This window comes from Microtetraspora malaysiensis (assembly GCF_001528665.1).
Lineage (GTDB): Bacteria > Actinomycetota > Actinomycetes > Streptosporangiales > Streptosporangiaceae > Microtetraspora_A > Microtetraspora_A malaysiensis.
Window position 1 is genome coordinate 1 of the sequence record NZ_BBYJ01000038.1, and the last position, 55,412, is coordinate 55,412.

A 55,412-nucleotide genomic window follows, 5' to 3' on the forward strand; every position below is an offset into this window, starting at 1 on the left:
CACACCCCCGGCGCGTCCGGCACCACCCCCACCGCCAACGCCGACGCGACCTGCCGCACCTGCGCCACCAACGGCCACGACACCCGACCCGCGTGGAAAGAGCCGTCGCCAGGAGTGAGCCCTTCCTGCTCGAGGGTTCCAGACCCGGCCATGGACGCAGACCCGGCAGAGAACGGGTCCGCGTCGGCGTCCACGGCGGACGGGTCGGGGTCGGAAGCTGCGCGGGGGGATTGGTCACCGTCGCCTGACGCAGCCGCGGAGTGAGCCTCGGACACCGGAACCGACTCACCCACCGGCGATTCCGCCTCAGCTGGCGGTTTTACCGAAGCCGCGTCCGGACCCAGATGACCAAGGAACGGCGGCACGGTTTTTGTCGAGGTCGCGCTATTCGCCGTTGAATTGCTTCCTTTCGCCGCATCAGGGAGAAAGTCGTCAATCGTAAATATGGCGGCACTACGGGGCGTTTCGCCCGTTTGGGCTGGCCCGGGGGTCGTGGCGCGCTCCCACCAGTCAGCATCACAAGGGCGGGACTCGTCGCGACCCGATAGTTCATCCGGAAAGAACCCGGCGGGCTCGAACAGCTGAGCCATGCCCACCCCCGATCGCAATTAGAACGCCTGTATGAATAATGCCAAAGGCGGCGGCGCTAATCAAGCCGAATTCGCAAAGAATTTCGAGGTGACAATCGATAGATATTTCGAGAAATATTCAGATGGCGGCATTAGTTCGTTTTGTCCGGAGGGAGCGTGGCCGGTCAGCGAGCACCAGACCATAGGCCCGTCAGGCCGGTCCGGCAGGCCCGGACCGCTGTGACCGCACGGCGCGGCGACAGCGGCGGCGACAGCGACAGCGACAGCGACAGCGACAGCGACAGCGACAGCGACAGCGACAGCGACAGCGACAGCGACGGCGACGGCGACGGCGACGGCGAGAAGGCAACATCGGCGCTGCAGGACGGATCGACACAATCCCCGTACCGGGGGTGGCCTGCTGCCCGCAGGACCGCCTCTCCGCCGACATCCGAAAGACCGGGCGAAGATCAGCACTGGTGGGCGATCAGCACCGGTGGGCGATCAGCACCGGTGAAGCGCCTTGCCCGCGCTACTCCTCCGGCAACAGAGTTCAGGTGCCGCGCAAGGTCAAGGGGGATTTCCGAGGACCGGAGAGCGTCATGGCCGGGCATAGTCGGGGCAACCACTACCTCTCGACGACACCGCTCGTACGGAACGCATCAGCGAGGTTGTGCCCTTCGTCGCTGGTCATGCTGGGGCCTCAGAGGCGGTTGCACTCCTGCCCGGCCGGGGCCTTCCACCTCGTTCTTCCGCCGTATGACTCAGCCCGGCACGGCTCGCCGCAGCGGTTGCTACCGCGCCTCAGCGTCGGCTGACCACGGCGCAGCGCCCTGCCGCTCAGCTCGACACGGCTACCCGGCCCCGGCCCGCATCGCACCGCACCGCACTGACTCGACGTCGCTCCCCCATCGCGCGTACGCCTGCGGGCTCCGGCGCGGATACGGGCAGCGGAACCAGGGCCGGCCACGTACGGCGACATACGGCGACGTCGGCCGTGGTTACTCCGTGGGCGCTGCCTCGAAAGCCTTGGCGACCACCTGCCGGGTCTCGTCCATCGATGCCTGGGCGCGCTCGCGCGCCACCGATGTCATATCGACGTCGGGCATCCCACAGGGGATGGCGAGGTCCCATGGGGTGAGATCGCCGTCCACGTTGAGCGCGAAGCCGTGGCTGGTCACAGCGCGGCTGGCACGCATGCCGATCGATACGATCTTGCGCTTGGTCTCCTTGGTCCAGACCCCCGTAAGCAGTTCCGAGCCCGGAGGGGTGTCGCGACGCTCAGCCGCGATCCCCAGCTCGCCGAGCGCCTCGACCAGCCGAAGCTCGACCTCGCGGATGTAGTCGACGACGCCCTCGTCGGCCCGAAGCTTCACGATCAGATAGCCGACCAGCTGTCCAGGGCCGTGGTAGGTGAGCTGCCCGCCACGGCCGGTCTGCATGACGGGGATTCCGTGGGAGGGGTCGGGCAGGTGCTCCGTAGGGGTGCGCTTCCCGACCGTGAACACGCTGGGGTGGCTGAGCAGCCAGAGAGTGTCCGGACGGGCGTCCTCCTGCCGCTCTTCGACCAGAGCGGCCATTCGCTCCATGGCCTTCTCATAGTCGACCAGATCATCCTGAATCAACGTCAACGGTCGTTCACGCATGGGGCACCTCCATTCGCGAGCATAGAACGGCCCTGCAAAACGAACGCACGCACCCCAGTGCGGGGCCGCCTCCCCGCACCGCGAAAACGGTCCGTGCCGGTACTGGAGCCCTGATCAGCGCGTTCGCGCCTCACCAGGGCCCACCTGAGGTTCCACTCCTCGCCCCAAAGGGGGCTCCTGCCCCCAGAAAGTTCGCGGACGGTTCGTACCGGGTGGAGTCTGGCCATGGGCGTCTCCGCATGAAGTCCGGACCCGACCGGACTGGTGATGCGGACGTCGACGGAGTGGACCGAGGCGCGATGGGAGACACCCCGGCCGGAAGGGAGGCGCGGACGCCGACGGACTCGACCGGGACGGCACGCGATGGGAGACGCCCCGAGCCGGACCTCCTCCTCTGATCATGACGCTGGTACGCGGGCGCCCTGGGTCATCGGCCGCCGGATGCGACCGCCCTGTGTCGCTATCGACCGGGCGGGTGGGCCGCGGTGACGCGATCGGCCACGCGCCCAGGGTGGCCTGGACGCGGAGGCGCGGACGGCACAGCACCGGATGCCGGGAACCAGCGCTGAGGACCGGTGCTGAGGACCGGTGCTGAGGACCGGTGCTGAGGGTCAGTAGTGCGTGCGCGAGGGCGCGACGGGGATGAAGACCCACATGATCAGGTAGATGACGAACTGCGGTCCGGGAAGCAGGCAGGACAGGAGAAAGAGCAGCCGGACTACGGTGGGCGGCATACCGAAGCGCTCCGCGATGCCTCCGCAGACCCCCGCGATCATCCTGTGTTCTCTGGATCGGTGCATGTAGCATTACCCCCTTTTCACCTGGTCCAACGAGCCTCCAGGAGGATCCGGTTCCGCCTCGAACCCTGACAAAACCCTGAGATAGTCCCGGGGTTCCCTTGCCCGCACAACGGACAGTTCTTCACGTGGCGGACAATCTGCCACATAACGGAAGGAAGTCTGACATGGGTATGGATGACAAGATTTCCAACAAGGCCAAGGAGCTCAAGGACAAGGCCAAGGAGCGCGCCGGCGAAATGACCGACGACGAGCGCCGCCAAGCCGAGAGCAAAGCCGACAAGGCCAAGAGCAACGTCAAGCAGGCCGGCGAGAAAATAAAGGACAAGTTCAAGGACTGATCAGCGTGACCGAGCGGGCGGCGGGGCTTCCTGAAGTCCCGCCGCCCGCTCGGCGTCGCCGTCGCTCCCATCCCCGTCCCCTGCGGCACCGACCGGCCCCCGGCACGTACGCGGCAGCACGCGCACGGGAAGACGACCCGCGAGGGGACCACGATGACGGGTCGTTCGGGAACGATGCGAGGGATGTGGCTGGTTCGGCCGCTTACGGCCGCCTACGCGGACGCGCCCCGCCGTCCCTCCGAGAGGGACGATCTTCTTCGACGCACCGGCGAATTGATTCCGCGTTGATGACGATCTCGCGATATAGGCTGATTAATCGGAACCCATGGAGCGTGTCATGGATATTTCGGTTCTTCAGCAGCAGACGCACCTGATCGTACGCCAGAAGATCACCATGATGGTGAACCGGTATGTCGTCCACGCGGTCCGGACGGACGGTTCGCCCGGCGAGGAGGTCGCCTTCGCGGAGCAGAAGCGGCTGGCCTTCAAGGAGCAGGTCACGCTCTACACCGACGAATCGCGACAACATGTGCTCGCGGGGTTCAAGGCCCGCAACGTGCTCGACCTCGCGGGCGAGTACGACGTGACCGACCAGGACGGCACGCCGCTCGGCGTGTTCCGCAAGGATTTCCGCCGATCGCTGCTGCGCTCGACCTGGCACGTCCGACAGCCGGGCCTGTCGACCTATACGGGCGCCGAGCGCAACACCACCGTCGCGCTCCTTCGCCGCTTCGGCGACTCGCTGTCCTGGCTGCCCTACCACTTCGATTTCAGCGTGGGGGCGTCGATCGCGTTCTCCGTCGAGCGGCGCTGGTCTCTCCGGGACAGCTATCTCGTGAGGATCCGCGACCCCCGCCTGGACCGCCGCCTGATCATCGCCACGGCCGTCGCGCTCGACGCGCTCCAATCACGCTGACCCCGAGCCCCGCCCAACGGCCCAAGCCAAAATCCTGACCGGACACCGCCGAGCCGGCTGTCCGGTGAGCGTCTCCCGGGGGCCGGCCAGCGGAAACAGTCGACCCCCGGAGAGACGCTCACCCGCTCAGACGCCGATCGGATGCCAGACGGTCTTCGTCTCCAGGAAGGCCGTCATGCGGTCCATACCCGGGTCGGCCAGCCAGTCGATCCGGTCGAGCGGGGGACGCAGGACACGCTTGAGGTTCTCCGCGGCGAGCTCCTCGCACCGCACCGCGAGGTCCGCGTCCGCGCCGGTGAGATCGATGGCGTTGACGTCCATGTGCCCGGCCAGCCAGGGGGCGATCTCCCCCGCCGAACCCGTCAGAATGTTCACCACGCCACCTGGCAGGTCCGACGTGGCCAGCACCTCGGCGAGCGTGATCGACGGCAGCGGCGCCCGCTCCGAGGCGACCACGACGCAGGTGTTCCCGGTGACGATCACCGGGGCGATCACGCTGACCAGGCCGAGCAGCGGCCCCATCGGCGGCGCGATCACCGCCACGACGCCGGTCGGCTCGACGGTGGACAGGTTGAAGTACGGCCCGGCGACCGGGTTGGCGGCGCCCCGGATCGCGCCGATCTTGTCCGACCAGCCCGCGTACCAGACGAGCCGGTCGACGGCCGCGTCCACCAGCTCGCCCGCCTTCTTGGCGGTGACGCCGTCGGCGTCGACCAACTCGGCCGCGAACTGGGCCCGGCGGCCCTCCAGCATCTCGGCGACGCGGTAGAGGATCTGCCCCCGGTTGTACGGCGTGGCCGACGACCAGCCGGGGAACGCCTTGCGGGCGGCGGCGACGGCGTCCCGCGCGTCCTTGCGGGACCCCTTGGCCGCGTTCGCCAGGAAATCACCCTTGGAGGAGGTCACGGCGTAGGACCTTCCGCTCTCCGAGCGCGGGAACGCCCCGCCGATGAACAGCTTGTACGTCTTGCGCACGGCCAGGCGCTCACTCATCGAAGGTTCCAATCTGGAGTGGACGGGCCGGCTGGTAGACCTGGCCGCACCGGCAGACGCCGCCGCGGTGCGCGAACCAGCCGTGCCGTACGGCGAAGCGACGGGAGCGGCGGCCGCGGGCGTACCCGGCCCCGGCCCCGGCGACGGCCCGCCGGGTCAGGCGGCGACGGCGGCGATGATCACACTGCAAGGTACGCCTCCAGTCCGTGTCGTCCGCCCTCCCGGCCGTAGCCGGACTCCTTGTAACCACCGAACGGCGAGGTCGGGTCGAACCGGTTGAAGGTGTTGGCCCAGACGACCCCGGCCCGCAGCCGGTCCGCCATCCACAGGATGCGGGACCCCTTCTCCGTCCAGATCCCGGCGGACAGGCCGTACGGCGTGTTGTTGGCCTTCTCGACCGCCTCGGCGGGGGTGCGGAAGGTCAGCACGGACAGCACCGGCCCGAAGATCTCCTCGCGGGCGATCCGGTGCGACTGGGCCACGCCGGTGAAGACGGTCGGCGGGAACCAGAAGCCCCGCTCGGGGATCGGGCAGGCGGGCGACCACCGCTCGGCCCCCTCGTTGACGCCGGCCTCGGCCAGCTCGCGAATCTTGGCGAGCTGCGCGGCGGAGTTGATCGCGCCGATGTCGGTGTTCTTGTCCATCGGGTCGCCGAGCCGCAGGGTGGACAGCCGCCGCTTGAGGGCGTCGAGCACCTCGTCGGCGACGGACTCCTGCACCAGCAGCCGCGAGCCGGCGCAGCACACGTGGCCCTGGTTGAAGAAGATGCCGTTGACGATGCCCTCGACCGCCTGGTCGAGCGCGGCGTCCTCGAACACGATGTTCGCGGCCTTACCGCCCAGCTCCAGCGAGAGCTTCTTGCCGGTGCCGGCCACCGACCTGGCGATCATCCGGCCGACCTCGGTCGAACCGGTGAAGGCGACCTTGTCGACGCCGGGGTGGTTGACCAGGGCCGCGCCGGTCTCGCCCGCGCCGGTCACGATGTTCACCACGCCGGGCGGAAGGTCGGCCTGGCGGCAGATGTCGGCGAACGCGAGCGCGGTCAGCGGGGTCGTCTCGGCGGGCTTGAGGACCACCGTATTGCCGCAGGCCAGCGCGGGAGCGATCTTCCAGGCGAGCATGAGCAGGGGGAAGTTCCACGGGATGACCTGCCCGGCCACGCCCAGCGGCCGGGGGTCGGGGCCGAACCCGGCATATCCCAGCTTGTCCGCCCAGCCCGCGTAGTAGAAGAAGTGCGCGGCCACCAGCGGCAGGTCCACGTCCCGCGACTCGCGGATCGGCTTGCCGTTGTCCAGCGTCTCCAGGATGGCCAGCTCGCGCGAGCGCTCCTGGATGATCCGGGCGATCCGGAAGATGTACTTGGCCCGCTCGGAGCCGGGCAGCGCGGACCACGTGGTGAACGCGGTGCGGGCCGCCTGGACCGCGCGGTCGACGTCCGCCTCGGTCGCCCAGGCGACCTCGGCCAGGACCTCCTCCGACGCCGGGTTGATGGTCTTGTGGTGGGTGTCGCCCTGGGAGTCGACCCATTCGCCGCCGATGAACAGCCCGTACGACGGCTTGATGTCGACGATCTCCCGCGATTCGGGCGCAGGTGCGTACTCGAACATGGGGCGCCTCAGTCCAGGGTGAAGTAGTCGGGGCCGGCGTACCGGCCGGTGGCCATCTTCTGCCGTTGCATGAGCAGGTCGTTCAGCAGGGTCGAGGCGCCCAGCCGGAACAGGTCGGGGGTGAGCCAGTCGGCGCCCACCGTCTCGTTGACGAGCACGAGGTTCTTGATCGCGTCCTTGGTCGTGCGGATGCCGCCGGCGGGCTTGACCCCCACCACGCGGCCGGTGCGCAGCCGGAAGTCCCGGACCGCCTCCAGCATGATCAGTGTCACGGGGAGCGTGGCGGCGGGCTGCACCTTGCCGGTGGAGGTCTTGATGAAGTCGGCCCCGGCCAGCATCGCGAGCCAGGAGGCCCGGCGCACGTTGTCGTACGTGGCCAGCTCGCCGGTCTCCAGGATCACCTTCAGATGCGCGCTGTGCTCGCCCTGTGCGCCTCCGGCACCGCAGGCGGCCTTGACCGCCACGATCTCCTCGAACACCTTCAGGTAGTCACCCGACAGGAACGCGCCGCGGTCGATCACCATGTCGATCTCGGCGGCGCCGGCCGCCACGGCGAGCGCGGTGTCGGTGACCTTCACATCCAGGGACGACCGCCCGCTCGGGAACGCCGTCGCCACGGAGGCCACCTTCACCCCCGAACCGTCCAGGGCGCGTACGGCGGTCGCCACGAGGTCGGGGTAGACGCACACGGCGGCGACACGGGGAACGGAGGGGTCGGTGGGATCGGGGTGAACCGCCTTGGCGCACATCGCCCGGACCTTACCCGGGGTGTCGGCGCCTTCCAGAGTGGTCAGGTCCACCATCGAGATGGCCAGGTCGATCGCCTGGGCCTTGGCCGTCGTCTTGATCGAACGCGTCCCCAGCATCGCGGCCCGCGCGTCCGCACCGACCCGGTCGACACCGGGGAGCCCGTGCAGGAACGCGCGCAGCGCCGCGTTGGAAGATGCGACCTCCGCGAACGGAGCAGTCGTAGTTGACACCTCCCCAGCATCGCCGACCGGTCTCACGGTTTCCAAACCGACCAAGGGCTGATGCGTCCAGAGCTTTTTTGGCAGATGTCGCCGGTCCCCGGCCTGAGCCGCCCTATACATGGGATGACCCAGTGACCGTGCCTAAGGAGGCTTAGTACGTCCTAAGCCCAAGGGGCCGCGCACAGATAGGGCATCCGCCTGATGTGCCGGAGGGGGCCTTAGCCCGAACCTTGAGTGTGTAAGGGAATTGAGAAGGAGAAACCAAGATGACTCCCGAACTGCACTACCAGCTCATGGTCAGCCGCGTGGCTGAGCTTCACGAGGAGGCGGCCCACCAGAGGACCGTACGCGCGGCGATCGCGGCGCTGAAGAAGCGACGCGCGAGCGCGCACCAGGCGCGGGCCGCTCTCGCCAAGACCCGCGTCGCATGACCTCGCTTCAAAGGCCCGGCCGGAGCCTCCCTCCCGGCCGGGCCTTTGCTCCTTCATAGGAGCGTTCACTGACCGGAAAACCGGCGCAATCCGGACGGATGGCATGTAATGCTTGACGACATGATGGCCCGGGCGGTGAGCCCCGTTTTCGTCGGACGGGGTGCGGAACTCGAGATGCTGGCCGAGGCGTTCGACCGGGCCCGCAAGCAGGCGGCTGCCGTGGTGCTGCTCGGCGGCGAGGCCGGCGTCGGGAAGTCCCGCCTCGCTGCCCGCTTCGCTGAGCAGGCCGCGCGGGACGGTGCCCACGTGCTCGTCGGCGGGTGTGTGGAGCTCTCCGCGGAGGGCCTCGCCTACGCCCCGTTCACCGCCGCCCTGCGGCAGCTCGTACGGGAGACGAGCACCGCCGACGTGGCGCGGCTGCTGCCCGACGGCTCCGAACGCGAGCTGGCCCGGTTGCTGCCCGAGTTCGGCGAGCCCAGCGGCAACCTGGACACCGAGTCGGCGCGGGCCCGGCTCTTCGAGCTGATCCTGACCCTGCTGGAACGGCTCGCCGAGCGGCGGCCGGTGCTCCTCCTCATCGAGGACATCCACTGGGCCGACCGCTCCAGCCGCGACCTCATCGCCTTCCTGAGCCGCAACCTGCGCAGCGCGCCCGTCCTCATGGTCCTCACGTACCGGTCGGACGAGCTGCACCGGACGCACCCCCTGCGGCCGGTGCTCGCGGAGCTCGCCCGGGTGGAGGGCGTCGTCCGGATCGACCTGCCCCGGTTCACCCACGACGAGGTGGCCGCGCAGATGGCCGGCATCCTCGGCGTGGCCCCGGAGTTCGCCAAAGTCGGCCGGGTGTTCGAGCGCAGCGAGGGCATCCCGCTGTTCGTCGAGGCACTGATCGATTGCGGCGACGACTGCACCTTCCCCGAGTCGTTGCACGACCTGATCAGCGCGTCCGTGGAGCGGCTCCCCGACGACACCCAGCACGTGCTGCGCATCGCCGCCGCGAGCGGGATCCGCGTGGGCCACGCGCTGCTCGCCGCGGTCAGCGGGCTGTCCGACGACGACCTGGAGCGGGCGCTGCGCCCGGCGATCGCCGCCAACGTCGTGCAGATCGCCGACGGCGCCTACATGTTCCGGCACGCCCTGATCCGCGAGGCCGTACACGACGATCTGCTCCCCGGTGAGCACATGCGGCTGCACGCGCGGTACGCGCTCGAGATCGACCGCGACCGGGACCTCGTGCCGCCCGGGCGGGCGGCCATCGAGATCGCCCACCACTGGCACTCGGCCCGCAACGACCTCTGGGCGCTCATCTCGGCGTGGGAGGCCGCGGAGAAGGCGGCCCGCGCCTTCGCCTACACCGAGCAGATCGACCTGCTCCAACGCGTCCTCACGCTCTGGGACAAGGTGCCCGACGCGGCCGAGCGGATCGGCGTGGACCACGTCACCGTGTACGAGCGCGCCTCCGAGAGCGCGTACCTGTGCGGTGAGATCGAGCGCTCCAAGAAGTTCGTCCACGGCGCCCTCGCGGAGCTGGACGAGGAGACCGAGCCGGAGCGGGTGGCCGAGCTACTGGTCCGCCGGGCCAACATCAAGATCCAGAAGCACACGTCCGGGTTCATCGAGGACCTCCGCCACGCCGAGCGGCTGGTCCCCCATCCCACCGAGGCCAGGGCGAACACGCTGAGCCATCTCGGCCGCGTCCTCATGCTCTGCGACGAGGTGACCGAGGGGACCGCGGTCACACAGGAGGCGCTCCGGATCGTCCGCGACCTCGGCGACGAGTGCCTGGAGGCGGACCTCCTGCTGAACCTCGCCCTCGGACACTCGATCTCGGGCGACCTGGAGCAGACCCGCGCCATCAACGACCGCGCGCTCTCCATCGGGAGACGCCTCGGCTCCGCGCGCATCAAGCTGCGCGCGATCGCCAACAACGTGGACACCCTGAACAACCTCGGCAGGTCCGAGGAGGCGGTACGGCTGGCCGTCGAGGGCGAGCGGCTGGCCAAGATGTACGGCAGGATGCGCGCCCAGGGCGTGTTCATCGCGAACAACCGGGCCGAGGCGCTGGAGGCCCTCGGCCGATGGGACGAGGCCCTCGACGTCAGCGCGCACGCCCTGACCATGGAGCCGACCCGGCAGAACCGCTGGCACCTGCTGCGGGTGCGGGCCGACATCGCGATCGCCCGCGGCGAGGAGGACACCGCCAAGAAGATCCTCACCGAGGTCGGGGCGTTCAGCCCCCGGTCGGAGGACGGGACGCAGGAGTGGGCGGCCAACACCCGCATGCTGATCAGCTGGCACCTGCTCCGCGGCGAGCCGGACAAGGCGGTCGAAGCGGCCGAGGCGGCGCTCGTCAACCCACGCTGGTCCAGGAAGGCCATGCTCGGCTGGCGGCTGCTCGCCGCGATCCGGGTCGCCTGCGACCGGGCAGCCGCCGTCGCCCCCGACCTCACCGCGACCGTACGCGGCCTGACCGACGTGTTCGCGGCCGACATGGTCACCGACGGACCGGTGGGCACGGCGTTCCGCCACGTGTACGAGGGCAGGTTCGACGAGGCGGCGGCCGGGTGGAAGATCCTCGGCCGCCCGTACCCGCGGGCCAAGGCCCTCGTGTACGGGGCGACCGCGACGGCGGCGCAGGGCGACCGCGACGGCGCCGCCGCACGGCTCCGCACGGCGAGACCGCTCGCCGAGGCGCTGCGCGCGGCCCCGCTCCTGGCCGAGATCGACGCCCTGGCCCGCCGGGTCGGCGCGGCCCTCGACGACGCGTCGGCCAGGAAGGCCGCGCCCGAGGTCACGCTGACCCCACGTGAGCTGGAGGTGCTCCGGCTGGTCGCCCAGGGCCGGACCAACCGCGACATCGCCGGCGAGCTGTTCATCTCGGCCAAGACCGTCAGCGTGCACGTGTCGAACATCCTGCCCAAGCTGGGTGTCTCGACCAGGGGCGAGGCGGCGGCCGCCGCCCACCGCCTGGCCCTGCTCGACTGAGCCCTCGCTCCGGGCGCGGCGGGTCACGCGAGCAGCGGCTCCAGCAGGAGGATCACACCGAAGACGGCGAACGCGGCGGCCGCGCCGTACTTGATCCACTTCTCGGGGAGGTGCGCGCCGAGGAAGCGGCCGATGACGATCGCCAGCGCGTCGGCCGCCACCATGCCGACCGTGGATCCGATCCAGGTGCCGAGCCAGCCGTGCTGCGTGGCGAGCGTGATCGTGGCGATCATCGTCTTGTCACCCAGCTCGCTGAGGAAGAACGCCACGGTCACCGCGACCAGCACGTTGCGCGTGGTCCGGGCGGCCTTCGACGACTCCTCGTCGCTGAGCTCGTCGCCGCGCAGGGTCCACGCGGCGAAGCCGAGGAAGGCGATGCCGGCGGCGATCGATATGGCGGTGGTGGGGAGGGCGTCACCGATGACCCGGCCGAGCCCGACGCTGACGAGGTGGACGACCGCGGTCGCCGTGGTGATGCCGACGAGCACCGGCCACACCTTGAACCGGGTCGCGAAGGTGAGGGCCATGAGCTGGCTCTTGTCACCGAGTTCGGCCACGAAGATCACGGCCAGGGATATCCAGAACGCTTCCAAGGGTCGCCTCTCGCTGCACGCGCGACCGGACCGCGTTCGGCACCCGGGGAGTTTCGGGCACACGACTTCGGCCCGGCAGCACAGGAACATGACTGTCGGGCCGAAGGTCTCGTCCGCCGCATGGGCTCCGTGACCGGGCGTGAAAGATCACACCAGTATGTCGATCAACGGATTCGGGACTACTCCCCTTCGGGTGGTACCTCCCCAACCTAGCGGATCCCCGCCGATGCCCATTCCCGGCCGTCCGCGGCCCTGTTCGCCCGTCACGGGCTCCGGGGGACCCCTCGGGGCCCTTTGGGGCTCCCGGGACCCTGAGGGGCGCAGGAGGCCTCAGGAGACCTCAGGCTCAGAGGGACGCAGGAGGCTCAGAATGCTCAGGAAGACCTCGGAGCTCAGAGCGGCTCAGAGGGGCTTCAGTCGGCGAGGGACACGCCCACCATGACGGGCTCGTTCACGAGGGTGACACCGAACTTCTCCAGCACGCCGTCCCGCACCTCCCGCGCCAGCGCGAGCAGCTCGGCGGCGTCCGCCTCTCCGGTGGGGTTCGTGAGGGCGAGCGTGTGCTTCGTCGAGATGCGCACCCGCCCCTTCTCGTATCCCTTGGGGAACCCGGCGTTCTCGATCAGCCAGGCCGCCGGGACCTTCACCGCGCCGTCCGGCATGCCCCACCGGGGGAAACCCGGCGCGCGGAGTTCGAGGTCGGCCGCCGCCGCCGCGTCGAGCACGGGGTTGGTGAAGAACGAGCCCGCGCTGCGCGTGTCCGGATCCTCCGGGTCGAGCACCATGCCCTTGCCCCGGCGGAGCGCGAGCACCGCCTCCCGCGCTTCGGCGAGCGGCACCCGCTCCCCGATCTCCACGCCGAGCCGCGCCGCCAGCTCCTTGTACGCCACCGGCCCGGACAGGGGCGACCGGGCCAGCGCGTAGGTGACCGCCAGCACGATGTGCCGCCCCGGCTCCTCCTTGAAGAGGCTGTGCCGGTAGGCGAAGCCGCACTGATCCGCGCTCAGCTCGCGGATCTCGCCGGCCGTCCGGTCGTAGACACGGACCCCGGTGACGGTCTGGGACACGTCCTGTCCGTACGCGCCGACGTTCTGGATGGGGGTGGACCCCACCAGGCCGGGGATCCCGGACAGGCACTCGACGCCGGCCAGCCCCTCGGTCACGCAGCGGAAGACCAGCGCGTCCCAGTCCTCGCCCGCCCGTGCGGTCACCCGCCCGTCGCCGGCGATCTCGACGCCGGTGGAGGCCGCCCGGACGACCAGTCCGTCGAACCCATCGTCGGACACGACCAGGTTGCTGCCGCCGCCCAGGATCAGCACCGGCTCGCCGTTCCGGTCGGCCTCGGCCACGGTCTCGACGAGCTCGTCCTCGGATCGCGCCTCCACGAAGGCGCGGGCCCGGCCGCCCATCCGCAACGTCGTGTACGGCGCGAGCCGCACTCCTGCCAAACGGTCAGCCATGCGTGATCCTCAAGCAAACGGTGAAAAGCGACAAACGGCCGCGGGGGAGGTCCCGCCGCGGCACGCCCCAGCCTACGGCCGGTCGGCGTCCGGCCGAGCGTCGTCGTCCGCCTCGTCCGCCTCGTCCGCGCGCTCGCTGATCGCCTCGGCGATGGCCTGGTCGACGCGGGACGTCGCGCTGCTCCCGTCCCACAGCAATTGGGAGGCGACCATGGACGGCTCTCCCGACGGCGTGAGGGCCGTCTCGATCGTCCCTCCCGGGTAGATCTCGTGCTTCGAGGGGCGCTCGGCCCGCCGGGAGGCACCACGGGCGGTCCGCGCCCCCTCGGATCCGGGGGCGGAGTCGGAGCGGTCCGGCGCCGGCTCCGGCTCCGGCTGAGGAGAGCCGGGGCCGCAGCGCCGTGCGGACTCGGCGCCCTTCACCGGCTCCCGGTCGTTCCCCTCACCACGCTGCTCGCTCGATCGCGTCATGCGGGGACGCTTACCCCCGCGTTCTCCCGCAAACCTCGGCCGGGAAACCGGGGTCAGGAGAGCTGGACGATGGCGCGGGCCTTGGACAGGACCCTGCTGTCACCCGACTTGGCGGTGAGAACGACCACGACGCGCTTATCCTCGAGCTTCTCCTCGACGATGCCGCTGACCGTGATCACGGCGCCCTTGTCGTCGTCGGGCACGACCACCATGGACGAGAAACGGACGCCGTAGTCGACGACCGCGGCCGGGTCGCCCGCCCAGTCGGTGACGAAGCGTCCGCCCTGAGCCATCGTGAACATGCCGTGGGCGATGACGTCCGGCAGGCCCACGGACTTGGCGAAGCGCTCGTTCCAGTGGATCGGGTTGAAGTCCCCGGAGGCGCCCGCGTACTTCACCAGGTCCACCCGGTGCACGGGGAACTCGACGGCGGGGATCGCCTGCCCGACCGTGACCTCGTCGTACTTGACCGTCGCAGCCATGGTTACGCCGCCCCTCCGCGCTCGACAATGACGTTGTAGGTCCGGCAGACGAGCTCACCTTCGGGGGTCGTCACGTCGCCCTGCACGGTCAGGAACTCGTTGCGGCCCACGCTGCGGATCTCGGTGATCGTGGAGGTGCAGATGAGCTGGTCGCCGGCGTAGATGGGGCGCTGGTACTCGAAGCGCTGCTCACCGTGGACGACCATCGCATAGTTGAGACCGAGCTCGGGGTCGGCGAACGCCTCGCCGGCGCTGGCCAGGCTGAACACGATCGGGAAGGTCGGCGGCGCGACGACGTCGGGGTGTCCGGCCTCGGCGGCGGCGGCCCGGTCGACGTAGATCGGGTTGGTGTCGCCGATCGCGGTGGCGAACTCCTTGATCTTCACGCGGCTGACCTCGTAAGGGGTGGGCGCCGTATACGCCCGCCCGACGAAATCACGGTTCAAAGCCATCGGTGCCCATGCTCCTTCGCGGCTACAGAGCGGAAAGGCCGACGGTAACAGAACAACATTCGGCTGTCGTGGGTCGGGCTTTCGCCGTACGCCGGCCAGGACCAACGTTAGCCCGGCCGGCCGGTTGGATCATGTGTCGCCTCGCGCCAACGACGCCCACCATGGTTCTGTATCGAGACGACAAAGCGGGCTTCCCAATGACACGGCGTTCGCGCCCCGCGCCCGGGAGGTTCCGTGCCGGGAGAGATTCATGCCCCGGAGAGATCGGCGCCTCGGAGAGTTCCGGGCCTCGGATTTCCGGGCCCGAAGACGCGAGAAACCGGCGCTCCACTTCGGGAACGCCGGTTACGCGTTTTATGACCTGCCGGGTTTACCGCCTGCCGCGGGCACCGCATACCCTCGCCCTGGGCAGCACCTCGTCCGCTGCCAAGGGACACCCCGTGTCTCACCTCGGCGCGTTCGAACGCACGCTTCTCTCGCCCTGCTCTCGCGGGCGCTGCGGGCGACTTCTCCGGAAGCCCTACCGCCTGGGAGGCGTGGTGCGCCCTGCCCTGGTTTCCAGGAGCGCGATGGGCAGCACGTCGCGACGTTCTGCCCGGAAGACGCCGGTTAGCGCGTCTCGCGGTGCGCCTGGTGCGTCTTGCAGTTGGGGCAGTACTTCTTCAGCTCAAGCCGATCCGGGTCGTTGCGCCGGTTCTTCCGCGTGATGTAGTTGCGGTGCTTGCACTCCTGGCAGGCCAGCGTGATCTTCGGCCTAACGTCTGTGGCAGCCACGTGGGAGTGCCTTTCTACGTCTGGGACTACTGGACAACCCGAAACTCGGCTCCCTGTGTGAGAGAAACCGAGAAGGGTAGTAGCGGAGGCCGGACTTGAACCGGCGACACAGCGATTATGAGCCGCTTGCTCTGCCTGACTGAGCTACTCCGCCTTGAACCGGCAAAATCGACCGGCCACGCAAGGATACCCGACCTGTACGGCTGTTGCGCACCCGCATACAGCCCCTGATCGGGTTCAGGTATCCCCCAGTGTGCCGGAACTCACGAGAGAAACCCAAACCGTTTCTGATGGGAGGAGTGAACCCCTCCCATCACGCCAAAAGACCCGCCCGAAAGATCGAGCGGGACTTGTTAGCGAGAGCCCCCAAACGGAATCGAACCGTTGACCTTCTCCTTACCATGGAGACGCTCTGCCGACTGAGCTATAGGGGCGTGCCCGCCGCCGCTCTCGCGCTGCGGACAGGTGCAACCATACACGTCCCCAGCGGTTGATGCGAAATCAAAGTGCGGCCGCGCAACGCGCTGCGAGAAGCGGCTCCTGAATCGGCACGCCGCCGCTCCGGCCCCGGCGCGGCCGACCTGCGATCTTGTGCGTCCGGCCACCGTCCTGACCATGAAAAGGGCGGCCGCTACTCGTCCTGCGGCGCCGGCAGGGAGCCCTTCAGATCGGCCGTCTCCCTCTCGGCCGCGGGCAGGCTCGCCTTGATCGCGTACCTGGTGAAATAGCCGTCACCCCTGTACGGCACGACGTCGCTGAGGGTGACGGTCGCGCCGTAGGGGTGGTCCTGGCAGCGCGGGAGGCACCAGGTGCCGCTCAGCCGGCCGACGCCGACCGCCCGCTCGGGTCCCCAGCTCCGCCAGCTCATCCCGCTGACGGTGCTGAACTCCGACAGCACGAGGGACGGGGGACGCTGATCGTTCCTGCCGTTCTCGTCGCCGTACAGGTTGAGCACGTAGATCGGCGCCTCCTCGGCGGGAGCCGTACGGACGGCCTGGCTCGCGCAGGCGGCGAGGCTCAGGGCGGCCAGGCAGAGCACGGCCGGGCGGAGTGCGGCGGGCAGGCGCATGGTTCCCCCTCGTGAGACCGGGATTCTCCGAGGTTAGAGGGGGCGCGCCCGGCTCGTGGGGAACTACGGGAGCGCGGCCCGGCGGTCGTCGTCACGCGTCGGGAAGGGGATCACTTCACAAAGGTCGGCAAGGTCGACATGCCGGGCGACCTCCTCGACTGAACGGCAGTCGGCGATGGGCAGCCCGTGCCTCCAGACCTGGAGCACCTGGCGGCCGTCCCGGATCGCGGGCACGATCTCGTAACCGTCGGGACCCACCCATCGCCGTTCCATAATCCGACAAACTATCGCTTTGCCCCGTCAATTTCTCAGAGCATCACAAACCACGCCAGCTCCGGCGAGACGTCCGTCAGCCCGAGTAGTGATAGAAGCCGAGCAGGTCCTTCACCTCGCCGATGTCATCGATCCGCGTGGTCGTGCCGGTAGCGAAGGCATTGATCATCTTGCCGCCGCCGATGTAGACGCCGACGTGATGGGTCTTCCTCCGGCTGCCGTAGAACACGAGATCACCGGGGCTGGGCGTACGCACCCTGCGCATCCGACGGATGTGGTCGTCCGTGGTGCCCCGGCCCAGCACGTCGTCGCCGTAGGCGAGCCGGTACATCCATCGGGTGAAGCCGGAGCAGTCCAGGCCCAGGGTGCGCTCCGCCGGGCAGGGCCGTACGGACCCGCTGTAGCCGCGACAGGTCCCCTGAGACGGGCCCGGCCGCTTCCCGTGGCCGCCTCCCCAGGAGTACGGGATGCCCCGGGAGGCATAGGCGTAGCCGACGACCTTGGCGAGCTCGTCGGCGCGCGGGATCGATCCGGCGGCAAGGAAAAGCACGGCCGCCAATGCGGCGAGGCGCCCCCAACGCATGGATGCGACGATAGCTTTCCTCCCGCTTTGTCGCATCCACCTTTCCGCGGTCACCTTCTCCCTTCTCCCTGCTCCCTGTGGCCTCCGCCCGGTGACCGGCCCACCGCTCCTTACGTGTCCGGTCAGCAGCCCGCCGTGGGCTCCTGGGGCTCCGTGGCCGGCTGGGTGATCCGGATCGCGTTGCCGAAGGGGTCGCGCAGCGCGCAGTCGATGCCGTAGAAGTGCTCGGTCGGCTCCTGCGTGAACTCGACGCCCTTGGCGCGCAGCGACTCGTATGTCGTGCGGCAGTCGTCCGTGCTGAAGATGGTCAGGCCGATCGCGCCCTTGGCGACCAGTTCCCGTACCTGATCGGCCGTCGCCTCGTCCAGCGCGGGCGGGCCGGGCTTCTCCAGCAGGATCTGGCGCTCCGGCTGGCCGGGCACGTTGACGGTCAGCCAGCGCATGAACCCCATATCGAAATCGGAGTGGACCTCCAGGCCCAGCGTGCCGACGTAGAAATCGAGAGCTTCGTCCTGGTCAAAGACGTAGATGTGCGAATGCGTGAGTGACGTAACCATGCAGACCACGCTAGCCATCCGCGTCCACGCGGGGCTTCTCCGAAACTGCTCGCTCGCGTCCAGGACATCGCGAAACACGACGGCGCGCCCCAGGGTCTCAGCCCTTGCTGAAGCCTCTGCGACGGCGCAGGAGCAGTCCGGTGGCGGCCGCGAGGGTGACCACCGAGCCGATCAACACGATCACTCGTCCGTCCGGGCCTGTCTCACCGCCTCCGCCGGTTGCGGCTCCGCCCCGCGGCGTCTTGAACACCTCGTTGTCTTTCTCCCTCGGTTCCTCCGGGGACTTCGTCACGGTCACCGTGACGGTATGCGTCGGCAGGCTGCTCGCGCTCGTCGTGGCGCTGGGGGTCGGCTCGGGGCTCGACGTCGGGGTGGCGGAGTGGCTCGGCTGGCCGCCTGCGGAGGCGACGGTGAGGGTATAGGTCTTGAGAGCGCCGGCGTTCCGCACCTCGCACTTGATCGACGACGGTCCGGTTTCGGTCCCGAAGTTGATGGCGCCCGGCCGTACCGTCGCCGTGCCCGTGTTTCTGGCGGTGGTGCTCAGAGAGACCGTGGTCGCCGGCAGGGGAAGGATCTGCCCAGGGCTGAGCGTGGCGAGTTCTTCCGCTCCTGTCGCCGACGACAACTGGGACAGCCCGCTGATAGCCGCGTACGCGTACAGCTTGGTGCCACTCGGCAGCCCCGTGGCGGGCACCCTCAGCTCGCTGCCGTCGGCGTACGTTCCGTGCCAGCCGATGGACATCTGCCGATCCACCGTGGCGTCGGTCGGCATCGTCAGCTCGATCTTGACCTTGACCTCCTGCTTCTCGGCCGCGCCCGAGGTGGTGCATTCGTAATCGACGATGTCGGTGACCGTGTCCCGCCGCGCTTCGGGTACGGCGGCCCGCGCGGGCGAGCAGAGAAGGATCAGGCCGCCCACCACGACGGCCGAGAGCATGGGGCGGATGCGCAAGACGCCTCCTGTTGTGACAAAGGGGATACAGGAGAGACGGCGCGCGACGCCATCCGGTTGACACCGGTCGGCCGTATTAAGTGCGTCGTGGAGACTGGGCTAATTCCGCGAATCAGGTACTTCAGCGGATGGGCAGCGTTGGATGCGGCGCGCTCGGAATGCCCGCCATGGTGTTGGTGATGGCCCACCGTTCGTGATCGCGCCAGGCTCCGTCGATGTACAGCAGATCGGGCGCGTATCCCTCACAGCGGAACCCGAGGCGCTGGACCAGCCGCAAGGAGGCGTGGTTGTCCGGCTGGATTTGCGCCTCCAGCCGGTGGAGGCGCAGTTGCTCGAACGCGTAGCGCAGCACCAGGCCGAGGCCCTCGAACATGTATCCCTGACCGGCCGTGGGAGCGAAAGCCGCGTAGCCGAGGGAGGCGGACTGGAACCGTCCGCGAATGATGCTGTTGATATTGACGTTGCCGGCTATGGCACCGGTGTCACGTACGCAGACGAGCAGCCCCTGGTTGGACAGTTGGTCGTCGAACCGCCCGACGTACGCCTCGAACTCCTCCGCCGTGGCGGGCAGGGACATCCACGGATGGTGCAGGTCGACGCTGGCGCGGGCCAGCCGGAGAAACTCGTCCTGGTCATGGCGGGTGATCCCTCGCAGGATCACACGGGAGGAATCTCCCCGCGGAGCGGTGTGGTCGGCGTCGATCACTGCCGCCCGTCGGGCCTCGGCGTCGTCATCGGAGATCACCGGCACAGGGTAGCCGACCGGCCGGCGGCCCCCCGGAGAGCGCCGCCCGGCCGACATCCGCTCGTGGTGCCCGGCGGGCCACGCCGACGACGGACGGAAAGAGCATCATCGGTCCAGGACCTCAAGGTAGTGCTGGTTGTACATGACGCCGAGGACGTTGCCGAAGGGGTCCACCACGGAAGCGGTGACGAAGCCGGGTCCGCGCTCGATCGGCTTCTCGTGCGCCGTGGCGCCCAGGGACAGCAGCCGCTCGAAGGCGGCCTCGACGTCGTCCACGTGCCAGTAGGCCACCGCGCCGCCGGCCGTATCCGGACGATGCGGGGCGAAGCGGCTGTCAATGATGCCGAGTTCGTGCTGGTAGTCGCCGACGCGGAACTCGACGTAGGCCGGCGTCCCCTCGATCGGACGCGCGAAGTACGGCTCGATGCCGAGCAGTTCGCCGTACCAGCGGGCGGCGGCGGCGACGTCGTCGGCGAAGAAGCTGATGGTGGTGAGGCCGCGCAACATGGGTGGGTCCCTTCCTCAGTGGGTGATATCTCCCATCCTCTGCTCAAAAGTGCTCACCTTCTGAGCACTTTGTTGGAGAATCTGGGGCCATGCGTGCTGACCGTCTCGTAGCCGTCCTGCTGCTGATGCAGGCCCGTGGCCGGGTGACCGCGGCGGAACTGGCCGCCGAGCTGGAGGTGTCCGTCGCCACCGCCCGCCGGGATCTGGAGGCGCTGTCGGCGGCGGGCGTCCCGGTCTATCCGCAGCCTGGACGCGGCGGCGGCTGGTCCCTCGTCGGCGGTGCCCGTACCGACCTCAGCGGCCTGACCGCCGCCGAGGCACAGGCGCTGTTCCTGCTCGTCGGCCCCGCCACGGCCGTCTCGTCCGAGGCCAAAGCGGCGCTCCGCAAGCTCGTACGGGCCCTGCCCCGGACCTTCCGGGCCGACGCCGAGGCCGCCGCCGAAGCCACGATGATCGACCCCACCCGGTGGGGCGAACGCGACCGCCCCCGGCCCGCCACGGTGGACCTGCTGCAGACCGCCGTGGTCCGCCGCCGCAAGATCCGCCTGACGTACGCCGGTCGCGCCGGAGAGCGAACGGAGCGGCTGGTCGATCCATGGGGCCTGATCGACAAGGACGACGTCTGGTACCTCCTCGCCGGAACCGACCGAGGGCGGCGAACCTTCCGCGTCGACCGGATCATCCAGGCCGAGCCGACCGATCAGGCCGCCGACCGCCCCGACGACCTCGTCCTCGCCAACGCCTGGCAGGAGGTCGTCGACGAGGTCGAACGGCGCCGCTCCCGCACCTGGGCGACCGTGCTCGTCGAGGAGCGGTTCGTGCCGATCCTGCGCGACCAGTTCGGACGGCACTGCCACGCCGACGGCGACCCCGAGCAAGGACGCGTGCGGGTCCGCCTCGCCGCCCCGACTCCCCTGGACATCGCCCGCCACCTCGCCGGCTGGGGCGCGATGATCGAGGTCGTCGAACCCCCCTCCGTCCAGGACGAACTCACCCGCATCGGCACCGAACTCGTCGCCCGCTACACCGGCGGACGATGACACCGGGCACGGCGGCGCCGACATCCTCCCCCACGCCCACGCCAAGCGCCCCTACGACCGACGCCCACACAACTGGAGGCGGGCGTTCTCAGGGGCGCCTCTCAGCCCTGTGCCAGCCTGGCGGTCTGAACCGCGGCCGGGACCTGCTGGAGATAGAGCCGGAATCCCTCCGCTTCCGGCTCGAACCCCAACGAGGTGTAGAGCCGATGCGCGCCATCGGTGGCATGGCGCTTGTGAGACAGAAGCTGGACCTTGTTGCATCCCGCAGATCGAGCGTCGTTGAGGAGCCGACGCATGATCGCGGCGGCCATGCCCTTGCGACGATGAGCTGCAGCGACCACGACCGCCTCGACGAACGCGGTGGGGGCACAACCGTAGGTCAGGTTCGGCATCACCATCAGCGTTGCCGTCCCTACCACCTGCTCGTCGACCTCGGCGAGATAGACGGTGAGTCCGCTGGATCGCATCATCTGTTCCCAGGTCTGCCGTTCCAGATCCGAAGCCTCGCGCGGAGAGCCACCATCTGGGACGTGTTCTGCGGCGTAGACCTGCAAGACGGCCACCAGATCCTCGGGGCGGGCAGTTCGAACGGCGCACGCTGCGGCAGCATTTGTCACTCGATGAGCATGTCCGTCTGAAACGGTCGTCGCCAAGACGGCACCCTCGACCTGAGGGCCGGACGCCGGCCGAAAATGCGGCCAGCTTTCCGACACCGAGCGCTCGGCTTTGGCCGTCGCGCTTCCCGCCCTCACCCGCGCCCTACGTGAGGTCACCGCCGCCTCAACGAGCTAGTGCCCCTCCCGCCAATTTGTGATCAGGCTCCCGGCGGTAGCCGTCTCACCTCCGACCGGCGACCGAACCGGCGGGTGCTTCGCGGCTGGGCCAGGCCATGTCGTCGACCGCCAGAAACGACTCGCCGGCCACGGTCACGGGGGTCACTCCGGTGAACGCCATGACGTCCCGATGCAGGTGGGATTGGTCGACGTAGCCGGCGTCGGCCGCGACTCGGGCGGCACCTTCACCCGCGACCAGGCGGTGGACGGCATGGTCGAAACGGACCAGCTTCACCGCGCGCTTGGGCGGCAGGCCGAGCTGCGAGCGGAACCGGGACCACAGGCGCTTACGGCTCCATCCGACCTCGGCCGCCAGTCCTTCGACCCGGACCCGGCCGCGGCTGCCGGCAATCCGGCGCCAGGCCCAGGCCACCTCCGGGTCTATCGGCGCCCCCGCCTCATGCCGGCGGGCGAGCAGCGCGTCCGTCAACGCGAAGCGTTCCTGCCACGACGAGGCATCGCTCAGTTGCTCACGGATTCGTGCCGCCTCCCGGCCCCACAGATCGTCCAGGACCACCACAGCGCCGTCGAAGTCGGTTGGGGAGGCGCCCAGAACCGCGCGTGCGATCATCGGGGACAGGCGGACCTGCACGCACTCGACGTTCTCGCCCCGCGCCCAGACCGCGCCTCCGGACCCGAACCCGGGCCCGGCGACGACGCATCCCAACTGCTGCCGCCCGGCGGCATGGTCCAGGACGGACGAACCGGCGCCGAACTCCAGAAGCAGCGTCACGGCCGGGTGCGGGACCATCCGGAGCGCGTCCAGGGAACGGACGCCGAACCCGGCCATGGTGACACCGGCCACCCGACTGGGCCGCTGCGGACATGCGACGTCCCACACAGCCGCGCCGTGCACGAAGGTCCGCACCGCCCCATGCTATGCGGGCCGATTGAAGGGAACATATGTCCAATCCGCCAGCGCGTACTGGCGGCGACAGTGGCCTCATGACTACTCCTGACGGGCAACCGCACGTGAACGGCGACGCCGAGGCCGAGGCCGAGGCCACCGAGAGTTCGCCCCTGTCCCCGGACGACGGCGACATCTACCTGTGCCAGGACGGTCCCCGCGACGCCCCCGCACTGCTGCTCATCCACGGGACCGCGTCCTCGGCCCGCTCATGGGACATGCTGGTTCCGATGCTGACCGGATCCCATCGCGTCATCCGGGTCGACCTGCTCGGGCACGGCCGGTCAGCCAAACCGGCCGCCGATCGCGGCTACGAGACCCCCGAGCAGGGACGCCGGGTCGGCGTGGAACTGGACCGGCTCGGCGTCAAACACGCCATAGTCGTCGGCCATTCCAGCGGCGGCGCGGTCGCCACCGCCCTCGCCGAACAACGCCCCGACCTGGTGACCGCGCTCGCTCTCGTGAACACCGGACCCAGCATGGACGCGTACATCGCACCGGAGTCCGCCGCGAGCGGCTCCTCGCAGTGGCCGCCGACCGACGAGCAGATCCGCCAGCTCGCGAGCACCGGTTTCGGCCGCGCGGACTACCAGATCCCACAAGAGTTCGTGGACGATCTGCGCGGTATGACCTACCACGCGTTCACCGCGGTAATGCGGGCGGGCCGCGCCTACCTGGAGCAGCGGGCGCTCCCGGATCGGCTGATGGTCCTCGGCATGCCGCTGCTGGTGATCTTCGGCGAGGAAGACCGGAGATGGCGATCCTCATCCGCCGCCGACTACCGTGTCGTTCCGGGCGCGAAAATCGAGTTGCTGCCCGGTGTCGGGCACTCGCCCATTCTGGAAGATCCGCCGCGTACCGCCGCACTCCTCCTTGCCTTCACCGCGGCCCACGCCGCGCGGGCGGACTGAACGAGACGATCGCGATGGTCACGCCGGCGACGACGCCACTGGTGATCGCCCCGTAGACGGCCGGACCCGACACGAGAGGCCCGTCACCGCGTTTCCGTCGGTGACGGTCCTCTGCCCGCCCTGTCGGCTGGGGAATTGCCTGGACACGCCTCGTAAGGGCGGTGACCTGCGGCTTGAGAAGGTCATGAGTGGCCGTGGCTGCCCCCTCGTCGCCCTGCTTAATGGCCCGGCGGTTGGAGTCCACTGCTTATGGTCCGGCGGGATCCAACTCCAACCGGTAGACCGTCGAGTCCCGCCGCTGGAACCCTGCACGCTCGTACAGGCGATTTGCCGCCTCTCGCGACGGCCGAGACGTCAGATCGACAGTGCGTGCGCCCATTTCTCCGGCCAGTTGTAGAGCCTTGTCCGTCAGTGCCGCCGCTACACCCCGCCCGCGCGCGCCCTCATCCACCACAACGTCCTCGATGCGCGCACGGACCCCGGAAGGCAGGGGAAAGGTGACCAAGGTCAACGTGCCTACCAACCGACCTTGAAGGCGAGCGCCCAGTACCGTGTTCGCTTCGAAGGCCAGTAGCCGAGCGACGGTCTCGCGATCAAGGGCCTTCGCGGTCGTGGACAGTTGCGGCAGAAGCCGGCCGAGCGCGGTCACGAGGTCATCGCTCGCCTCCCGGAGGATCTCAATCTCGACGCCCACAAACCGACTCCTCGCCTGAAGATCGTTATTCACGTCCGCACAATCTACTCGGGTGGGGTCGTGTCCCCGGTGAACCATGCGCGGCGCGCACACCCGCCGCCTCACTGTGCACGTGGGCCGATCGGCGTTCCCCGGCAATTGGCCGCCAAAGAACGCAGACAGGCTTAAGCCGAAAGAATCGGTTCCGCTGGGCTTGCCTAGTGCCGTAGCAGCTTGGGGTCGCCCTGTTGCACGATGATCAACATAGTGTGGTCGAGCACCTCGATCGTGACCCTGACCTGCGGCCACCGCATCTGGCGCGTGTCCCCTGTTACTCTCTCGCCCTGGCTGGCGGCACGGTCACCCTGCCTTTCGATCGGCTAACCGGCCAGAAGATCGATCTGTTCCGCTTCCTCGTCTCCCACGGAGATGGTGAACCGAACGCCAATCGCTCTGCTGATCCGCTCAAGCATCTCCAGCGTGGGCACTCCCCCGCCCAGCTCAATACGCGATAGAGCTGGCTGGGAGATCCCTGCTCGCCTGGCGACTTCGGCCTGGGTCAGGTTTCTCGCCACACGAACCTCACGAAGCCTTTCCCCCAGGTCCATGTCCCGGACGGCTCGGGTGTACTCGGGGTGCTCTTCAGCCTCTCCTTCCAGAAGCCGCTTGGACTTCAGCGTCTTCCAGGTACTGTGTCCAGCCATCACGACCTCCTGTCGAACACGTGGGTAACGGTCATGTCATGTTCGAGCTGGCAAGTCTTCTTGGCCTTGACCGCACGCTCCACGTCATCATGCTGCGGTCCGTTGCGGGTCTTGGCAAACACCGTGAGCAGAATGATCGCCCTGCCCCCGGGCCTCCAGAACGTGACCCGCCAGGACCGGTCCCCGAGGGGGAACCTCAACTCACTGACACCATCACGCAAGCCCTTGACGTGATCATCGTCCGGCAGACCACCTCTCTCCGCGAGATACCGGTCCACCTTCGCCATCACACGCTGGAACTGCCCGAACGGCAATTCCGCCAACCATGTCTCCACCTCGGGCTCCAACGCGATCTCGAGCATACCTTTGATGATATATACCTTCGATGGTAAGGGGAGGTGAACCGGAGAGCCAGCCTCAGACTCGAACGATTTCACCCACCGCGGGCGAGACCGAGCAGCTTGCCATGCCAAGGAACACCCCACTGCTGGCCGTGTTCGGCGCGGTCCGCGACGCCTCTGGTCTGGTGCCCCGCTGGTCGTGGTGGAGATCCTGCTCCCGGCCGACCGGCACGAGCTGGATGACACCTACCCGATCATGTAGGGGCACGTTAGGTGCCTGCCGGGCTCAGCCATCCGGGCTGCGACTTCTCCGACACCTTCCAGCCCTCGGCGTGCAGGTGGTGTGCGCGGGCCCGCTCGGGCGCGCATTCCCCGCGTACGCCTCGGTTCAGATCGGATCGGACGTCGTCCCGCCGATCTCGACCCCGAGCCGGGGCCGGTGGAGCGCGCCCGGCGGTGTTTTACAGTCCCGCGCCGAGAGCGCCCCTTTGCACCTTGCACGGCCCTGCCGAGAACGCATTGGGACTGATCACCAGCTCAAGGACTGACGACCAGCCAGGCGTTTCCGCATGTCAAGCCCCAGATCCGTGTCCTGGGCGGCATCGTGATCTGTTGAACCCAGGGCCCGGGGCGGTAGGTCACAGATCTGGTGATGCCGCTCCATAGAGGGCCTGAGTGACCAGGCGCTCGGTGATCGATTCGTCGAAGGGGACCTTGAGCACGAGCAGCCGGTGGTAGCAGGCGCCCCAGAGTTGGTCGACTATGACGTCGAGGTCGGCGTCTTGGCGCAGCTGGCCCTGTTGTTGGGCGATGCGCAAGCGTTGCCGGGCGAGTTCGCGGCGGGGCAGCGCGTAACTCTCCGACCATGCGTGTGCGACGTCCGGGTCCGTCTGCGCGATGCCGATGAGCTCGGACACGGGCTGCTCTGCTCCTTCGTCCTTCAGCCAGCGGACGAACGCGCCGAGCTGGGTGATCAGGTCGGCACGCAGGTCGCCGGTGTCGGGAAAGTCCAGCACCCGTTGGCTGTGGGCGAAGTACGCCTCGGCCGCGAGCGCACCCGGCGACGGCCACCACTTGTAGAGGGTTGTCTTACTCGCTCCCGCCTCGGTCGCCACGCGCTCGAAGGTGACCGCCTGCATGCCGTCTCGCAGCAGCATGCGTCCGGCTGCTGTGAGCACTTCAGCGCGCACCTCTGCGGCCGGCCGACGACCTCGGCCCCGTCGTACGTCAGTGCTCTCGGACACTTGCCACCTCACTTATGGACAGATCGTTCATTTTTGCGTATCGTCATATGTGAACACTTCGTCCATATCCTATCGAAGGCAGAGCCATGAACAACACCAGCGCACAGCGGGTCGCACTCGTCACCGGCGGTTCGGGCGGCATCGGCCGCGCCGTGGTCGAGCGGCTGGCAGCCGCCGACTTCGCCGTGGCCGTGCACTACGCGGGCAGCAAGGACCGTGCCGAGGAGACCGTCGGCCAGATCATTGGGTCCGGTGGCCAGGCGATCGCCGTCGGCGGCGACGTTGCCGACGAGCAGGCCATGTCCGTGGCGTTCGACGCCATCGAGGCCGCCTTCGGCGGGATCGACGTGGTCGTCAACACCGCCGGGATCATGCTGCTGTCGCCCATCGCGACACTGGACCTGGCAGACCTGGACCGCATGCACCGCACCAACATCCGCGGCACGTTCGTCGTCTCTCAGCTCGCGGCCAACCGGCTGCGTGCCGGGGGTGCGATCATCAACTTCTCCACGTCGGTCACGCGCACGCAGCTGCCCACCTACGGCGCCTATGTCGCGTCGAAGGCGGCCATCGAGGGCATCACGCTGATCCTGGCGCGCGAGCTGCGTGGCCGTGACATCACGGTCAACGCCGTCGCCCCCGGCCCCACCGCCACCCCTCTGTTCCTTGAGGGCAAAAGCCGGGAGCTGATCGACCAGATCGCCTCGATGAATCCGATGGGACGGCTCGGCACCCCGCAGGACATCACCGAGACCGTCGCGTTCCTGGCCGGACCGGCCCGCTGGGTCAACGGCCAGGTCCTGTTCACCAACGGCGGCATGGCCTGACCTCCGACCATTCCCCTTCAGAAGGACAAATCGTCATGCCTGAGTCGGACAAGAACGTCGTCCTGGTCACCGGTGCTGCCACCGGGATCGGAAACCTGACCGCCCGCACGCTGGCGGCGGCGGGTCACACCGTGTACGCGAGCATGCGCGACGTCGCCGGGCGCAATGCCGGCCACGCTGCCGAACTCGTCGAGCTCGGCCGCCGTGAGGGGCAGGACCTGCGGGTCGTCGAGCTCGACATCACTGCCGAAGAGTCGGCCCAGGCAGCGGTGGCAAGCATTCTCGACGATGCCGGTCACCTCGACACCGTCGTGCACAACGCCGGACACCTGTTCATCGGATATGTCGAGGCGTTCACCGACGACGACATCGCTCACCTGCTGGACGTCAACGCGATCGGCGCGCACCGGGTGAACCGTGCGGTGCTGCCGCACATGCGGCAGCACCGTTCCGGGACCCTCCTCTACGTCGGCAGCACCATCGTCGTGACCACTCCGCCTTTCCTCGGCCCTTACGTGGCCTCGAAGGCGGCGTTCGACGCGCTCGCCGTGGTGACCTCCTACGAGGTGTCGCAGTTCGGCATCGAGACGTCGATCGTGATGCCTGGGGCGATCACTCAGGGCACGCAGCACTTCCCGAACGCTTCGAGGGCCACCGACGAGCACGTGGCCGCCCAGTACGCCGAGCTCGACCCGCTCGTCGCAAGGACCCACACCGCGCACGAGCAGCTCTTCGTACCGGGGACGACCGCCGACCCGCAGGACGTGGCCGACGAGATTCGGCGCATCCTCGCCCTTCCGGTCGGCGCCAAGCCGTTCCGGTCCGTGGTGGATGCCGCCCGAGCAGGGGTCGATCACGTCATGGCCTTCAGCGACCTGACGCGCGAGGCCTTCGTACGGCGCCTGGGCTTCACCGAAACGCTGGAGCTCAAACGATAATCGCCCGGCGCGACGACGACCGATGGCCGGCGGCGACGCAGGTGACTTACTCCTACCGACGCGAACGTGTCGCCGCCTACGCGAGCTGACCGCATGACATGCCGAGTGGTGCGACTGAAAGTGGCGGTGCGGTGCGCTCCGGCTCCGCGGCTACACCGATCTACCCGACCCTCGCAGACACCCTCCCGGTGCGCTGACCGATCCCGATCACCGGTTCGCCCGAAAGAAGGACCAGATGTCCACCACACTCACTCCCGACCAGACCGACGACCACGCCACCGGAAGGGTCGTCGTCATCACCGGCGCCGCCGGCGGCATGGGCGCCGCACTCGTCGAGCGATTCCTCGGCAACGGCGACCGCGTCATCGCCACCGACCTGTCGGCGGACGCACTCGACAAGCTCGCCACCCGCCTGGGCGCCGGCGACAGTCTGGTGACCGTCGCCGGCAGCATCGCCGACGAGGACGACGTACGCCGGATCGCCGAAGCCGCATGTGTGGCCGGTGGGGTCGATGTGCTCCTCAACGTCGCCGGCTTCTTCCCCTTCGACCTGTTCGCCGAGACCACCCCTGAGCGTTGGCGGGCCGTGATCGACACCAACCTGACGGGCTACTACCTGGTCACCCACGCGCTGCTTCCGCTGATGACCGGCCGCGGGTGGGGACGCATCGTCAACGTCGGCTCGGCCTCGATGTACCCCGGGGTGGCCGGACAGGTCCACTACGTCACCGCCAAGGCCGGACTGGTCGGATTCACCCGCAGCCTCGCCCGCGAGGTCGGCAACGCCGGCATCACCGTGAATCTCCTGACGCCGGGCCTGACCCTGACCGGCCCGGTGCTCGAGCACTTCCCGCCTGAGCTCATCACGTCCCAGCGCGAAGGCCGGGCGATCCCCCGCGACCAGCACGCCGGAGACCTTGTCGGCCCGATCTTCTTCCTCGCCTCACCCGACGCCGATTTCGTCACCGGCCAGACCCTGAACGTCGACGGCGGCATGTTCATGAACTGACCCCTCGCCGGCCGCCCCGGAACTCCGGCCCGGCCGACACCAAGAACGGAAGGGACCGACCATGACCGAGTTCAACGACCAGGTGATCACCGAGTTCCGAGCCAACCAGGGCCGGGTCGGCGCCTGGGGCACCCATCTCGTCCTCATCCACCACCGAGGCGTACGCACCAACACCGAGCGCATCAATCCCGCCATGTCTCTGCGCGAGGGCGACGCATGGCTCGTCGTCGGCTCGGCCATGGGTGCACCACGCGACCCAGCCTGGGTCGTCAACCTACGCGCACACCCCGACATCGAGATCGAGGCAGTGGTCGGCGGCCACATCGCCACCGTCCCCGTCCGGGCAACCGAGCTCACCGGCGACGAACGCGGCACCGCCTTCGGACGCTTCGTAAAGATCGCGCCCGCCTTCGCGTCGTACCAGGCCAAGGCAGGGCGGCCGTTGCCCGTGATCCGCTTCGACCCTGCCACGTCCTGAGCCCGTCGACGGGCACGTGTTTCTGGGGCCCCGTTACCCCGAAGAGGGCTCCCTTCCACGAACGCCGCAGCAGGCGCACTGTCAAACCACATTGCTCCACCATCCACATCACGGAGAAGACATGAAGATCACCGGAAACACCGTTCTCATCACCGGCGCCACCTCCGGAATCGGCCTGGGGCTGGCCCGCCGCCTCAAGGACGAAGGCAACGAGGTGGTCATCGCCGGCCGCCGCAAGGACGCCATCGACGAGGTCAGCGCACGATTCGGCTTCGACGGCGTCGTCATCGACGTCAGCGACGCCGAGTCGATCAAGAACGGCGTGCGCACCGTCATCGAGCGGCACCCTGAGCTCAACGTCGTCGTCAACAACGCCGGCATCATGCTGCCGGAGAACGTTCTCGAGCCGGGTTGGTTACCGGTCGCCGAGGAGTCGGTCGCGACCAACCTGCTCGGACCGATCCGCATCGTCGCGGAGGTGCTTCCGCACCTGCTCGGCCGCGCCGAGGCCTGGATCGTGAACGTCAGCTCGGGCCTTGCGTTCGTTCCCCTGCCGCTCACGCCGACGTACTCCGCCACCAAGTCCGGCATCCATGCCTTCTCCGAGGCGGTGCGCGTCCAGCTCGCCGGAACCAGCGTGGGGATCGTCGAGATCGCCCCGCCGCCGGTGCGCACCAAGCTGATGAACCAGGAGGAGCGGGAAGAGGCCATGCCGCTCGAGGGCTTCCTCGACGAGGTGATGAGCATCCTGCGAGCCGACCCGGACGGGCACGAGGTGCTCGTGGACGCGGTCAAGCCGTTCCGCAACGCCCAGGCCGAGGGCACCTACGACACGTTTCTCGAAGCACTCTCCCAGAGGCGATAACCCATCGTCCCTGGAAGATCGGAGAAGCACGTGTCCGTCGTACTGATCACGGGGGCTCGACAGGAATCGGGCATCTCACGGCGCGATCGTCTCCGGCGAGTGTCTGCGCCCGTCCCCACCGGCCCGCGCAAACCATCAACTCCTCGGCCCAGAAACCGCTGACCCCGTTGCGTTCCGTTGTTCTGCCCACTCGAAGCGAGTGGTTGACCATGCGAATTACTGGTGCGGTGACTGCCGTACCGGACAAGAGAAAAGGAAAAGGTCGATGATCTATCACAGCACGCGGATTACCGTCAAGCCGGGCGTGGCTCCTGAGAAGCTGGAGGAGGCGCTGGAGAGCATGCGTAACCAGGGGCGGGTGATCCCGTCAGTGAAGTCGTTCATCGTCGGCCGTGACTTCGGCGGCGAGTACGAGATCGCCGCGATCTACGCGATCGAAGACCTGGAGGGGTACTGGGAGTACCTGATCCACCCGGCTCACCACCACACGGACATGATCGGGCTGCCACTGGTCGACAAATTTGTGTCCTACGACGTGGTCGACGACGACGACCCGGACCTGGCCGCGAAGATCGCCGCACTGCACCAGCGCCGCTACGACAACGACCCCGAACTCACCCAACTGGTGTCGGACCTTGCCAGTTACGAGGGCAGCGCTGCCCCCGGCCCGCACGGCGACCGCTGACCAGAGGGCAGCTCGGGCTCGGGTCCGCGCTCGTCCCCGCCCTGCAAGCTCGGGGTGTCAACGTACGGGCCATGATCCGCGACCCCGAGCGACCCGTTCCCGGCGTGGTGAACGTCGTGGCCGACCTCACCGACGCCGACTCAATCACCGCCGCACTCGCCGGTGTCGACGCCGCCCACGACAACGCGTGGCCCGGGGAGAGGAAGAGCACATGGAGATCAAGGACCAGATTGCCCTGGTCACCGGGGCGAACCGCGGACTCGGCCGGCACTTCGTCACCGAACTGCTGGAGCGGGGAGCGGCGAAGGTCTACGCGGCCGCCCGGAAACCCGAGTCGGTCGACGTACCGGGCGCAGTGCCGCTGCGCCTGGACGTGACCGACGACGCCTCCGTCGAGGCGGCTGCTGCGGTGGCGGGTGACGTGACCCTGTTGATCAACAACGCCGGGGTCGCGACGCTCAGCTCGTTCATCGGCAGCGACCTCGCGAACGCGCGGCAGGAGATGGAGGTGAACTTCTGGGGCAGCCTGCGCATGGTGCGGGCCTTCGCGCCCATCCTCAACGTCAACGGCGGCGGAGCCATCCTCAATGTCCTCTCGCAGAGCTCGTTTCGGGCGTTCGGGTTCGCCGATACCTACGGAGCGTCGAAGGCAGCCGCGTGGCAGCTGACCAACGGAGTCCGGCTGGAGCTGGCCGGGCAGGGCACGCAGGTCACCGCCCTGGCCATGGCGCTGGTGGACACGGACATGTCCGCATGGGCGAAGAACGAGGAGGGCTGGTCGCTGGCCGACCCTGCCGACGTGGTCCGGGCGGCGCTCGACGGTGTCGAGGCCGGTGCTCTGGAGGTGTACGGAGACGAGATGACCCGCGAGTGGCGCGCCCGCCTCGGCGAGCCGACCGAGTCGCTCTACCCGGACGCGGCCCGCGCTACAACCGAACAGAGTTCGAGCAGTCCGGGTTCAAGGCCAGCGGCTACGGCGTGCTCTGCGGGCTCCGGGCGCCAGCTGCTCTCATGACCGCGTCGGCATCAGAGCGACTCGGACGCTCTGAGATTCCGGAAGAGGAGTCATGACCACACTCGAAGTTGCCGACTTCGCCATCGAGGTACCGGAGCACGACCTCACAGACCTGCGACATCGCCTGTCGTCGACGCGGTGGCCTCGAGACTGGCCCGAACCCTCCTGGTCGGCAGGAACCGACCGGGACGTCCTTACACGCCTCGTCGGCTACTGGGCCGACGGGTTCGACTGGCGCAGGCACGAACGCCGCCTGAATGCCGAGCCGCAGCGCATCGCGACCGTCAGCGGCCAGAGCGTGCACTTCCTCCACCTGCGCACGAAAACGCCAGCAGGTCTCCCGATCATCCTGACCAACGGGTGGCCGAGCACCTTCGCCGAGATGGTCCCCCTGGCGCACCGGCTCGCCGATCTAGGACACGATGTCGTCGTACCGTCCCTGCCCGGATTCACCTTCTCCGATCAGCCTGCTGCGGCTCCGGCCGAGGTTCCGACGTACGAGGTCTGGCACCGCCTCATGTCAGGTCTTGGCTACCACCGCTACGTCGCGCACGGGGGCGACCTCGGCGCTGGGATCACCTCGCGTCTCGGAGCCGCCCATCCCGAAGCGGTCGCAGGCATCCATCTGATGGCTGTCATGGCGGCCGCCGACCATAGCGACCTCACTGCAGCCGAGGAGGCATACCTGTCAGGGATCGAATCCTGGACAAACGACGGCGGGGCCTACCAGCACCAGCAGCAGACCAGGCCCCTGACGCTGGCATACGGCCTGACAGATTCTCCGGTCGGCCTGTTGGCCTGGATCCTTGAGAAGTATCGCGCCTGGAGCGACTGCGGTGGAGACGTCACCGCCCGCTGGAGCGACGACGAGATCCTGGTGCATGCATCGCTCTATTGGTTCACCAACACGATCGGCACATCGTTCCGGCCCTACTTCGACTACGTCGCGCACCCTCTTCCACGCCCGGTGATGGGCGACGTGCCGACCGCTGTCGCCGCATTCCCGTACGACATCTCCGTGCCGCCGCGCGAGTACGCCGAGCGGACCTACCACGTCGTGCGCTACACCCGCTTCGACCGCGGCGGGCACTTCGCCCCGCATGAGGAGCCGGATTCGCTCGCCTGCGACATCCACGAGTTCGCTGCCGTGCTCCCTGCCTGAGGAAGGCTCACCGTCGGGGATATCACTTGCCCCTCCGTCGCCGGCCCGCTGCCGCTTCGCGGTGGGTCGAGGCGAACGGGATGATCGGGAGGGCGAGGCGTGCGCGTCCGTGCTGGGTTCGGGCTTGATCACGTGCCACACCCGTGCCATATCTCACGGGGAACAGTGGGAAATCAGGGGCACTCACGGATCAAGAAACGAAGAAGCCCCCAACCGGCATCTCTGCTGGTCAGGGGCTCTTTTTCCTGCTGGTGGCAGGTCCAGGGTTCGAACCTGGGTAGGCTGAGCCGACGGTTTTACAGCACGCGACCTTTCCCAGCCGGCCATTACCTCTGACCTGCGGCGATCCTTGCCGTACGGCTCTCGCCGGCAAGATCATTGCATGCATATTGCACGGCGTGGTGATCAAGCTTTGGCTCGTGCGGCTCCGCGCGCGAATACCCTTTGGTATCAGTCCAAGATGCTGGCGAGTCGCCAGCCTTCGTAGTGGTGCTCAAGCTCGACCAGTCCCTGACCCGGACACCGACGACATCCTCACGATGCGACCGCTTGTCACACAGTTGGTCACGCAGCGATTCGCCTGCTGCAACGGTGCGAGGGAATCCCGGCGCGGTTCAGACCCGCCGGCGCCGTGGGGCTGGCCCGGAGTGCCGGTTTACCGCCGCGACCCGCCGCATCAGGTTCGGCTGGCTCGGGTCGTACAGCAGCCGCAGCGCCAGGCCGAGCATCTCCGCGCCCTCCAGGACGTCCTCGATCCCCAGGGACCCTTCGTGGCTGCCGGTGTTGCCGATCCACTTGACTGCCATCAGCACCTGCTCCACCTGCGGTTTGCGCTGGGCGAACAACTCGATCCGCTGGTGGGTGGTGCGCCGCACCCGCTTGATCGGTTTGCCCGGCTTGGCCGCCATCCGGAAGCGCGGCACCCGCTGTGCGGTCAGCAACTCCTCTACGGCGACCCGTAGCCGTCCGGCCGCTCCCGCCGGGTCGATCCACACGATCTCCGCCGCGACGCGACCGGCAGCGACAACCGACTCCGGCGTGCCGACCGGGCAGTCCACCAGCGTCAGTGCCGGCCGTGCGTAAGTGAGCCGGTAGAACGCCGCCCATGGCCCATTCTTCACCGGGTCCGGGTCATCGCCCACCCGGTAGTCGCCGGCGAGCACGACCGTCTCACCACAGCCGGCGTGCGCACACACCAGGAAGCCGGTGAACACGCCGGTGCTCCAGTCCGGCTCCCAGGCGTCGGGCTCCTGGGTCTTCGCGACACTGGTGGCCGCATCATCATGGGTGATGAACTTTTGCTTCTTGACCAGGTGCCCATACTGGCATGTCGGGCAGCGCAGGTCCGGCGGCGCAATGAACTCCTGGGCGAGCGGCAGCAGCGGGTGAGCCATGCAGGGCACCGTACCGCCGGCGACCACCGTACCGCGCACCTATATCCCGTTTGGACGGTCCGCCCGGCATTCGGCGACGGCCGCTTGTTCGGAGGCGCTCAAGCGGGGGCTACGGCGTCGGCGGACGACCCTGATTACCGATCCTCACCCCGGCTAGGAATCGCGATTACATCAAGCCTCCGCCATGGGAAGCCATTTGTTTGACGCAAGATTGTGCTGCCGCAGCGGAGCGACTCGGTTGGACATAGCTAAACCTCTGCCCGTTGGCCGGCACTAAAACTAGTGACTGGATCTCACTTACGGGATCTGCGAAATTCCCGCCATCCACTCGGCACGGCTCAGTAGTTCGTCAAAAGTCACAATCTCGGGCTCAGTGATGCTCCGACGGTACAGTTCGAAGGAGACGAATTTGTCCTCGCGAACCCCGCCTCCTCCACTAAAAAGGTCCGCCAGTTGCCCAACGATAAGATAGGATCTCGGCCGTATGAGGTATGTTGCCTCTCCGGGAATAGCCGCTCCTTCTTCGTCGTGATCGTTAATTAGATTCCCTATGTGACGTACTGCGCGATGCACTGTCCCTTGTAATTGAGACACTCCTCCCGTCACATGCTTTGATGGAATCCAGCAGCCGGATCTATAAACATCCTTGTCAAGCAAGGCGGTTCTATGCGTTTTGAATTCAGCGAAGACCATCGAGCGTATGCGGCCAGCAGTGCGCAAAAGCGCGTCTGTTCGCTTACCTACACCACTGATGGAGCTTCCAGTAACTGCCTGCTCAAGACGCGACGGATCCCAAGATACAAGAAGTTGACCACCTAATGACGCACCGAGGATCCACGGGTTTTTCTCGAAGAACTGCTGCCAGACATCCTCGCCCCGCTTTCTAGCTGTCCTCGCAATCGCCCTGTCGAAGCAGTTGTCATCTTCAAGATATTTCCGAAATACCGATACCTGCTCTCGTCGATGAGCGAAGGCAATTACGTCGTCTGCTGCCTTGTCCTCTGCAATGAGACGGCGAAATGGTTTTGGATTGCTCTGATAAAGAAAAGGAAGCAGAGATGCCGCGGCCTCCTTATCAAAAGAGAGGGCTGCCATTACTATACCTTCTCGAACTACTGCGGACACGCCGTGCAGCCAAGAGAAAGCCTGCTGGAAGTCGTCTAAGTTTGGGCATGCGTCGAGTAGTCTTCTTCGCATGAACTTATACGCGTCAGCCACGCGTCCCGTTGCGCCCACATCTCCATCACCCTCTATGATCGCAGTGAAGTTCGGGCGATCAGCTTGATGTGCCACGAGTCGGTAAGTTGTTTCGGCGTTATATGACTCAGCGTGCAGATACCTGCTGGTAATCGAGTCACCGATGGGCAACCCAATCAGTGACATATGGTCACGCATGGCACACAGCACTACGAGGAGGGTCATGATCCTCTGATACCCGTCGATCAGCCGAATCCTCATCGGCGACTCGTACCGATCCACCTCTAGTACTACGGATCCCAAAAAATAGTCTTTATGCGCTGACGGACTAGAAGCTCCGGCAGAAATCGTGTCCCATAGGGGCTGTATCTGCTTCGGACCCCATAAATACGGCCTATGGTCGTCCGGTACAACCAGCTGTACCGACGGGGAGATCAGGTGATCGATCGACATCACGCGCGCTTCAATCACATCGCCTCCAGCAGTAACGCCACAGACCGGAGGACGATCGTTTCACAGAAAGGAGGTAAGTTGAATACCCACAGCCAGCGTAAGAGCGTGTTTGAGAGCGTGTTTGAGAAGGCGGTGCGGGCATCTCGCCGCCGTGACCACGGTCAGATCGCGATCATGGCTGGGTGCCCCTCGAACGCCGCTACCCCTCCGACCTGACCGACGCCCAATGGGCGCTGATCGAGCCGCTGCTTCCCGCGCCGAACACAGGCGGACGGCCCGAGAAGCACCCGCGCCGCGACATCGTGGACGCCGTCTTGTACGTAGTGCGGACCGGTTGCGCCTGGCGGCAGTTGCCGTTCGACTTCCCACCCTGGCAGACCGTGTACTGGTACTTCGTCCGCTGGGAAGAAGCCAAGGTCACCGAACAGATGATCGCCGTGCTGCGGCGCCGGGTCCGGGTGGCGCAGGGGCGGGCCGAGGAACCAAGCGCGGGCATCATCGACTCCCAGAGCGTCAAAGGCGCCGACACTGTCGGACGCGACAGCCGCGGCTACGACGCGGGAAAGAAGATCAACGGGCGCAAGCGGTTCATCGTCACCGACACCCTCGGGTTGCTGCTGGTCGTCTGCGTGATGGCCGCCTCCGTCCAAGACCGCGACGGAGCCAAGACCACCCTGCTCAGCATGTATCTGGTCACGCCGGTCCGGTACGTGTTCGCGGACGCCGGCTTCGCCGGGACGCTGGTGGACTGGACACAGAATACCTGGATACCCGGGCATCCCCCTATTGCGGGTATCGCCAGAACGTGCCATCATCGCAATACCTCAATGAGAGGGTTCTCCCGTGTATGGAGGTATGCGATGATCCACATCACGATGGGTGGCTGCAAGCCATGCCCCGCTGGCGACCCGCTCAACCGCAGCCAGCACGGCTACGCGCCAGAGATGACGCCGCATGAGATCTACGAGGCCAACCGCGGTTACTACGCCATTGGCGCCGAGGCAGAGACCCGCGAGCGGTACGCGATCTTCTCGGGCATTAGCGCCGCCGGCGAGCGGGCCGTCGTCCTCGCCGTCGAGATCGACAAGATCGTTCCGGTCCAGGTCCCCGGCAAGCCCGGCCGCAAGGCCATCGAAGGCCGCGTACTGGAGCCCGGACACCCCGTCTATGACGCCTACGTCGGTAAGCCGATAGAGGGCGCCCGCAACCCCGTCGTCTACCTCGAATCCCCATTCGACCTGCGGAAATGCGCGTGCAGGTGCGGTGAGATTTCACGCAGCACCTTCGTTCCGGGTCACGATCAGCGGGCGCTCCACGAGCGCATCGCCCAGATCGGGAACGTGGCCGAGTTCATCACCTGGTTCGACAAGATCTTCAGCACCGGCGGAGAGACGATCGGGCAGCATGCCGACCTGCAACACGGCCGGCCGCAGGCTACCCGCAACGACCAATGGGGCCACGACAAGTACGACTGGCCCAACGGGCTTGGACTGTTCCTGTACGACGACGGTCGCATCAAGGTGGAACTCAAGGACGGTACCGTTACCGTGACTGACGTCTCGAACTATGCGTCGGACGACAACCGCGGCGGCGCGCACATCATCGCGCAGTTCGTCCGGGCCTGACGCCGCGACGTGGGCATTTCCGAGTGGCAAATGGAATGCAGCAGTGGTCGCCGGCCGACTCGGCGACGGAGGACCTCGAGTACTCGGACCCCTGTTATGCCAGTTCCTGGCCTAGCGGTTTTCAAGAGGGCTGCGTTCCGAGTGGCAACAGGGCCTCTCGCCAGGCAGAAGCACTCTTTTGGGCCCCAACCGTACAAGATCATCCCGCGTGTATCCCGCAAGGCCTATTGATCGGTCTCGGCGTGCTTGGCGTGCTCTTGTAGTCGACGTAGGCGGCGGTCGTACTGACCCGCGTATGACCTCTCGGCCTTGTCGCTCAACCCGTTTGCGGATCTGATGAATGCTCATAAAGCGTGGTCTCGAATGGATCACGGTCGTACTCGATCAGTTGGGCCAGCATCTTGCGGTCCTGTTCAGTCGCACATCGACCCCGAACCTGTGCGCACCACCTTTCCGAGCTCGCCATAGCCTCGTCCATACCTCGACCTTAGCCGCATCATGACGAGTGTTTGGGAGGCGTGAAATCGCTTAGGTCGACCAAAGTCTGCGCTGCCCGTGCGAGAAGGTCTTTGACAAACTCACTCTTTGTACGACCATCGAGCTGCTGGGCAATGAATTTATCGTATGATGATCCCTTTGAATGTGCGCTAGCCTGGGATCTAATCGTTTGAATCTGGCGAAGTAAGGACACATCCCGATCCATGTGAGGATATTGCCAAAATGTCAACAATCGCTCAAGCTTACTGATCCCCTTCTCGCCTTCTGGACCCTTTCCGGTGACCGCTGTTATCCCCTTCTCATTGAGGAAGTCAACTAGCAATTTAGCAAGCGACAGAATCTGGTCTTCGAATTCTCGCTGTGATTCACTTAAGGGGGCGTGGAGACGCTCTATGAGCACTTTATCAACACTGTGAGGTTCTCTATAGAGCGGCCAATTGTTGCGTCTCTGCCACTCCTCGTTTAGGCGTTGATAAGCGCGCTTGAACTGATGCTCTGGCCCTTGCGCATCCACCCACTGACCTAAGAACGATCTGCGCATATTAGTATCGCTCATCGGCCCTTCAGGTGGAATGTTGAAACCCAGCCAGTAATTTCGCTCAGCTTCGGGCAGGTCTCGTCCGAGATCTCCAAGAAAGACCATGACATAGTCTGGATGATCATTATCAACTCTGATTCCCCAGAGGCCTGCACACCGTAAGTAGCCATCCTGAACCTGGTACAGTTCAGGGTTTTCATAGTACTTTTGGAGGACCTCTCGTCGAAAGAAGACGGGGGTAAGATAATGCGGCGCATCCGGGTTCTTCCCGAAGTAGTTGCCGAGAGCCTCATAGTCGGATGTATAATTTCGAACAGAGCCGTCGTCGTTTTCGCCAATAATGAATTCCGGATAATTCTCAACGCGATTCCCGTATCCCAACACATTTGAAGCCTCAATGGAGGGGGGAGCGAAGAATTTCTTTGCCCGGAAAAGCGAAATCACTTTGCCGAGACCGCCTTCATCTCGGACGTGAACGAATCCCATTTCGCCTTGTTTGCGCCATTGAGTGTTGTGAGTAGTGTAGTCAGCATTCAAGTCTAGGTTTGCGTAGAGGTCAACCACCTCCACGTACAACCACATATCGAGCTGCTTGAGCGCCCGGTATCGGGCTAAATAGGACGTGCGAATGCGAACCGAATCATCGGTGACTTCGGCGACAAGCGTCTCACTGCCATCCTTCTCGGTGGCAATGAAATGTCCGCTAGCTTTATCTTCCCACAAATTGAAAACGAGGCGAAACTCTTCGCATAGCAGTGTTTGACCGAGGCGCTTGCCGTACTGCTCCGTAATAATGACGAGCGGCTCCCAGCCCTCATTATTTCCATACCGGAAATAATGAGTCTCTTGTCCCTTCTCGTAAGAAGTGATAGTCCCCGGTTGTCCGTCACCGATACGGACGTCCCAGCTTTCGTCACCGAGGTACTGCTCACGCAGAGCTGGTGGAGCAAGGACAGAGAAGTATGCGCCGGAGTGATCCGTCCCGTACCCCCATGCCTTATAGACAAGAGTCCAAGCCTCTTTGCCGTGGGTCTCGAAAGCCGTCCGTGCATCGACTTGCTCTAGAGCTTTGATCTGCTCGTCCTTGAGATCTCTTGGAGGATTGTTCAATTGTTACTCCCGATGCCTGATGTCACGGATTACACGAGTGAGAGACTCCCTCAGTCTGCCAGGAGTGACCGACGCCGAGACGCCGTACCGTATCCAGGGCCCGCGCAGTCGATCGTGTGCGACGCCGAGGGTCCGCTGATATCCGCCCGCGCCGGATCTGGGCATGGCCGCGGTGGTCCGGAGTGGCCCGATCCCGTGCAGCCTATGCGAGGCGGAGGTCGCCGAGGCTGCCTGACCTCTCGTTGCTCGCGCTTTGTGTCGGCCCCCTCCGCTACGGTGCGGGCGGGCCTGAAATTCCCCCTGATTTCCCGAGTACGCAGGAGGCCGAGGTGCGCGAAGATGGGCTTCATGACGCCCCGTCAGCGGACGTGCGTTGCCTTGCGAGGCGCGACTACCTCAGTGTCGGCGCAGCCATGCACGTTGAGTGATTCCTGTAAGGAGCCTTGTGAGCACGCTCGGTAGTTTCATCTGGTCGATCGCCGACCAGCTTCGGGGTCCCTACCGCCCCAACCAGTACGGGAACGTGATCCTCCCGTTCACGATCCTTCGGCGCCTCGACTGCATCCTGGAGCCGGACCGCGAGACCGTCCGAGACCTGGCCGCGGCATACGAGAACCCGAACAGGCTCCGGATCGAGGTCAAGAAGGCCACCGGCCAGCCGTTCTACAACACCTCGAAGTACAGCTTCGCGAACCTTCTGAAGGACGCGGACGGGCTCGAGGACAACCTCGTCGACTACATCGACCGGTTCTCCGCCGACATCGACGTGTTCGAGTACTTCGACTTCAAGAAGCAGATCATCGCCCTGGAGAAGGCCGGTCTCCTGCGCGAGATCGTGAAATCCTTCGGCGCCGTCGACCTGCACCCCAATGTCGTGTCCAACGCCGACATGGGGGACGCGTTCGAGTACATCATCCGCAAGTTCAACGAGGCCGCGAACGAGACCTCCGGTGACCACTACACGCCGCGTGACGCGATCCGGCTGCTGGTCGACCTACTCTTCGCCGAGAAAGACGCCGACCTGACCGAGTCGGGCATCGTCCGAACGCTCTACGACCCCACCGCCGGCACCGGCGGCATGCTCGCTCTGTCCGAGGAGCACCTGCTCGCACAGAACCCGGACGCCCGGCTGAGCCTGTACGGCCAGGAGTACAACCCGCAGTCGTACGCGATCTGCAAGTCCGACCTGCTCGCCAAGGGCCACGACGCGTCTAACATCGCCTTCGGCAACACGCTCACCGACGACGCCTTCAAGGGCCGCCAGTTCGACTTCTGCATGTCCAACCCGCCGTACGGCGTCGACTGGAAGCAGTACGCCAAGGCCGTCACCAAGGAGCGCGCCGAGGCCGGCCCATACGGCCGCTTCGCGCCGGGCCTGCCAGCCATTTCGGACGGGCAGATGCTGTTCCTGCTGCACCTGGTGCATAAGATGCGCGCCCCCGAGGACGGCGGCGGCCGGGCCGGGATCATCATGAACGGCTCGCCGCTCTTCAACGGCGCCGCCGAGTCCGGCCCCTCCAACATCCGCAAGTGGCTGCTGGAGAACGACCTGGTCGACGCGATCGTCGCGCTGCCGACCAACATGTTCTTCAACACCGGCATCGCCACCTACATCTGGATCCTCGACAACACCAAGCACCCCGACCGCAAGGGCCTGGTCCAGCTCATCGACGGCACCTCGTTCTGGACCAAGATGCGCAAAAACCTCGGCAACAAGAACCGTGAACTCAGCGACGCCGACCGCGCCAAGATCCTCCGTCTGTACGCCGACTTCACCGACGCCGACCCCGACTACTCCAAGGTGCTGCGCAACGACGAGTTCGGCTACTGGACCATCACTGTCGAGCGGCCGCTGCTGGACGAGGACCGCAAGCCCGTCGTCGACCGCAAGGGCAAGCCGAAACCCGACTCCAAGAAGCGCGACACCGAGAACGTGCCCTTCACCTACGGTGGCTCGACCGCCGGCCCTGCGGGCAAGGCCGAGGTCATCCAGGCGTACTTCGACACCGAAGTGAATCCGCACGTACCCGACGCCTGGATCGACTGGGCTAAGGTCAAGGTCGGCTACGAGATCCCCTTCCCCCGCCACTTCTACAAGTACGTCCCGCCCCGCCCCCTCGCCGAGATCGACGCCGACCTGGAGAAGCAGGTCGCCAAGATCCTCAACCTGCTGAGAGAGGTGGAAGGGTGACAGTTGTCCGGCAGATGGGTCCGACAAGGATCGACTGGTTGCAAGGGCTCTCACTTCCGCTCGACTGGTCCGAGTCGAAACTGAAGTATGTCGCGCCCGGAATGCAGGCCGGCGAGGCGATCACCGCCGATTCGATCGAACCAACGGGGACCTATCCCGTCTATGGCGGCAACGGTCTTCGCGGCTACACCGAAGCGAAGACCCACCAAGGAACACACATCCTGATCGGGCGGCAGGGTGCGTTGTGCGGCAACGTGCATCTTGTATCGGGTGAGTTCTGGGCATCGGAGCACGCGATCGTTGCGCGGCCCGCGGCCACGGTCGAAGCTCGCTGGCTTGCTTATCTCCTGCAGGTGATGAACCTCGGGCAGTACTCCCAGACAGCTGCGCAGCCTGGCATCGGAACAGCGCAGATCAACGCCCTGGCTGTCCCTGTTCCGCCTTTCCAAGAGCAGCACGCCATCGCCGACTACCTCGACCGCGAGACCGCCCGCATCGACACGCTCATTGAGGAGCAGCAGCGTCTTATCGAGATGCTCCGCGAGCGGCGGGACTCGGCGTGGGCGGTAGCTGTTGACCAGGCTTATCAGTCTGGCCGAGAGGTGGAAGTGCGGAGAGTCATCACGTCAATCGTCGATGGTCCTTTCGGATCTTCGCTCACCTCGGAGCACTACTCGGACGAAGGCGCTCGTGTGATCCGGCTTGGCAACATCGGGATCAACGAGTTCAGGGATGCCGATGAAGCGTTCATTCCGCTTGAGTACGCCGACGAGCTCGGCGCCCACGAGGTGGAACGGAATGACGTAGTTGTTGCCGGGCTGGGCGATGACAAAATGCCGCTCGGCCGTGCCGCAGTGGTGCCCGACATCGGGCGTGCCATCGTGAAGGCCGACTGCTATCGCCTCCGCCCCAACCGGTTGGTCAGTTCGGAGTACCTCGCTTGGGTCATGTCAGCTCCACAGACGCGTTCGCAGATCATGCTGCTCGCACGGGGTGCCACTCGCTTGCGACTAAACACCAAAGTTGTGCAGCAGGTGAAGGTTCCGGTTCCGGATCGGGAGGAGCAGGACGCACTGGTAGCTCAGTCCGTTGCCGAGACCTCGAAGATCGACGCGCTCATTGCGGAGACGAAGCGCTTTATCGAGCTCGCCCATGAGCGCCGCTCCGCACTGATCACGGCAGCTGTGACGGGGCAGATCGACGTACACGAGGTCGCGTGATGGCCGATCACAATGAGGTCGTCTTCGAGACAGAGATCTGTGAGTACCTCGCGGCCCATGGCTGGCTGTACTCGGCGAACGACACCGGGTATGACCGTGAGCGGGCGCTGTTTCCCGAGGATTTGTTCGCGTGGCTGGAGGCGACGCAGAAGCTGGCGTACGAGAAGGCGTTGAAGGCGGCTGGGTCGCAGGCGAAGTTCCTCGATGTACTGACCACGGCGCTGGACAAGCCGCTGGAGCATGGCGGTGGGATGCTGAACGTCCTGCGCAGTGGGGTGCAGTACATCGGCGGTGGCCGGTTGAAGATGGCGCAGTTTCGTCCCGAGACATCGTTGAACGAGACGACGAACGCGCACTATGCGGCGATGCGGGTGCGGGTCATGCGTCAGGTGCATTTCTCGACGGCTGACCAGCGCAGCATCGACCTGGTGTTCTTCGTCAACGGGCTCCCGGTTGCGACGGTGGAGCTGAAGACCGACTTCACCCAGTCGCTGGACGAGGCAATCCAGCAGTACCAGAAGTACCGCAACCCGCTGACCAATGGTCGGCGCGAGCCGCTGCTGTCGTTCGGGCACCGGGCGCTGGTGCACTTCGCGGTCTCCAACGACCTGGCTGCGATGACCACCCGGCTGGAGGGGGAGAATACGCACTTTCTGCCGTTCAACACCGGCTTCGAGGACGGTGCCGGGAACCCGCCTGGTGCGGACGGGAGGTCGGCGACGGCGTACCTGTGGGAGCGGGTCTGGGAGAAGCACGCCTGGCTCAACATCATCGGCCGGCTGATGATCGTGGAGACCAAGGAGGAGTGGGACGTCGCGACCGGCACGTCGGTGCGCCGTACGAACATGCTGTTCCCCCGGTTCCACCAATGGGAGGCGGTCACGAAAATCGTGGCCGCCGTGGCTGAGGAGGGTGTCGGCCAGCGTTACTTGATCGAGCACTCCGCGGGATCGGGAAAGACGAACACGATCGCCTGGACGGCGCACCGTCTCGCGCGGCTCCACGTCGATGATGAGAAGGTCTTCGACTCGGTCATTGTGGTCGTCGACCGCACGGTGCTCGACGGGCAGCTTCAGGACGCGATCCGGCAGATCGACGGTAGCGGGAAGATCGTCGCGACGATCAGCCCCGAGGACGTGCGCAAGGCCGGTGCGAAGTCGAAGTCCGGTCTGCTGGCGCAGGCGCTGAAGAATGGCGAGTTAATCATCGCGGTGACGGTGCAGACCTTCCCGTTCGCACTCGATGAGATCCGGGCCGACTCCAGCCTGAAGGGCAAGCGGTTCGCCGTCATCGCAGACGAGGCGCACTCCTCGCAGTCGGGGAAGATCTCCTCGAAGCTGAAGCAGGTCCTGACCGCAGAGGAGATCAAAGAGATCGAGGACGGCGGCTCGGTCGACGTCGAGGCGATCCTGGCCGCGGAGATGACCGAGCGGGCCGAGTCAAAGAACATCTCCTACTTCGCGTTCACCGCGACGCCGAAGAACAAGACCATGGAACTGTTCGGCCGCAAGGGGCCGGACGGCAAGCCGCGCGAGTTCCACCTGTACTCGATGAAGCAGGCGATCGAGGAGGGCTACATCCTCGACGTGCTCAAGGGCTACCAGTCCTACGAAACCGCGTTGAAGATCGCCGGCAAGGCCGAGAGCGGCGACGGTGGCGAGGTCGAGGAGTCGGCTGCGCGCAAGGGGCTGATGCGGTGGGTGCAGCTGCACCCGACCAACATCAGCCAGAAGGTGCAGATCATCGTCGAGCACTTCCACGCCAACGTCGCCCACCTCCTGGAGGGCAAGGCGAAGGCGATGGTCGTCACCGACTCGCGCAAAGCCGCGGTGAAGTACAAGAAGGCGATCGACGCCTACATCGCCAAGCGGGCCGCCGAGGACGCGTCGTACAACTACCGGACCCTGGTCGCATTCTCCGGGTCGCTGTCAATGACCGAAAACGAGACGTGGAGCCAGGACTGGGGGCCGACGCCGTCGAAGGACGACGAGTTCACCGAGGCCAAGATGAACCCCGGAGCGGGCGCCGACCTGGCCGCCGCGTTCAAGGGCGAGACGTACAAGATCATGCTGGTCGCCAACAAATTCCAGACCGGCTTCGACCAGCCGCTGCTCTCGGCAATGTATGTCGACAAGAAGCTCTCCGGGGCCACCGCCGTGCAGACGCTCTCCCGACTCAACCGAACCCACCGCACCGCCGGCGGAGAGCAGAAGGCCAAGACGTTCGTCATCGACTTCCTCAACAAGCCCGACGACATCAGGACCGCCTTCGAGCCGTACTTCACCAACGCCACCCTGGAGACCGAGACCGACCCGTACGTCGTCGTCCACCTTGCGAACAAGCTCGCCCAGGCAGGGATCTACACCGAGGACCAGGTCCGCCAGGTCGCCGAGCTGTGGGTCGCCCGCAAGGGCAACAACGCGCTCTCGGCGGCAATCAGCCCGGCCCAGCACGACTTCCGGCGTCGCTACGCGGCAGCGATCGAGGCCGAGGACAAGGTCACGCTCAACACCCTCGACCTCTTCCGCAAGGACGTCTCCACCTACGTGCGGCTCTATGACTTCATGAGCCAGATCGTTGACTACGGCGACCCGTACATGGAGATGCTCTCGATCTTCCTCCGGCTTCTGGAGAAGGTCATCGCCGAGTCCTCGTGGAGCGCCGACGTCGACCTTTCGGACGTGGTCCTGGTCGGTGTGAAGCACAACAAGGCAATCGCAGTTGACATCTCGCTGACCGGAGACGGCGAGCTGAAGGGGATCAGCGCAGCAGGCACCGGCACCAAGAAGGAGCCGAAGTACGTCGCGCTCCAGGTCGTCATCGACAAGATGAACGACCTCTTCGGTGCCGAGTCGTTCGCCGAGTCCCAGATCCGGGAGTTCGTGCAGGGGCTCGTGCAGCGACTGCTCGCCGACCCGGACTTGGTCCAGCAGACCCGGGTGAATTCGAAGAAGCAGTTCATGGAGTCGCAGGACTTCCAGTCCGCCGTCACCGAGGTCGTCGCCGACAACCAGGAGGCGCACAACACCATGGCTGACTACTTCTTCACCGACGGGCCTGCGATCAAAGGGATCATCGTGGCGCTCGCCGACGCGTTCTACGAGGCCGCGATCGACAAGGGGGCAGGGGGCCTTGCTCAGGATCTTGAGGTATCCCCTCACTGAAGCGCCCCGCCTTCTGGGCATGGGAGGAGCGTAGTTCGTCAACTGTCCCACTTTGAAGATCAGCCACGTTACTTGGTGAGCCAGGGTGAGGAACGAACCCTGGATCGTCGATCGCCCCCAAGTACGTACGGCGTCTAGCCATGCAGTGGCGATCGTAGGGCTGCATCTGTGCGGCGGCGTAGCAACCCCGGTCGGGGCGTTCGGTGGGTACGGCGGGGCCGGCGTGTGGTGCCCGGTCCGATGTCCTGCCGCCGTGCGAGACCGGCCCCCAGGTCGTACGTCCGGGCGGAGGGCCGGGGATACGGCGGCACGCCGCGCCGCCGCTTGATCCCCTACAAGCGCAACTCGGCAATGTTTTGGGCATGTATCCCCTCAACGGCCTGGTGTTTGGGCAACTGTCATCCGGCCGCCGCCTCAGCATGCCTTCGGGTTCCAGTTGCTCGCCATGGCGCTGACAGCGCGTGGGTGGTGCTGGTCGCGACCGGCCGAAGAGCCGCAGCGCGGCCAGCGACCGCCCGACGCGCGGCAGGCCGCCGCAGGCGGGCTGCCCTTGAAGACGTAGAGAAAGTTCTCATCCGCCACTCCTGAACCGTCCTGAACCGCCGTTGTCCTGAACCGCCGATCACGGGCACCGCCGGCTCGATCTGGCCAGTCGTGGGACGGCTGATCCGCGGGAGTCGTGACGTCGGAACGCTGACGACGGATGGGCTGTAGTCCTGCGCGGATTACTGGGGAGATGCGGCCTGCTCGTCTACTGGCGGTTCCCAGTGGGACGGATCGGAGACGTAGGAGCCGAGGCCGGGTTCGGTGTGGATCAGTCCAGCTTGCCGGAGAGCGCGCATGACCTTCTGGCCGGTGGCGTTGGCGATCCCGAACTCTTCGACCAGGTTGATCAACGAGGGGATGCGCTCTCCGACCTTGTAGTGACCGGATCGGATGCGGTCACTGATGATCTTGTATACCTGGCGCCATCTGGGCTGACTCGTCTGCAACTCCACCACGCTGTGCACGCTAGGTGGATCATGACGTGACAGGCGATGGAGGCGCACCTAGCGCACCTAGCGCGCTACTGTTATTGTCGATCCGTTGGTACTCAGGCATTGGAGGCCGCATGCCACACCAGATGCCCCTACCCCCGACCTTCACGACAGCCCCCAACGTCGCCCGGATGTACGACTACTTCCTTGGCGGCAAGGAGAACTTCGCCGCGGACCGTGCTATGGCGGAGAAGGTCTTGCGGCTCGTCCCGCAGGTCCGGACCTACGCGCGGCTGAACCGGGAGTTCCTCGTGCGGGCGACGCTGTTCCTCGCTGGTGAGGCCGGGATCACTCAGTTTGTCGACATCGGGTCTGGCTTGCCGACCCAACGGAACGTGCATGAGGTCGCCCAACAGATCGCCCCAGGCGCTCGGGTCGTCTACGTCGACAATGACCCGATGGTGCTCGTGCACGCGCGGGCGCTGCTGGCTACCGACGCCCAGACGAGGGTGGCGGACGCCGATCTACGCAAGCCGTCCAGCATTGTCGGGCATCGCGAGGTGCTCAACCTGATCGACTGGTCCAAGCCGGTCGCGGTCCTGCTGGTGGCCGTACTGCACTCGATCACCGACACTGACGACCCTCGCCGGATCATCGGCGAACTATGCGCGGCGATGGCGCCCGGCTCTTACCTGGTGATCTCCCACGTTGAGCAGCGCCCCGAGTTGGTCAGGGCGGCTGACCTTTACCGGAATGCCAACGCACCGGTCGTGCCGCGTACGGCGGAGGAGATCGCCGCATTGCTCAGCGGCTTAGACCTGGTGGAGCCGGGATTGGTCCGGCTGCCGCTGTGGCGCCCGCGGGAGCTTGAGATGTGGCCCGAGGAGCTGGACGCTCCGCTGCTCGGGGCCGTTGGACGGGTGGCCTCCACGCGCACTGGGGGTGGGTGAGGAGGCCACCGCTCAACCGCGCCCGTCGACGCCGGCCTTCCCCCATCCCGTCGGCGGGTGCAGCCCCCGCAGAGCCACACGCCCCCGAGTGCCCCTCTGCGGGGGTCACCATCACCTACCCAGACGCCCCCACCGGGAAAGGAGGACTGTCGGCATGGCAACAGGCGGCCTGACCGTCGAGCACCACGGCATCCACCCGGCACCACCGAAACCCGGATGGGAGAAGCTCCCATGGCAGGAATGCCGTCCCCGAGCGAGCCGAGTCCGGGTGCTTGAGCACACCTGCGAATGCCAGGACATCGTCTACGAGCTGTGCCAGGCCGGGGGCCTGCTCTTCACCCGCCGCCACTACCGCGCCGCCGACGGCACCGTTGTCAGCGAGAGCGAATGGCTCCGATCCGTCCCCGGCCGACGGCTGTGGACCAACATCCTGCTCGGTCACTTCCGATGACCAACCGAACCCGCCCCCTTCCCCTCGGTGGCCAAAGCGCCGAAAGCGCCGGCTATCTCCCGCGCCACTGCTACGGCCTTGGCATCCTCGGTGAAAACCGTCAGATCGAATGTCGCAGTCTCGGCGTGGGCGTCAAAGTCGGCTTGGGCCTCGTCCCATGCCTGGAGGCGCTTGCCGGTGTCGGGGTCGCCGCGGCTTCGGGAGCGCTGCCCGCACACTTCGCGGGGGACCCAGAGCCGTACCGTCAACCAGTCGCCGCCGCTGCCGGTGAGCTGGTGAAGGTCGGTAATGCTGCCGACATGCACGATGGGGATCTGTCCGGCCTCGGTCATCGCGTCGACCGTGCGGGCGTCGACGGCGTAGACGTTGCCGTACCGGCGGGTCTCGACCAGCAACCGCCCGGCCTCGCGCAGTTGCTCCAGGTGCTCGGCGGTGACGAAGTCGTACTCATCGGCGCGGCCGGTGCCAACCTTGAGCTTGCGGAGCAGGGTGAACTGTGGGTCGGTGTCGGCGAGTGCGGCCGTGATGGTGCTCTTGCCGCTGGCGGGCGGGCCATAGAGCACGATGCCGCGCAGCCTCACGTCAGAATCCGCTTGAGTGCTTCGCGGGTCTGGTCGGCGAGGCTGATCGCCGCGCCGAGCCGGTTGTCGACAGTGACGTGTGCCGTGGGCGGACTGGCCTCGACTTTGAGCCCTGTGGCGTACTGGTCCCAGTTGCTGAGCTTCCAGGTGTCGCGGGCGGCGGCGCGGAACTCGATGTACTCGCGCATGGAGTCGGTGTCGCAGCGGACCCAGATCGCGGCTACGTCGATGCCCTTGGCTGCGCACCGGTTTTCCAGTCGGGCGAACCACGCCTCATCCTGTAGCTCCGCGATGAACGGCGCGGACAGGATGGTTGAGGTGCCGACGTTGAGGTTGTCCCATGCGGTCTCCATCAGGCACCGGTACTCCAACGGGCGGACCTCTTTGAGGTACAGGTCGGTGTGCCGGTCGTGAGGATCGCCGCCCAGGGAAATGAGCAGCCGTTCGACGATGGCGCGGGTCAGCGAGTCCTTGTCCAGGAACGCCCAGCCGGTGATGTCGGACAGGAAGCGGGAGAACTCGGTCTTGCCCGATCCGGCGTACCCACCGACGAGGACGAGGATCGGCTTGGGGCTACCTCCGCCGTGGCGCCTGCGCCAGGCGTCGACCACGCGGGCGCGCAAGAGAGCCTGTGGAGTCTCCTGGCTCGATGCCGCCGATGGAGACCTTGGTGAACGCTTCTTCGATGACCTGGGCAGCGGCGTTGTCGGTGGCGAGGTCTGTGGGCGCAGGCAATTCGGAAATCACAATTTCCGCTTTCTGTGATTCACCGGGCAGAGGGGGACGAAAGCCTAGTTCGGGCTCTGTTGCCTGATAAAGCAGACAGTATGCGCGGCGGTAGTGCGGGCCGGGGAAGATGGTCCCCTGCTCATGTCCCCACAGGGTTTGGAAGTTCGCCGCCGGTACGGCAAGGCCGTGGCGGCTGGCCGCGAGCCGGAGCCGTTCACCCGCCGCTTCGAGGGTGAGGCCGTGCGCTTCGCGGTGTTCCCGCAGGCGGGAAGGTGTCCAGCCGGGCCGCTGGGTCGTCTTCATTGCATACCTTCGCCTTCACGCTCGGGGTGGTGGTGCGCGGTGTGCGGTCGTGCATGTGAAAACGCTCGTGTAAATGCCCGTTGAGACGGACTGAAAAATCTTAACTAGATCGGTGTGATACCGGAAACCCGCAGCTCACGGTGAACTTGAGCCATCCCGAAAGGGCGAAAGGCGCCAGGGATGAGCGAGGAGAGACGAGCGTGAATGCGGACGAGCGGCGCATCATTCAAGAGCTGGCTGAAATGCGGGCGGAGCTGGAGGAGTTGGCCTGCAGGGTCGCGGAGATCACTTCGGCTTTGGGAACACCGCCGATTCCAGAGCGGCAAGCCGATCCCCCAACTCCTTGACCGATGCGCGCATCTGCGTGAGCTGGTCCAGGATCTCGGCGTTGATGCCGGACGGCTCGGGCTCGACGGTCGATGCCGGGGCTTCGCGGACGAACACGCCCTTGCCCTGCTGGCCGACCACGAGTCCCTCGGTGCGCAGGACACTGATCGCGGACTTGACCACGCTGGCCGAGACCTCGAACCGCTCGCAGAGCTGCGCGATGGACGGCAGGGCCGTACCGGGCGGCAGTGAGCCGGCGCGGATCTGGGCGCGCAGCTCGTCAACGATCTGCAAGTAGGCCGGTCGGCCGGTCTTTTCCACCATCGGTGCTCTCCTCGTCTCCGCCCTCCAGTTGAGCACACCCAGGTAAAGAAACCAACCAAGTCCTCGAAGCACTCCTTGACAACTTAGAATTCCAAGCGTTCCATGTACTCCAAGTAGTCTCACTCTGATCAAAGGAACGATCATGCGCAACATCCCGATCCCCGTCGACGTCAGCCGGCTGTCCGTCTCCGTCGCCAAGGGTGCCCGGCCGCGCCTGGTGAGCAAGGAAACCGGAGAGGTCAAGCGGGACCGCGACGGCAACGTCATGTACGAGGTCACCCTCATGGTTGAGGACGAGTTCGGCCGGATGGAGCTCGTCAAGGTCAGCATCACCCCGGAACCGCAGGTCTCGGCAGGGGACGAGGTGATCCCGGTCGGCCTGGTCGGCTACGTCTGGGAGCAGGCGGGCCGGTGGGGCATCTCCTACCGCGCCCAGTCCTTCACCCCGGTCACGGCCGCGGCCGGTGCGGGGGTGAACTGATGCCCGACATCTCCCGGCCGATCCTGCTCGCCGTCGCCGCCCTGGTCATCCTGCTGGCCTGGCGGCGGTGGGCGCCGGTCTCGTACTGGTACCTGCTGGTCTTCCCACGCAAAGCGGTCTGGCTGCGCTGGTCCTGGCGGCACGTCGCCTCCGGCTGCGGGCTCACCAAAAAGCGGCACCGCTGGTGGTTCACCACCGTCCCCGGCCTGGTCGCCTCGACCGGCATCATCCGGGTCAAGCGCCGCTTCCAGCGGGTCGCCGTCGATACCAAGCCGTGGATGGGCCTGCCCCGCCCCGTACGGCACGGCTTCCGCATCACCTTCCACCTCCTCGACGGGCAGATCCCCGACGACTACGCCAAGATCTGCGACCGGCTGGCGCACGCCTGGCGGATCGAAGCGGTCCGCGTGGTCGGCTCCCGGCCTGGACGGGTCACCGTGCAGGGGATCAACCGCGACCCTTTAGCGCACGTCGCCCCCGCGCTGGCTCCCGCTGAGCCTGCGGACGGCTGGCGGGCCGAGGACCTGCTACGGCCGGTGGTCGGGGTGCTGGAGACCGGCGCGGCCTGGCGGATGGATCTGCGGCTGATCCCGCACTGGATGAACGCCGGCGCGACCCAGTCCGGCAAGTCCAACCTGATCAACGCGCTCATCGTCGGCCTCGCGCCGCAACCGGTTGCCCTGGTCGGGTTCGACCTCAAAGGCGGGGTGGAGCTGTCGCCGTACGCACAACGGTTGACCGCCCTGGCGACGACGCGCGGGGAGTGCCTGGAATTACTGGCCGACCTGATCGCGGTCATGGGCGCCCGAATGCTCGCCTGCCGCCGCTACAGGGTGCGTGACATCTGGCAGCTCCCCGACGGTGCGCGGCCGATCCCGGTCGTGCTCCTGGTGGACGAGGTGGCCGAGCTGTTCCTGACCGCCGACAGGGCCGAGAAGGACCAGGTCACCCAGACGGCTACCGCGTTGCTGCGGATCGCTCAGCTCGGGCGGGCGTTCGGCATCCATCTCGTGCTGTCGGGTCAGCGGATCGGCTCCGACCTCGGCCCTGGCGTGACCGCGCTGCGGGCGCAGATCGGCGGCCGGGTCTGCCACCGGGTCAACGATCCGGAAACCGCGGTGATGACGCTCGGGGACCTCGACCCCGACGCGCTGGTTGCCGCCCGCTCGATCCCACCGGAGCTGCCCGGGGTCGCCGTGGTCACCGGGAGCGATGGCCGCTGGTGCCGGGCCCGTTCCGGCTACGTCTCGACCTCGGCGGCGGAGCAGGCCGCTGAGACCTACACGGCCGTGACGCCGTCGTGGTCACAGGTCGCCGCCTCCGGCCTCGGCCACGAGCTTCCGGCGAACGGCAGTCCCGAACTCGCCGCCTGACCACCTGCGACGACTCGAAGGGAGTGAGCAGCATGAGCATGACCGTGTCCCGCCTGGCGCTGCGGCTGGCCGACTCCGGGCCGGTCATCGTCCTGGCTGCCATCGCCGGGGCCGGCAGCTTCACCCACATCCGCGACACTGCCGCCGCGAGCGGACAGAGCGGCTGGATGGCCTGGGCGGTGGCGGTCTGCGTCGACCTCACCTGTGTCATGGCCGCTCGGGAACGCCATCGGGACAAGAAGACCGGACGCGTCCGGCGGGGCTGGGTGTCGTGGCCGACGCTCATCCTCGTCGCCGGGATCGTCCTGTCCCTGGCCGCCAACCTCCACCAGGCCGACCCGACTGTGTGGGGCTGGCTGACCGCCGCAACCCCCGCCGGGGCGTTCCTGGTCGCGGTCTCGATGCTGGAGCGCCGGGCCATAGTGCCAACACGGTCAGACGCAAGCGGGCCGTGCTGCATGCGGTGCTCGAGTACGCCGTGGAGCTGGAAGAGCTTCCAGCCAATCCGCTACACCGGATCAAGTGGAAGCCGCCGAAGACGACCGAGACGGTAGACCCCCGTGTCGTGATCAACCCGCGGCAAGCTCACGAACTGCTGACCGCAGTGACCTACGTGGGCAAGCGCGGCCGTGGCCGGCGACTCATGGCGCTGTTCGCCTGCATGTACTACGCGGCACTGCGTCCAGCCGAAGCAATCGCCCTGCGCAAGGAAGACTGCGACCTCCCAGCGACCGGCTGGGGGCGCCTCCTGATCGACGTCTCCCGTCCCGAGGCCACTAGGCAATGGACGGACACCGGCGATGCACATGAGCAACGCGGGCTCAAGCATCGAGGTCGTGACGATGTCCGGCCTGTGCCCATCCCACCGGCTCTGGTCGAGATCCTTCGGCAACACATCAATCAATTCGGCCTTGGCCCCGACGGGCGGCTCTTTCAAAGTGAGCGCGGCGGGGTAGTCGCCTCGACGGCCTACACGGAGGTGTGGCAGGAAGCACGCAAGCTCGCCCTCACGCCTGCCCAGGTCGTCTCACCACTTGCGCGCCGACCGTACGACCTCCGTCACGCGGCCGTTTCGCTCTGGCTCAACGCGGGCGTCCCGGCCCCTGAGGTGGCCGAGCGGGCGGGCCACAGTGTGGACGTCCTCCTACGCGTGTATGCCAAGTGCCTCGACGGCCATCAGAAGGTCGCCAACCGGCGAATCACCGACGCCCTAACTGCCTGACGTACCACTCGCATTCGTAGGGTCCCGGCAGCGATCCGGGGCCCTTTTGCGTTCGCCATTCACCTCCTAAAGTGCCGGATCGCTGAACCGTATTGTGAGCTGCGGAAACTCGCTTCTGGCCGCATGATCGCGCCATGCGAGCCTCCCGCCAGGAGTCCGTGATGGCTTACAGGAGCACCACGTACGTGACGCTTCGCGCGAACCATCTCTTCGCATTTCATGCAAGTTGAAGTAGCATTCGTCTACAATCTACCCAGACAGGTGAATGTTCGACAGCACTGACAGCGAGTCTCATGAGTACCCTATTTGAACGACTCATTCATATAGCATGCAATCACTTCACGGCACGATCACCTTTATTCCTCATCGCAACATCAGACGATGAGAGGAATTACACCGCATCCATCCCTTGGGAAAATCAAATTTCAATCGATCGGACAGATCTCGTTGCGAAAGTAAATGAACATCTGCGAGGCGCGCCGGTTGTACTGCTACCCC

The 55,412-nt window shown here is 66.5% G+C and carries 57 protein-coding genes, 2 tRNA genes and 1 pseudogene; 25 read left to right on the forward strand and 35 right to left on the reverse strand.

Annotation, left to right across the window (positions count from 1 at the left end; all coding sequences use genetic code 11):
• Positions 1 to 1,570: 1,570 nt before the first annotated feature.
• The gene (lipB, locus tag AWQ71_RS36030; RefSeq protein ID WP_067142634.1) at positions 1,571 to 2,215 is read right to left on the reverse strand and encodes a lipoyl(octanoyl) transferase LipB; all 645 of its coding nucleotides are present in this window, start codon (positions 2,213 to 2,215) and stop codon (positions 1,571 to 1,573) included.
• 611 nt (positions 2,216 to 2,826) lie between these two features.
• Positions 2,827 to 3,015 (reverse strand): PspC domain-containing protein, encoded by a 189-nt coding sequence (locus tag AWQ71_RS41030; RefSeq protein ID WP_084259691.1) that lies wholly within the window; start codon positions 3,013 to 3,015, stop codon positions 2,827 to 2,829.
• A gap of 164 nt (positions 3,016 to 3,179) precedes the next feature.
• Between AWQ71_RS41030 and AWQ71_RS41035 the strand changes: the two genes are divergently transcribed.
• The gene (locus tag AWQ71_RS41035) at positions 3,180 to 3,353 is read left to right on the forward strand and encodes a CsbD family protein (RefSeq protein ID WP_084259692.1); all 174 of its coding nucleotides are present in this window, start codon (positions 3,180 to 3,182) and stop codon (positions 3,351 to 3,353) included.
• A 337-nt stretch (positions 3,354 to 3,690) separates the two neighbouring features.
• Positions 3,691 to 4,269, forward strand: a complete 579-nt coding sequence (locus AWQ71_RS36035; RefSeq protein ID WP_067142637.1) for an LURP-one-related family protein — start codon at positions 3,691 to 3,693, stop codon at positions 4,267 to 4,269.
• A gap of 126 nt (positions 4,270 to 4,395) precedes the next feature.
• On the opposite strand, the gene AWQ71_RS36040 is transcribed toward AWQ71_RS36035, so the two are convergent.
• From AWQ71_RS36040 to deoC, 4 genes are read right to left on the reverse strand one after another with little or no spacing between them, the layout of a single operon-like run.
• On the reverse strand, positions 4,396 to 5,262 hold the full coding sequence (locus AWQ71_RS36040) for an aldehyde dehydrogenase family protein (RefSeq protein ID WP_067142639.1): 867 nt from the start codon (positions 5,260 to 5,262) through the stop codon (positions 4,396 to 4,398).
• A complete protein-coding gene (locus tag AWQ71_RS42280) occupies positions 5,255 to 5,452 on the reverse strand; it encodes a hypothetical protein (RefSeq protein WP_157570779.1) in 198 nt (65 codons plus the stop codon). The genes AWQ71_RS36040 and AWQ71_RS42280 overlap by 8 nt, the downstream gene beginning before the upstream one ends.
• Positions 5,442 to 6,869: an aldehyde dehydrogenase family protein gene (locus AWQ71_RS36045; RefSeq protein ID WP_067142642.1), complete on the reverse strand. Its 1,428-nt coding sequence runs from the start codon at positions 6,867 to 6,869 to the stop codon at positions 5,442 to 5,444. Before AWQ71_RS36045 ends, AWQ71_RS42280 begins: the two co-directional genes overlap by 11 nt.
• Positions 6,870 to 6,877: 8 nt before the next feature.
• Positions 6,878 to 7,849 (reverse strand): deoxyribose-phosphate aldolase, encoded by a 972-nt coding sequence (gene deoC / locus AWQ71_RS36050; protein ID WP_067142645.1) that lies wholly within the window; start codon positions 7,847 to 7,849, stop codon positions 6,878 to 6,880.
• 257 nt (positions 7,850 to 8,106) lie between these two features.
• On the opposite strand from deoC, the gene AWQ71_RS42285 reads away from it, so the two are divergent.
• Entirely contained in the window at positions 8,107 to 8,271 is a 165-nt protein-coding gene (locus AWQ71_RS42285; RefSeq protein ID WP_157570780.1) for a hypothetical protein, read from the forward strand.
• Between the two features lie 108 nt (positions 8,272 to 8,379).
• Entirely contained in the window at positions 8,380 to 11,256 is a 2,877-nt protein-coding gene (locus AWQ71_RS44520) for an ATP-binding protein (RefSeq protein WP_067142648.1), read from the forward strand.
• Between the two features lie 23 nt (positions 11,257 to 11,279).
• Here AWQ71_RS44520 and AWQ71_RS36060 read toward each other — a convergent pair whose 3' ends face one another.
• The 15 genes from AWQ71_RS36060 to AWQ71_RS36130 form a co-directional block, all read right to left on the reverse strand.
• Entirely contained in the window at positions 11,280 to 11,849 is a 570-nt protein-coding gene (locus AWQ71_RS36060) for a TMEM165/GDT1 family protein (protein WP_067142651.1), read from the reverse strand.
• A 413-nt stretch (positions 11,850 to 12,262) separates the two neighbouring features.
• Positions 12,263 to 13,309 (reverse strand): UDP-N-acetylmuramate dehydrogenase, encoded by a 1,047-nt coding sequence (locus AWQ71_RS36065; protein WP_067142654.1) that lies wholly within the window; start codon positions 13,307 to 13,309, stop codon positions 12,263 to 12,265.
• Between the two features lie 72 nt (positions 13,310 to 13,381).
• Complete coding sequence (locus AWQ71_RS36070; RefSeq protein WP_067142658.1) at positions 13,382 to 13,780, reverse strand: hypothetical protein; 399 nt, start codon at positions 13,778 to 13,780, stop codon at positions 13,382 to 13,384.
• A gap of 53 nt (positions 13,781 to 13,833) precedes the next feature.
• Positions 13,834 to 14,262 (reverse strand): MaoC family dehydratase, encoded by a 429-nt coding sequence (locus tag AWQ71_RS36075; protein WP_067142661.1) that lies wholly within the window; start codon positions 14,260 to 14,262, stop codon positions 13,834 to 13,836.
• A 2-nt stretch (positions 14,263 to 14,264) separates the two neighbouring features.
• Positions 14,265 to 14,714: a MaoC family dehydratase N-terminal domain-containing protein gene (locus AWQ71_RS36080; protein ID WP_067142664.1), complete on the reverse strand. Its 450-nt coding sequence runs from the start codon at positions 14,712 to 14,714 to the stop codon at positions 14,265 to 14,267.
• A 609-nt stretch (positions 14,715 to 15,323) separates the two neighbouring features.
• Positions 15,324 to 15,488: a 50S ribosomal protein L33 gene (gene rpmG / locus AWQ71_RS36085; RefSeq protein WP_030921771.1), complete on the reverse strand. Its 165-nt coding sequence runs from the start codon at positions 15,486 to 15,488 to the stop codon at positions 15,324 to 15,326.
• 80 nt (positions 15,489 to 15,568) lie between these two features.
• Positions 15,569 to 15,642: transfer RNA gene (locus tag AWQ71_RS36090), tRNA-Met, on the reverse strand.
• Positions 15,643 to 15,849: 207 nt separating this feature from the next.
• Positions 15,850 to 15,922 (reverse strand) — tRNA-Thr (locus AWQ71_RS36095).
• Positions 15,923 to 16,119: 197 nt separating this feature from the next.
• A complete protein-coding gene (locus AWQ71_RS36100; protein WP_067142666.1) occupies positions 16,120 to 16,557 on the reverse strand; it encodes a hypothetical protein in 438 nt (145 codons plus the stop codon).
• Between the two features lie 63 nt (positions 16,558 to 16,620).
• Complete coding sequence (locus AWQ71_RS36105) at positions 16,621 to 16,830, reverse strand: transposase (RefSeq protein WP_067142670.1); 210 nt, start codon at positions 16,828 to 16,830, stop codon at positions 16,621 to 16,623.
• A gap of 76 nt (positions 16,831 to 16,906) precedes the next feature.
• Entirely contained in the window at positions 16,907 to 17,413 is a 507-nt protein-coding gene (locus AWQ71_RS36110) for a C40 family peptidase (RefSeq protein ID WP_067142673.1), read from the reverse strand.
• Positions 17,414 to 17,535: 122 nt separating this feature from the next.
• The gene (locus AWQ71_RS36115; protein WP_067142923.1) at positions 17,536 to 17,970 is read right to left on the reverse strand and encodes a VOC family protein; all 435 of its coding nucleotides are present in this window, start codon (positions 17,968 to 17,970) and stop codon (positions 17,536 to 17,538) included.
• 97 nt (positions 17,971 to 18,067) lie between these two features.
• A complete protein-coding gene (locus AWQ71_RS36120) occupies positions 18,068 to 18,922 on the reverse strand; it encodes a hypothetical protein (RefSeq protein ID WP_157570781.1) in 855 nt (284 codons plus the stop codon).
• A gap of 121 nt (positions 18,923 to 19,043) precedes the next feature.
• The gene (locus AWQ71_RS36125) at positions 19,044 to 19,667 is read right to left on the reverse strand and encodes a GNAT family N-acetyltransferase (RefSeq protein ID WP_245658865.1); all 624 of its coding nucleotides are present in this window, start codon (positions 19,665 to 19,667) and stop codon (positions 19,044 to 19,046) included.
• 105 nt (positions 19,668 to 19,772) lie between these two features.
• Positions 19,773 to 20,174 (reverse strand): VOC family protein, encoded by a 402-nt coding sequence (locus AWQ71_RS36130; protein ID WP_067142679.1) that lies wholly within the window; start codon positions 20,172 to 20,174, stop codon positions 19,773 to 19,775.
• 89 nt (positions 20,175 to 20,263) lie between these two features.
• On the opposite strand from AWQ71_RS36130, the gene AWQ71_RS36135 reads away from it, so the two are divergent.
• The gene (locus AWQ71_RS36135) at positions 20,264 to 21,214 is read left to right on the forward strand and encodes a helix-turn-helix transcriptional regulator (RefSeq protein ID WP_067142681.1); all 951 of its coding nucleotides are present in this window, start codon (positions 20,264 to 20,266) and stop codon (positions 21,212 to 21,214) included.
• 101 nt (positions 21,215 to 21,315) lie between these two features.
• Here the strand turns inward: AWQ71_RS36135 and AWQ71_RS41040 are convergent, their stop codons facing one another.
• Together AWQ71_RS41040 and AWQ71_RS36145 are read right to left on the reverse strand one after the other, a co-directional pair.
• Complete coding sequence (locus AWQ71_RS41040; RefSeq protein WP_169806715.1) at positions 21,316 to 21,777, reverse strand: GNAT family N-acetyltransferase; 462 nt, start codon at positions 21,775 to 21,777, stop codon at positions 21,316 to 21,318.
• A gap of 274 nt (positions 21,778 to 22,051) precedes the next feature.
• Positions 22,052 to 22,915 (reverse strand): AraC family transcriptional regulator, encoded by an 864-nt coding sequence (locus AWQ71_RS36145; protein WP_067142684.1) that lies wholly within the window; start codon positions 22,913 to 22,915, stop codon positions 22,052 to 22,054.
• A gap of 77 nt (positions 22,916 to 22,992) precedes the next feature.
• On the opposite strand from AWQ71_RS36145, the gene AWQ71_RS36150 reads away from it, so the two are divergent.
• Positions 22,993 to 23,865: an alpha/beta fold hydrolase gene (locus AWQ71_RS36150; RefSeq protein WP_067142687.1), complete on the forward strand. Its 873-nt coding sequence runs from the start codon at positions 22,993 to 22,995 to the stop codon at positions 23,863 to 23,865.
• A 247-nt stretch (positions 23,866 to 24,112) separates the two neighbouring features.
• Here AWQ71_RS36150 and AWQ71_RS36155 read toward each other — a convergent pair whose 3' ends face one another.
• The 4 genes from AWQ71_RS36155 to AWQ71_RS36170 all read right to left on the reverse strand — a co-directional run bounded on the left by AWQ71_RS36155 (position 24,113) and on the right by AWQ71_RS36170 (position 26,839).
• The gene (locus AWQ71_RS36155) at positions 24,113 to 24,559 is read right to left on the reverse strand and encodes a GNAT family N-acetyltransferase (protein ID WP_067142690.1); all 447 of its coding nucleotides are present in this window, start codon (positions 24,557 to 24,559) and stop codon (positions 24,113 to 24,115) included.
• A 359-nt stretch (positions 24,560 to 24,918) separates the two neighbouring features.
• Positions 24,919 to 25,242: a helix-turn-helix domain-containing protein gene (locus AWQ71_RS36160; protein ID WP_067142693.1), complete on the reverse strand. Its 324-nt coding sequence runs from the start codon at positions 25,240 to 25,242 to the stop codon at positions 24,919 to 24,921.
• On the reverse strand, positions 25,242 to 25,604 hold the full coding sequence (locus AWQ71_RS36165) for a type II toxin-antitoxin system RelE/ParE family toxin (protein WP_067142695.1): 363 nt from the start codon (positions 25,602 to 25,604) through the stop codon (positions 25,242 to 25,244). The genes AWQ71_RS36160 and AWQ71_RS36165 overlap by 1 nt, the downstream gene beginning before the upstream one ends.
• 617 nt (positions 25,605 to 26,221) lie before the next feature.
• The gene (locus AWQ71_RS36170; RefSeq protein WP_067142698.1) at positions 26,222 to 26,839 is read right to left on the reverse strand and encodes a TetR/AcrR family transcriptional regulator; all 618 of its coding nucleotides are present in this window, start codon (positions 26,837 to 26,839) and stop codon (positions 26,222 to 26,224) included.
• 74 nt (positions 26,840 to 26,913) lie between these two features.
• Between AWQ71_RS36170 and AWQ71_RS36175 the strand changes: the two genes are divergently transcribed.
• The 9 genes and pseudogenes from AWQ71_RS36175 to AWQ71_RS36210 all read left to right on the forward strand — a co-directional run bounded on the left by AWQ71_RS36175 (position 26,914) and on the right by AWQ71_RS36210 (position 33,806).
• The gene (locus AWQ71_RS36175) at positions 26,914 to 27,654 is read left to right on the forward strand and encodes an SDR family oxidoreductase (RefSeq protein WP_067142701.1); all 741 of its coding nucleotides are present in this window, start codon (positions 26,914 to 26,916) and stop codon (positions 27,652 to 27,654) included.
• Between the two features lie 35 nt (positions 27,655 to 27,689).
• Complete coding sequence (locus tag AWQ71_RS36180; protein ID WP_067142704.1) at positions 27,690 to 28,592, forward strand: SDR family oxidoreductase; 903 nt, start codon at positions 27,690 to 27,692, stop codon at positions 28,590 to 28,592.
• A gap of 235 nt (positions 28,593 to 28,827) precedes the next feature.
• On the forward strand, positions 28,828 to 29,601 hold the full coding sequence (locus tag AWQ71_RS36185; RefSeq protein ID WP_067142707.1) for an SDR family NAD(P)-dependent oxidoreductase: 774 nt from the start codon (positions 28,828 to 28,830) through the stop codon (positions 29,599 to 29,601).
• Between the two features lie 61 nt (positions 29,602 to 29,662).
• Positions 29,663 to 30,079, forward strand: a complete 417-nt coding sequence (locus AWQ71_RS36190) for a nitroreductase/quinone reductase family protein (RefSeq protein ID WP_067142710.1) — start codon at positions 29,663 to 29,665, stop codon at positions 30,077 to 30,079.
• 121 nt (positions 30,080 to 30,200) lie between these two features.
• The gene (locus tag AWQ71_RS36195; RefSeq protein WP_067142713.1) at positions 30,201 to 30,944 is read left to right on the forward strand and encodes an SDR family oxidoreductase; all 744 of its coding nucleotides are present in this window, start codon (positions 30,201 to 30,203) and stop codon (positions 30,942 to 30,944) included.
• Between the two features lie 265 nt (positions 30,945 to 31,209).
• Positions 31,210 to 31,629: a Dabb family protein gene (locus tag AWQ71_RS36200; protein WP_067142716.1), complete on the forward strand. Its 420-nt coding sequence runs from the start codon at positions 31,210 to 31,212 to the stop codon at positions 31,627 to 31,629.
• Positions 31,626 to 31,790 (forward strand): annotated as a pseudogene (locus tag AWQ71_RS44525) (NAD(P)H-binding protein); the annotation flags it as partial. The gene AWQ71_RS36200 and the pseudogene AWQ71_RS44525, both read left to right, overlap by 4 nt.
• 50 nt (positions 31,791 to 31,840) lie before the next feature.
• The gene (locus AWQ71_RS36205; protein WP_067142720.1) at positions 31,841 to 32,644 is read left to right on the forward strand and encodes an SDR family oxidoreductase; all 804 of its coding nucleotides are present in this window, start codon (positions 31,841 to 31,843) and stop codon (positions 32,642 to 32,644) included.
• Positions 32,645 to 32,696: 52 nt separating this feature from the next.
• The gene (locus AWQ71_RS36210) at positions 32,697 to 33,806 is read left to right on the forward strand and encodes an epoxide hydrolase family protein (RefSeq protein ID WP_067142723.1); all 1,110 of its coding nucleotides are present in this window, start codon (positions 32,697 to 32,699) and stop codon (positions 33,804 to 33,806) included.
• 614 nt (positions 33,807 to 34,420) lie between these two features.
• Here the strand turns inward: AWQ71_RS36210 and AWQ71_RS36215 are convergent.
• Entirely contained in the window at positions 34,421 to 35,200 is a 780-nt protein-coding gene (locus AWQ71_RS36215; protein WP_157570782.1) for a DUF8608 domain-containing protein, read from the reverse strand.
• Positions 35,201 to 35,497: 297 nt separating this feature from the next.
• Entirely contained in the window at positions 35,498 to 36,850 is a 1,353-nt protein-coding gene (locus AWQ71_RS41050; RefSeq protein WP_245658880.1) for a Shedu anti-phage system protein SduA domain-containing protein, read from the reverse strand.
• Positions 36,851 to 37,032: 182 nt separating this feature from the next.
• Here AWQ71_RS41050 and AWQ71_RS41055 point away from each other — a divergent pair, with 182 nt between their 5' ends.
• A complete protein-coding gene (locus tag AWQ71_RS41055; RefSeq protein WP_084259698.1) occupies positions 37,033 to 38,475 on the forward strand; it encodes an IS5 family transposase in 1,443 nt (480 codons plus the stop codon).
• A 496-nt stretch (positions 38,476 to 38,971) separates the two neighbouring features.
• Here AWQ71_RS41055 and AWQ71_RS42290 read toward each other — a convergent pair whose 3' ends face one another.
• Complete coding sequence (locus AWQ71_RS42290) at positions 38,972 to 40,621, reverse strand: hypothetical protein (protein ID WP_157570784.1); 1,650 nt, start codon at positions 40,619 to 40,621, stop codon at positions 38,972 to 38,974.
• A gap of 445 nt (positions 40,622 to 41,066) precedes the next feature.
• Between AWQ71_RS42290 and AWQ71_RS36230 the strand changes: the two genes are divergently transcribed.
• Genes AWQ71_RS36230 through AWQ71_RS36240 form a run of 3 tightly spaced genes read left to right on the forward strand, consistent with a single transcriptional unit; the run spans position 41,067 to position 47,196 of the window.
• Complete coding sequence (locus AWQ71_RS36230) at positions 41,067 to 42,812, forward strand: HsdM family class I SAM-dependent methyltransferase (RefSeq protein WP_067142732.1); 1,746 nt, start codon at positions 41,067 to 41,069, stop codon at positions 42,810 to 42,812.
• A complete protein-coding gene (locus tag AWQ71_RS36235; protein WP_067142735.1) occupies positions 42,809 to 44,032 on the forward strand; it encodes a restriction endonuclease subunit S in 1,224 nt (407 codons plus the stop codon). Before AWQ71_RS36230 ends, AWQ71_RS36235 begins: the two co-directional genes overlap by 4 nt.
• Positions 44,032 to 47,196 carry a type I restriction endonuclease subunit R gene (locus AWQ71_RS36240; protein ID WP_067142738.1) on the forward strand — a complete coding sequence of 1,055 codons (3,165 nt, stop codon included), beginning with the start codon at positions 44,032 to 44,034 and terminating at the stop codon, positions 47,194 to 47,196. The genes AWQ71_RS36235 and AWQ71_RS36240 overlap by 1 nt, the downstream gene beginning before the upstream one ends.
• Positions 47,197 to 47,921: 725 nt before the next feature.
• Here the strand turns inward: AWQ71_RS36240 and AWQ71_RS36245 are convergent.
• Positions 47,922 to 48,197: a GntR family transcriptional regulator gene (locus tag AWQ71_RS36245; RefSeq protein WP_218002100.1), complete on the reverse strand. Its 276-nt coding sequence runs from the start codon at positions 48,195 to 48,197 to the stop codon at positions 47,922 to 47,924.
• Between the two features lie 122 nt (positions 48,198 to 48,319).
• Between AWQ71_RS36245 and AWQ71_RS36250 the strand changes: the two genes are divergently transcribed.
• Positions 48,320 to 49,123, forward strand: coding sequence for an SAM-dependent methyltransferase (locus AWQ71_RS36250; RefSeq protein WP_218002112.1), 804 nt, complete (start codon positions 48,320 to 48,322; stop codon positions 49,121 to 49,123).
• Positions 49,124 to 49,277: 154 nt separating this feature from the next.
• Positions 49,278 to 49,574: a hypothetical protein gene (locus tag AWQ71_RS36255; RefSeq protein WP_067142747.1), complete on the forward strand. Its 297-nt coding sequence runs from the start codon at positions 49,278 to 49,280 to the stop codon at positions 49,572 to 49,574.
• Here AWQ71_RS36255 and AWQ71_RS36260 read toward each other — a convergent pair.
• From AWQ71_RS36260 to AWQ71_RS36270, 4 genes are all read right to left on the reverse strand, one after another.
• The gene (locus tag AWQ71_RS36260) at positions 49,562 to 50,155 is read right to left on the reverse strand and encodes a phosphotransferase-like protein (RefSeq protein WP_067142750.1); all 594 of its coding nucleotides are present in this window, start codon (positions 50,153 to 50,155) and stop codon (positions 49,562 to 49,564) included. The two genes, AWQ71_RS36255 and AWQ71_RS36260, sit on opposite strands and share 13 nt — an antisense overlap.
• Complete coding sequence (locus tag AWQ71_RS43500) at positions 50,152 to 50,778, reverse strand: P-loop nucleotide/nucleoside kinase family protein (protein WP_218002101.1); 627 nt, start codon at positions 50,776 to 50,778, stop codon at positions 50,152 to 50,154. The genes AWQ71_RS36260 and AWQ71_RS43500 overlap by 4 nt, the downstream gene beginning before the upstream one ends.
• A complete protein-coding gene (locus AWQ71_RS43505) occupies positions 50,729 to 51,187 on the reverse strand; it encodes a hypothetical protein (protein WP_218001993.1) in 459 nt (152 codons plus the stop codon). The genes AWQ71_RS43500 and AWQ71_RS43505 overlap by 50 nt, the downstream gene beginning before the upstream one ends.
• Positions 51,188 to 51,472: 285 nt before the next feature.
• Positions 51,473 to 51,838, reverse strand: a complete 366-nt coding sequence (locus AWQ71_RS36270; protein ID WP_067142753.1) for a winged helix-turn-helix domain-containing protein — start codon at positions 51,836 to 51,838, stop codon at positions 51,473 to 51,475.
• A 142-nt stretch (positions 51,839 to 51,980) separates the two neighbouring features.
• On the opposite strand from AWQ71_RS36270, the gene AWQ71_RS36275 reads away from it, so the two are divergent.
• From AWQ71_RS36275 to AWQ71_RS36290, 4 genes are read left to right on the forward strand one after another with little or no spacing between them, the layout of a single operon-like run.
• Entirely contained in the window at positions 51,981 to 52,319 is a 339-nt protein-coding gene (locus AWQ71_RS36275; RefSeq protein ID WP_067142756.1) for an SCO3933 family regulatory protein, read from the forward strand.
• On the forward strand, positions 52,319 to 53,692 hold the full coding sequence (locus AWQ71_RS36280) for an FtsK/SpoIIIE domain-containing protein (protein WP_067142759.1): 1,374 nt from the start codon (positions 52,319 to 52,321) through the stop codon (positions 53,690 to 53,692). Before AWQ71_RS36275 ends, AWQ71_RS36280 begins: the two co-directional genes overlap by 1 nt.
• A gap of 32 nt (positions 53,693 to 53,724) precedes the next feature.
• Positions 53,725 to 54,246, forward strand: coding sequence for a DUF2637 domain-containing protein (locus tag AWQ71_RS36285; RefSeq protein WP_439650387.1), 522 nt, complete (start codon positions 53,725 to 53,727; stop codon positions 54,244 to 54,246).
• Entirely contained in the window at positions 54,156 to 54,914 is a 759-nt protein-coding gene (locus tag AWQ71_RS36290; RefSeq protein WP_218002102.1) for a tyrosine-type recombinase/integrase, read from the forward strand. Before AWQ71_RS36285 ends, AWQ71_RS36290 begins: the two co-directional genes overlap by 91 nt.
• Positions 54,915 to 55,412 lie beyond the last annotated feature (498 nt).

What these genes read in the sequence shown, in the direction of transcription:
- lipB (WP_067142634.1), bottom strand. Translation starts at nt 2,215, where the DNA reads ATGCGTGAACGACCGTTGACGTTGATTCAGGATGATCTGGTCGACTAT.
- AWQ71_RS41030 (WP_084259691.1), bottom strand. Translation starts at nt 3,015, where the DNA reads ATGCACCGATCCAGAGAACACAGGATGATCGCGGGGGTCTGCGGAGGC.
- AWQ71_RS41035 (WP_084259692.1), top strand. Translation starts at nt 3,180, where the DNA reads ATGGGTATGGATGACAAGATTTCCAACAAGGCCAAGGAGCTCAAGGAC.
- AWQ71_RS36035 (WP_067142637.1), top strand. Translation starts at nt 3,691, where the DNA reads ATGGATATTTCGGTTCTTCAGCAGCAGACGCACCTGATCGTACGCCAG.
- AWQ71_RS36040 (WP_067142639.1), bottom strand. Translation starts at nt 5,262, where the DNA reads ATGAGTGAGCGCCTGGCCGTGCGCAAGACGTACAAGCTGTTCATCGGC.
- AWQ71_RS36045 (WP_067142642.1), bottom strand. Translation starts at nt 6,869, where the DNA reads ATGTTCGAGTACGCACCTGCGCCCGAATCGCGGGAGATCGTCGACATC.
- AWQ71_RS42285 (WP_157570780.1), top strand. Translation starts at nt 8,107, where the DNA reads ATGACTCCCGAACTGCACTACCAGCTCATGGTCAGCCGCGTGGCTGAG.
- AWQ71_RS44520 (WP_067142648.1), top strand. Translation starts at nt 8,380, where the DNA reads ATGCTTGACGACATGATGGCCCGGGCGGTGAGCCCCGTTTTCGTCGGA.
- AWQ71_RS36065 (WP_067142654.1), bottom strand. Translation starts at nt 13,309, where the DNA reads ATGGCTGACCGTTTGGCAGGAGTGCGGCTCGCGCCGTACACGACGTTG.
- AWQ71_RS36070 (WP_067142658.1), bottom strand. Translation starts at nt 13,780, where the DNA reads ATGACGCGATCGAGCGAGCAGCGTGGTGAGGGGAACGACCGGGAGCCG.
- AWQ71_RS36075 (WP_067142661.1), bottom strand. Translation starts at nt 14,262, where the DNA reads ATGGCTGCGACGGTCAAGTACGACGAGGTCACGGTCGGGCAGGCGATC.
- AWQ71_RS36080 (WP_067142664.1), bottom strand. Translation starts at nt 14,714, where the DNA reads ATGGCTTTGAACCGTGATTTCGTCGGGCGGGCGTATACGGCGCCCACC.
- AWQ71_RS36100 (WP_067142666.1), bottom strand. Translation starts at nt 16,557, where the DNA reads ATGCGCCTGCCCGCCGCACTCCGCCCGGCCGTGCTCTGCCTGGCCGCC.
- AWQ71_RS36105 (WP_067142670.1), bottom strand. Translation starts at nt 16,830, where the DNA reads ATGGAACGGCGATGGGTGGGTCCCGACGGTTACGAGATCGTGCCCGCG.
- AWQ71_RS36110 (WP_067142673.1), bottom strand. Translation starts at nt 17,413, where the DNA reads ATGCGTTGGGGGCGCCTCGCCGCATTGGCGGCCGTGCTTTTCCTTGCC.
- AWQ71_RS36115 (WP_067142923.1), bottom strand. Translation starts at nt 17,970, where the DNA reads ATGGTTACGTCACTCACGCATTCGCACATCTACGTCTTTGACCAGGAC.
- AWQ71_RS36130 (WP_067142679.1), bottom strand. Translation starts at nt 20,174, where the DNA reads ATGTTGCGCGGCCTCACCACCATCAGCTTCTTCGCCGACGACGTCGCC.
- AWQ71_RS36135 (WP_067142681.1), top strand. Translation starts at nt 20,264, where the DNA reads ATGCGTGCTGACCGTCTCGTAGCCGTCCTGCTGCTGATGCAGGCCCGT.
- AWQ71_RS36150 (WP_067142687.1), top strand. Translation starts at nt 22,993, where the DNA reads ATGACTACTCCTGACGGGCAACCGCACGTGAACGGCGACGCCGAGGCC.
- AWQ71_RS36160 (WP_067142693.1), bottom strand. Translation starts at nt 25,242, where the DNA reads ATGGCTGGACACAGTACCTGGAAGACGCTGAAGTCCAAGCGGCTTCTG.
- AWQ71_RS36165 (WP_067142695.1), bottom strand. Translation starts at nt 25,604, where the DNA reads ATGCTCGAGATCGCGTTGGAGCCCGAGGTGGAGACATGGTTGGCGGAA.
- AWQ71_RS36175 (WP_067142701.1), top strand. Translation starts at nt 26,914, where the DNA reads ATGAACAACACCAGCGCACAGCGGGTCGCACTCGTCACCGGCGGTTCG.
- AWQ71_RS36180 (WP_067142704.1), top strand. Translation starts at nt 27,690, where the DNA reads ATGCCTGAGTCGGACAAGAACGTCGTCCTGGTCACCGGTGCTGCCACC.
- AWQ71_RS36185 (WP_067142707.1), top strand. Translation starts at nt 28,828, where the DNA reads ATGTCCACCACACTCACTCCCGACCAGACCGACGACCACGCCACCGGA.
- AWQ71_RS36190 (WP_067142710.1), top strand. Translation starts at nt 29,663, where the DNA reads ATGACCGAGTTCAACGACCAGGTGATCACCGAGTTCCGAGCCAACCAG.
- AWQ71_RS36195 (WP_067142713.1), top strand. Translation starts at nt 30,201, where the DNA reads ATGAAGATCACCGGAAACACCGTTCTCATCACCGGCGCCACCTCCGGA.
- AWQ71_RS36200 (WP_067142716.1), top strand. Translation starts at nt 31,210, where the DNA reads ATGATCTATCACAGCACGCGGATTACCGTCAAGCCGGGCGTGGCTCCT.
- AWQ71_RS36205 (WP_067142720.1), top strand. Translation starts at nt 31,841, where the DNA reads ATGGAGATCAAGGACCAGATTGCCCTGGTCACCGGGGCGAACCGCGGA.
- AWQ71_RS36210 (WP_067142723.1), top strand. Translation starts at nt 32,697, where the DNA reads ATGACCACACTCGAAGTTGCCGACTTCGCCATCGAGGTACCGGAGCAC.
- AWQ71_RS36215 (WP_157570782.1), bottom strand. Translation starts at nt 35,200, where the DNA reads ATGGCTCACCCGCTGCTGCCGCTCGCCCAGGAGTTCATTGCGCCGCCG.
- AWQ71_RS41050 (WP_245658880.1), bottom strand. Translation starts at nt 36,850, where the DNA reads ATGTCGATCGATCACCTGATCTCCCCGTCGGTACAGCTGGTTGTACCG.
- AWQ71_RS36240 (WP_067142738.1), top strand. Translation starts at nt 44,032, where the DNA reads ATGGCCGATCACAATGAGGTCGTCTTCGAGACAGAGATCTGTGAGTAC.
- AWQ71_RS36250 (WP_218002112.1), top strand. Translation starts at nt 48,320, where the DNA reads ATGCCCCTACCCCCGACCTTCACGACAGCCCCCAACGTCGCCCGGATG.
- AWQ71_RS36255 (WP_067142747.1), top strand. Translation starts at nt 49,278, where the DNA reads ATGGCAACAGGCGGCCTGACCGTCGAGCACCACGGCATCCACCCGGCA.
- AWQ71_RS43505 (WP_218001993.1), bottom strand. Translation starts at nt 51,187, where the DNA reads ATGAAGACGACCCAGCGGCCCGGCTGGACACCTTCCCGCCTGCGGGAA.
- AWQ71_RS36270 (WP_067142753.1), bottom strand. Translation starts at nt 51,838, where the DNA reads ATGGTGGAAAAGACCGGCCGACCGGCCTACTTGCAGATCGTTGACGAG.
- AWQ71_RS36275 (WP_067142756.1), top strand. Translation starts at nt 51,981, where the DNA reads ATGCGCAACATCCCGATCCCCGTCGACGTCAGCCGGCTGTCCGTCTCC.
- AWQ71_RS36280 (WP_067142759.1), top strand. Translation starts at nt 52,319, where the DNA reads ATGCCCGACATCTCCCGGCCGATCCTGCTCGCCGTCGCCGCCCTGGTC.
- AWQ71_RS36285 (WP_439650387.1), top strand. Translation starts at nt 53,725, where the DNA reads ATGAGCATGACCGTGTCCCGCCTGGCGCTGCGGCTGGCCGACTCCGGG.